Genomic DNA, 56910 nt, shown 5'->3' with positions numbered 1-56910 from the left:
GGATGAGGTCGAGCAGCTCGTCGGGGTCGAGGTCGGGCTCCGCGTAGTCGGTGACCCGGTCGGTGTCACCCTTCTTGCGCCAGTTGAGCCGGGCGACCACCCGGCGGGCCTGCCGGATCGCGTCGAGCTCGTCGACGGCCAGGAAGTCGGACAGGCCCGAGGTCCGCGAGTGCATCTCCGCACCGCCGAGCGACTCGTCGTCGGTCTCCTCGCCGGTGGCCATCTTGACCAGCGGCGGGCCGGCCAGGAACACCTTCGCCCGCTCCTTGACCATGATCACGTAGTCGCTCATGCCGGGGACGTAGGCGCCGCCCGCGGTGGAGTTGCCGAAGACGACGGAGATCGTCGGCTGCTTGCGCGCCGACGCCCGGGTGAGGTCGCGGAACCCACGGCCTCCGGGGATGAAGATCTCCTTCTGCGTCGGGAGGTCGGCGCCGCCGGACTCGGTGAGGTTGATCGTCGGGATGAAGTTGCGCTCGGCGATCTCGGCCGCGCGGAAGGACTTGCGCAGCGACCAGGGGTTGAGGGCGCCGCCCTTCACCGTCGGGTCGTTGGCGACGATCATGCACTCGACGCCCTCCACGACGCCGATGCCGGTGACCATGCTGGCGCCGACCGCGAAGTCGCTCCCCCAGCCGGCGAGCGGCATCAGCTCGAGGAACGCCGAGCCCTCGTCGACGAGCAGCTCGATGCGCTCGCGCGCGGTGAGCTTGCCGCGCTCCTTGTGGCGTGCGATGTACTTGCCGCCGGCCTCGACGGCCTTGGCCTGCTCGGCGTGGAGCGCGTCGATCTTGGCGAGCATCGCGTCGCGACGGGTCACCTCGCCGGGCGCCTCGCCGGGCTCGGCCGTCTCGAGGGTGTCGGTGGTCATCCCTCCAGCACCTCCTTCATCCGGGTGAGGGTGGTGCGCATGCCGCGCTCGTTGGTACGGCCGCGCAGCGTCCCCAGCACCATCCAGTAGCCGCGGAGGAACCACTTCGGCTCGAGCCGGAAGTACTCCGTCACGCGGGTCCCCTCGCCCTCGGGCGTGAGCTGGTAGCCCCAGTTGGTCCAGGCGCTGCCGTCGAGACCGACGGCGAACTCGAACACCCCCGAACCGTCGGACCCCGGCTCCACGCACTTGGTCACCGTGCACGGCGACCAGTACGTCGGACCGACGCCGTTGCGCTTCACGTGGCCCTTGAACCGGGCGCCGACCGCAGGCCCGGTCGCGCCGTGGGTCCACTGCGCCTCGAACGTCTCCGGCGAGAACTCGCCGATCCGGGTGACGTCGCTCACCAGGTCCCAGACCTTCTCGGGCGGGGCGGCGATCGACATCGTCACCTCGCGCGTCAGCCCGCTCACGAGGCGTACCCCAGCAGTCGGGCGGCGAGGTCGGTGAGGACCTCGGTCGCACCACCACCGATCGGCAGCAGCCGGACGTCGCGGTAGTGCCGCTCGACCTCGGACTCGCGCATGTAGCCCATCCCTCCGTGGAGCTGGACGGCCTGGTCGGCCACCCACACGGCGGTGTCCACGGCGGTCTGCTTCGCCAGGCAGGCCTCGGCGATGACGTCCTCCCCGGCGTCGTACCGCTTCGCCACCTCGAGGGTGTAGCTGCGAGCGACCGCGACCTGGCGGTGCATCTCGGTCAGCTTCGCGCGCACCACCTGGTTGGCCAGCAGCGGCTTGCCGAACGTCTCGCGGTCGCGGCAGTACTGCACGCTCAGGTTGAGGCAGCGCAACGCGTGGCCGTAGCCGAGGAGCGCGAGCCAGATCCGCTCCGAGACGAAGTTCTGGGCGATGTAGTAGAAGCCGTGGTTCTCCTGGCCGACGAGGTTGGCGACCGGCACGCGGACGTCGACGTAGGAGAGCTCGCCGGTGTCGGAGGCGAGCCAACCCATCTTGTCGAGCTTGCGCGACACGGTGAACCCGGGCGTCCCCTTCGGCACGACGATCATCGACAACCCGTGGGCGCCGGTGTCGGCCGTCCGGACCGCGGTGACGACGAAGTCTCCGCGCACCGAGGAGGTGATGAACGTCTTGGCCCCGTTGATGACGTAGTGGTCGCCGTCGCGGACCGCGCGGGTCGTGAGCCCCGCGACGTCCGAACCGGTGCCGGGCTCGGTGATGCCGAGCGAGCCGATCATGTCGCCGGTGAGCACCGGGCGCACGTAGGTGTCGATGAGCTCGGCGGAGCCGTTCTGGATGATGTGCGGGATCGCGATTCCGTGGGTGAAGGCCGAGGCCATCAGGCCGCCGGACCAGCCTCCCTCCATGAACCCCTCCTGCATCGCGCAGGCGTCGATGAGGGTGCCGCCGTCGCCGCCGACCTCCTCGGGGACCCCCACACCGAGGAAGCCGCCGTGCGCGAGCTTCTTCTGGAACTCGCGCGGGATCTCGCCGTCCTTCTCCCACTGGTCGAGGAAGGGCGTCACCTCGCGCTTGGTGAACTCCAGGGCCGAGGCCTTGAGCGCGACCTGCTCCTCGGTGAAGCCGTGGTTGAACGTCGTCACCGGGGCCCCCGCGAAGTCGTTCGGAGGAGCGCAGCGGGGGAGAAGAACTTCGTGGGGTGGTTCATAGGACATTCCCTTCGATGTTGACGAGGCGGGAGCGGATCCACTCCGCGAGGCCCTTGGCCTGCGGGTCGAACCGGGCGGTGGCGGCCACGCCCTCGTCGAGCAGGCCGTGGATGAGGATGTTGATGCCGCCGAGGTTGGGCAGGACGTAGACCTCGACCTCGAGGTCGGCGGCCTCGGGGATGAGCTCACGGACCCGTCGGCGCGACATGTACTTGGTCAGCCAGGTCACGCGCTCGGCGTACTTGGGATGGCCGTCGTTCTTCACCCAGAGGCCGATGTTGGCGTCGCCGCCCTTGTCACCGGACCGTCCGTGGACGAAGGTGCCCAGCGGGATCCGTCGGGTGAGCTTGTCCTGCGGGGCCGGGTAGGGCGAGGGCCGCTGGCCCTCGGCGAGGTCGATCGGCACGTCGGCGGTCTTGGGGTCGGCGATCACCTCGCGCGTGCCGTCGTGGTGGACGACCGTGTGCTCGACGGTGCTGCGCGGGACGTAGGCGGGGCTGTAGACGCCGTAGGCCGTGCCGGGCCCGGGCATCCGGGTCACGCTGAACCCCGGGTACGACGCCAGCGCGAGCTCGATGATCGGGGCGGTGAGCCCCTTGCTCACCTTGGCGTTGTCGGCGTCGAACGCCGTCACCCGGAGCAGCATCGAGGCGCCCTCCTCGGTGTCGGCGTCGGGCTGGACGGCCCGCACGCCCGACCACTCGACCTTCGCCGGCCGGCCGGCGCCCTCCGGTCCGAGCGCCCGCTCGACCTGCGCCTTGATCCACGCAACCTTGGCGTCGGCCTCGAGACCCGTGACGACGAACTCGGCGGAGTTGCGGAAGCCCGCGAAGTAGTTGAGGCACGCCTTGAGCCTCTCCGGCGGCGGGCTGCCCTTCACGCCCGTGACGGCGACCCGGTCCCCGTCCTCGGGCCCGACCTGCTCCAGGCGGAGCGAGGTGAGGTCGACCGTGACGTCGGGGTTGAGGTAGCGGGTCGACTGGATCTCGTAGACGAGCTGGGCGGTGACGGTGTCGACCGTGACCGCCCCGCCGGTGCCCTCGTGCTTGGTGATGACCATCGAGCCGTCGCTGCCGAGCTCGGCGATCGGGAACCCCAGCGGGAGGTCGCGACGGGGGAGGTCGAGGAAGCCGCTGAAGTTGCCGCCCGTCGCCTGGGTGCCGCACTCGATGATGTGTCCGGCGACCACGGCGCCGGCGAGCTCGTCGTACGACTCGGGAGTCCAGCCGAAGTGCGCGACCGCCGGGCCGACGACGACCGATGCGTCGGTGACCCGGCCGGTGACGACGAGGTCCGCGCCCTGGGTGAGCGCCGCGGCGATGCCGAAGCCGCCGAGGTAGGCGTTGGCGGTGAGCGGGTTGCCGTAGGTCTCGTGGACGAGGCCGAGCTCGGCGACCTGGCTGCGGATGTCGTCGCCCTCGACGTGGGCGATCTTGGCGTCGAGGCCCAGGCCCGTGGTGACCTCGCGCAGCTTGTCGGCGAGGCCTCGGGGGTTGACCCCGCCGGCGTTGACGACGACCTGGACGCCCTTCTCGAGAGCCAGGCCCAGGGCATCCTCGGCCTGCTTCACGAAGGTCCGGGCGTAGCCCAGGTTCGGGTCCTTGAAGGTGTCCTTGCCGAGGATGAGCATGGTGAGCTCGGCGAGGTAGTCGCCGGTCAGGTAGTCGAGCGGGCCCCCCTCGAGCATCTCCCGGAAGGCCGAGAGGCGGTCGCCGTAGAAGCCCGAGCAGTTGCCGATCCGGATGACGTCGGTCATGCCGTCGCTCCGTCAGCGGTGCGCCCGCCGCCGGCGGGACCGGCGAAGGCCTGCGCGATGGTCAGCCACTGCTCGGCCTCGTCACCGACGGTGACCAGGTCGGTGTCGTCGCGGTGGACCCGCTGGGTGACCAGCTGGCAGAAGTCGTAGGCCGATCCCTTCACCGACTGGGCCGCGTCGTCGGGCCCCCAGACCCAGAGCCCACCGCTCGGGGCGGTCAGCTCGATGCGGAACTCCTCGGCCGGCGGTTCGAGCTCGTTCTGGGAGAAGGAGTAGTTGCGGGTCCGGACGCCGAGGTGGGCGACCTGCTTGATCCGGTCGGTGGGCTCGGGGCGGTCGCCGCCGAGGGCGTCGTACACGTCGAGCGCGTGGGCCCAGGTCTCCATGAACCGGGCGGTCGCCATCGACGTCGGCGACATCGGCGGGCCGAACCACGGCATCTTCTGGCCGTCCTCGACGCCGGCGAGAGCGGCGCCGAGGGCGGCGCGACCGGCGTCCCAGCGAGCGAGCAGCTCGGCCGGTGCGGACTCGGCGACCTCGAACGCGCTCGCGTCGACGAACCCGGTCGGGTCGGCGATCGCCTTGAGGACCACCTCGTCCCACGCCTCCTTGCCCTCGGGCGTGTGCGCGACCGCGGCCAGCGCGGCGACCTCGTCGGTCCAGAGCAGGTGGGCGATCGTGGTGGCGATCGTCCAGCCCTCGGCCGGGGTCACCGTCGCCCATGCCGCGTCGTCGAGAGCGGCGACCACCGCGCGCAGCTGGTCGCCCTCGGCGGTGAGGTCGGCATAGACGTCGTCGAAGACACTCATGAGTCGTGCTCTCCGTTCAGGGCGGCGTCGAGGGTGTGCGCCCACTGGTCGAGGATCCGGCGGCGCCGACGGGTGTCGTCGCCGAGCGTGCTGGCGAGGCCGAGGCCGCGCACGAGGTCGAGGGTGGCCTGGATCAGCTCGCGGACGCCGGGCTGCGACTCGTCGGCGCCGAGCAGCTGCACGGTCATCTGGTGGGTCTCGCGGCCGACCAGCCGCTCGAGCGGACCCACCGCCTCGAGCAGCGCGGTGTCGGTGCGCGCCGCGACCCACAGCTCGAGCGCGGCGGTGAAGACCGGCCCGGCGAAGTGGTCGCCGAGCATCTGGATGACCGCCGGAGTGCGCTGGGCGCCGGACGGGAGACGCGCGGCCCGCTCGGCGAGCTCCTCCCCGCGCCGCTCGGTGAGGTGGGCGACGGCAGCCACGACGAGGTCGTTCTTGGTCGGGAAGTGGTGCAGCTGCGCGCCTCGGCTGACCCCGGCCCGCTCGGAGACCAGCGTGGTCGTCGTACCGCTGAAGCCCTTCTCGACCAACAGCTCGACGGTCGCCTCCAGCAGCCGCGCCCGCATCGCCCGGGTGCGCTCCTCCTGCGGAACGCGGGGGGTCGTCTGCGAGGTCACGCCGTCAGGATGACCCGCCAGAAACAAACAGTCAAGCCTGACTGTTAATTCGTCTCACCAGGTCGACCGCACGTCTTCGAAGTGCCGGATGCGAGCGTCATCGGTCAGCAGCACCGCACCTTCGAGCTGTGCTTGGGCGACGAGCATCCGATCGAAGGGGTCGCGGTGCTCCCAGTCCAGTCCTCCGGCACGTGCCATGTGGGCCACCGAGAGCGACAGCTCCGTCGCACGCAGACCACGCATCAGACGCGGCCAGCCGTCGAGGACACCACGACCGCCGGGCAGTCGACCGAGTCGGACCTTCAACGCGATCTCGTAGGCCGAGGCGGCGCCGACGTAGCGGCGCTCTGCGTCGGCGATCGCGCTACGCTGACGGGCCCCGAGCCTCGGGTCGTCGGCTGCCCACCACAGCAGGACGTGAGTGTCGAGAAGCAGCACCGTCACGCCGGTCCCGCGCCTTCCCAGGCCACCAGCTCCTCCTCCGGGAGCGGCTCGAAGAAGGCATCCCCGACCACCACGTCGAACCCCCCCACGACGTAGTCGATCTGGGTCACGGGCCGCAGCTCGGCGATCGGCTTGCCAGCGCGAGCAATCACGACCTGCTCCCCGCCCTCGACGAGCTTGAGCAGCTCCGAGAGCCGGGTCTTGGCCTCCTGGACGTTCACCGTGACGCTCATGGCTCGAGCGTACGACGGACTGACCAGGTCGACCAGACCAGTCTGGTCAACCATCGCGCGTTCGCGGTTCTGCCACACTCGCCGCCATGCCCCAGACGATCCTCATCACCGGTGCGTCGAGCGGCCTCGGCGCCGAGATGGCACGACAGTTCGCTGAGCACGGTTACGACCTGGCGCTGTGCGCGCGTCGTACCGACCGGCTCGAGGACCTGCGCGCGGAGATCCTCGCCGAGCACGCCGACCACGGCCACGAGCAGCCGCGCATCGCGCTCCGCTCGCTGGACGTCACCGACTCCGACGCCGTGTTCACGACGTTCCGATCCTTCAAGGAGGAGCTCGGCCACCTCGACCGTGTCGTCGTCAACGCCGGGCTCGGCAAGGGCGCCCCGCTCGGCACCGGCCGCTTCGACGCCAACCTCGAGACCGCGATGACCAACTTCATCGGCGCCCTCGCCCAGACCGAGGCGGCGATGGAGGTGTTCCGGGCCCAGGAGTCCGGGCACCTGGTGATGGTCTCCTCGATGTCGGCGATGCGCGGGCTGCCCAAGGCACTGACGACGTACGCCGCCACCAAGGCCGGCGTCGCCCACCTCGCGGAGGGACTGCGGACCGAGCTCTACGGGACCAAGCTGCAGAAGAAGATCAAGGTGACCGTCCTCTACCCGGGCTACATCGCCTCGGAGATGAACGACAACGTCGCCGGGGAGGCCCCGCTGATGGCGTCGACCGAGAAGGGCGTGCGGGCGATGGTCGCCGCCATCGAGAAGGAGGTCGGCGACGCCTGTGTGCCGCCTCTCCCCTGGGCCGCCCTGGCCCCGGTCATGAAGCACGCGCCGCTCCCGCTGCTCAAGCGGCTGATCTGAGCTCCCTCGACGCTCCTGGCTCGGTCAGTGACCGGGTCAGGCGGGCGGCAGGTAGGTCACCTCGACCTTGAAGGTGTTCAGCAGGATGGTCGAGTCGTCGAGCGGCACCGCCGACTCGCTGAGGCTGGTCCGCAGCTGGCTGGACCAGGTGAAGAGTCCCGTCCGCACGTTGACGGTGGCCGTGCCGTTGACCGTGGACGGGTCGCGACTGATGAGCATCCGGCCGGAGGGGGCGCGCAGTGCGATCGAGCTGACGTCGCCGCCCGTGCCGCTCCACTTGATCCGGATCCGTCCCGGCTGACGCACGCGCAGCATCCCGTCGCTCTCGCTGAGAGCGTGGACCTCCATGCCGCAGTCGAGCGCGCTGTCGTTGGTGAGGACCACGACGTGGGACACCTCGACCTCGACCTTCTTGAACGCCCGGTTGCGCGCGGTGGCCACCGCGGTCGTCGTGGTCTCGCTCTCGCCCAGGGCACCCCGGACGTGGCTGCCGTCGTCCATCTCCCCGAGGAACTCACCGTGCGCGTAGGCGGTGCGCTCTCCCTGGCCGCTGCGGTACGCCGTGGTCTGGCTCTCCGCGCCGTTGGTGATGTCGCAGTCGTTGCCGAACTCGGCGTAGGAGTTCGAGTGGACGGTGCCTTCGACCGGGGCTGCGGCAGCAGGGCCGGCCGTCGACACGAGCAGGGCGGTGGTGCTCAGCGTCGCGACGCCGAGGAGGGCCGGCACCCGCCGGCGGAGGGAGAGGAGAGCCACGTCTCGCAACGTAGTACTCGTCCCCGCCGACGGGGCCGGACTCGCCAGATTTTGCTCAGGAGTTCTGCGGGAACCCGAGGTTGATGCCCCCGTGCGAGGGGTCGAGCCACCGGCTGGTGATCGCCTTCTCGCGGGTGAAGAACTCCACGCCCTGGGGACCGTAGGCCTTGGCGTCGCCGAAGATCGACGCCTTGTAGCCACCGAAGGAGTGGTAGGCCACCGGCACCGGGATCGGAACGTTGATCCCGACCATGCCGACCTCCACCTCGCGCTGGAAGCGCCGGGCGGCACCGCCGTCGTTGGTGAAGATGGCCGTCCCGTTGCCGTAGGGGCCCGCGTTGATGAGCTCGACCCCCTCGGCGTACGACGCCACCCGGACCACCGAGAGCACCGGTCCGAAGATCTCGTCGCGATAGACAGCGGAGGTGGTCGGCACCTGGTCGATGAGGGTCGGTCCCAGCCAGAACCCGTCGGCCGCGCCGTCGATGTCCACCTCGCGGCCGTCGACCACGACGCTCGCGCCGTCGGCGGCCGCGACGTCGAGGTAGCCCGCAACCTTGTCGCGGTGCTCGCGGGTGATGAGCGGCCCCATGTCGCAGGAACGGCGGCCGTCGCCGATGACGAGCTTGCCCATCCGGTCGCGGATCTTGGCGATCAGGTCGTCGGCCACCGGCTCCACGGCGAGCACCACCGAGATCGCCATGCACCGCTCGCCGGCCGAGCCGAAGCCGGCATTGACGGCCGAGTCGGCGACCAGGTCGAGATCGGCGTCGGGCAGCACCAGCATGTGGTTCTTGGCGCCGCCGAGCGCCTGCACCCGCTTGCCGTGGGCGGACGCGGTCTCGTAGATGTACTGCGCGATCGGCGTCGAGCCGACGAAGGAGATCGACGCGACGTCCGGGTGGACGAGCAGGGCGTCGACGGCCTCCTTGTCGCCGTGGACGACGTTGAAGACCCCGTCGGGCAGCCCGGCCTCCTGGAGGAGCGCGGCGATCCAGTTGGCGACGCTCGGGTCCTTCTCGCTCGGCTTCAGCACGACGGTGTTGCCGGTCGCGAGGGCGATCGGGAAGAACCACATGGGGACCATCGCCGGGAAGTTGAACGGGCTGATGATGCCGACGACGCCGAGCGGCTCCTTGATGGAGTAGACGTCCACGTCGGTGGAGACGTTCTGCGAGAAGGCGCCCTTGGCCAGGTGCGGCATGCCGCACGCGAACTCGACGACCTCCAGCCCGCGGGCGACCTCGCCGGCCGCGTCCGAGAGCACCTTGCCGTGCTCGGAGGTGAGGATCGCCGCCAGCTCGCCCTTGCGCTGGTTGAGCAGCTCACGGAAGCCGAAGAGCACCTGCTGCCGCTTGGCGATCGACGACTCACCCCAGTCGGCGAACGCCGCCTTGGCGACCGCGACCGCTCGGTCGACGTCGCCGGCGCTCGCGAACCGGACGTGCTTGGACACCTCCCCGAGGGCGGGGTCGTAGACGGGGCCGGTGCGGCCGGCGGCGCCGAGCTCTCCGGGGTCGGCGACACCGGCGATCCAGTGGTCGAGGACGGGCAGGTCGGTGGGGGTGGTCATTGCGAGATTTCCTTGTCCAGCAGGGTGAGTACTTCGTCGTACGTCGCCAGTGCCTGGGCCACCTCGTCCGCCGTGACGGTGCACGGCGGGACGACGTGGATGCGGTTGTCGGCGATGAAGGGCAGCAGGCCGCGCGCCAGCATCTCGGCCTTGGCCGTGCCCATGAGTGCAGCGGGCAGGGGCTCACGGGTGGCGCGGTCGGCCACGAGCTCCATCGCCCAGAAGACCCCGGTGCCGCGGACCTCGCCGACGACGGGGTGCTGCTCGGCCAGCGCCGCGAGACCGGGGCCGATGGCCTCGGCACCGATCCGCTTCGCGTTGGCCACGATGCCCTCGCTCTCCATCGCGTCGATCGACGCGACGACGGAGGCGGCGGCGAGCGGGTGACCGCTGTAGGTGAGTCCGCCGGGGAAGACCCGGTCCTCGAACGTGCGGACGATGGGGTCGTTGATGACGACGCCACCTACGGGCACGTAGCCGGAGTTCACCCCCTTGGCGAAGGTGATGAGGTCCGGTCTCACGTCGAACGCGTCGAGCGCGAACCACTCGCCGGTCCGCCCGAAGCCGGCCATCACCTCGTCGAGGATGAGCATGATCCCGAACTCGTCGGCGATCGCCCTCACGCCCGGCAGGTAGCCCGGCGGGGGCACCATGATCCCGGCGGTGCCCGGGATGGTCTCGAGCAGGATGGCGGCGATCCCGGCCGGACCCTCGCACTCGATCACCCGACGCAGGTGGCGCAGTGCTCGCTCGCACTCCTCCTCCGGCGTCGTCGCCCAGAACTCCGACCGGTAGAGGTAGGGCCCGAACACGTGGACGTGCCCGCGCGCGTACTCGTTGGGGACCCGCCTCCAGTCGCCGGTCGCGACGATCGCGGCGCCGGTGTTGCCGTGGTAGGAGCGATAGGTCGTCACGACCTTGTCGCGCCCCGTGTGCAGCCGGGCCATCCGGATGGCGTTCTCGATGGCGTCGGCGCCACCGTTGGTGAAGAACACCTTGTTGAAGCCCTCGGGAGCGCGGGCAGCGATCCGCTGCGCCGCGACCCCCCGGGTCAGGTTGGCCGTCGCGGGCCCGATCGTGGCCAGCGTGGCGGCCTGCTCCTGGATCGCGGCGACGACGGCGGGGTGCTGGTGCCCGATGTTGACGTTGACCAGCTGGCTGGAGAAGTCCAGGTAGGTGCGACCGGAGTGGTCCCACACCTGGGTGCCGCGCCCACCCGCGATGGGCAGCAGCCCGGCTGTCGCCTGGGCCGACTGCATCATCCACGAGTGGAACACGTGCCCCCGGTCGAGCTCGGAGGTCCGGGCGTCGAGGTCGGTCATCTCTACTTGCCCCCCTCCTGGAGCGTCACGTCGATCGGCTCGTAGTCGGCGCCGAGGGTGTCGACGCCTTCGTCCTCCAGCTCGAGGAGAGCCTGCTCGACGTACTCGTTGGTGTAGGCCGTGCTCGGCGGCTCCTCCGTGATGATCGTGGCGCCGGTCTCGTTCTGGGTGTTGAGCGCGATGTCGACCGTCTGCGCCCAGGCGGCCTCGTCGATGACGCCGACGCCGTTGGTCGAGGGCCAGATGAGCTTGTTGACCTCGTTGGCCATCCACAGCTGGTGGCTCTGGCCGAGCTCGGAGCCGGACTCCGCCACGATCGTCGCGGCCTCCTCCGGGTTGTCGCGCACGAAGGCCCATCCCTTGATCGAGGCCTTGATGAAGGCGACCGTCTGCTCCTCGTAGTCGGGGTCGGAGAGCTTCTCGGTCGTCGCCCAGATCGCGTCCTGGAGCATCGCGGTGCCGATGTCGTTCCAGTTGATGACGTTGAGGTCGTCGGGCGTGTAGAGCTCACCCGTGTCCGGGTTGACCGTCTCGAGCACCTGCGCGTACTCGTTGTAGGTCATCGCCTGCGCGGCGTCGATGTCGCCGGCGAGGAAGGCGTTCATGTCGAACGCCTGCTGGACCAGGTTGATGTCCTCCACCGTGACCTCGGCGGACTGCATGCCGGCGAACAGCTCCCACTCGTTGCCGAAGCCCCAGCTGCCGACGTTCTTGTCCTTGAGGTCGGCGGGGGCCGTGATGTCCTTGTCCTTGAACGAGATCTGGGTCGTCGCGCTGCGCTCGAAGATCTGCGCGACGTTGGTGATCCCGGCACCCTGCTCGATCGAGCCGAGCACCTTGGGCACCCACGAGATGGCGTAGTCGACGTCACCGGACGCGAGGACGTCCTGCGGGACGATGTCGACGCCGCCCTCGACGATCTTCACGTCGAGGCCCTCGTCGACGTAGAAGCACTCGGCGACCGCCGCGTAGTAGCCCGCGAACTGGGCCTGCGACACCCACTGGAGCTGGAGCGAGACCTCGGTGAGGTCGCCGGCGTCGCGCGCCTCCTCGGTCCGGGTGGCGCAGTCCTCGTTGGCCTTGACGTCGACCTCGGACGACGAGCCGCCGTCGTCGTCGCTCGAGCAGCCGGTGACGACGAGGGCGAGGGCCGCCGCGGCCACCCCCAGCTTCAGGTGTGTCCTCATGTGCTTCTCCTGTTTCCTTCGGGGTGGGGTGTCAAGCAGGTCGGTGGTGACGCGAGAACCACAGCTCCACGAGCAGCGTCACGACGTAGAAGAGGAGGCCCAGGACGATCGCTCCCGACACGTAGGCCCACGCCAGCGGGTAGTTGCTGCTGGCCGCGGAGGAGGTGATCGACTTGCCGAGGCCACCGATCGGGCCGCCGAAGTACTCGGCGATGAGAGCCGCGATGACGGCGAGCGACGACGCGACCCTCAGGCCGGTGAAGACGTACGGCGTCGCTGTCGGCAGGGTGACGGTCCGGATCACCTGGAGCGGCTTGGCTGCGTAGGCGGTCATCAGGTCGCGGTGGACGGCCCGCACCTGCCGGATGCCGCGCAGGGTGTTGAGATAGACGGGGACGGCGACCGACACCCCGGCGACGATGATCCGGCCGGTGTTCACCGCGGCACCGAACATCGAGTAGAGCACGGGTGCCAGCGCGACGATCGGGATCACCGCGAGCGCCGCGACGACCGGCGCCGCCATCTGGTCGACGAACCGGAACGTGCCGGCGACCGCCGCGCCGAGCACGCCGACGACCGCGCCGGCCAGCATCCCGATGAGGGCGTTGCGGCCGGTGACCGTCGCGCCGTCGGTGATCGTGCCGGCGTTGGCGGTGACCTGCTCCCAGATGGCGCTCGGTGCGGGCAGGATGAACGGCTCGATCTCCGCCCGGTCCACGAGCAGCTCCCAACCGAGGACGACGAGCGCGCCCAGCCCCAGCGGCGCGAGGACGGTGCTCCACCGCACCTCGGTGATCGGGAGCCGGGGCCGGGTGACGCGGCCCGCGGCGACGGGGTCCACGGCGGTCACTTCTCGAGTCCTTCGGCGGCCAGGGTGGGCATGGGGGTGCCGTGGAGGAGGCTGCGCACCTCGGCGACCGCCCGGAAGAAGCCCTCCTCGTCGCGCGCCCGCTCGGTGCGGTCGTGAGCGCCCACGAGCCCGTCGGCGCGGACGTCGACGATGCCGGTGATCCGCCCGGGACGCGGCGACATCACGACGACGCGGTCGGAGAGGAACACGGCCTCGGGGATCGAGTGGGTCACGAACAGCACGGCGGCCCCGGTCTCGGCGCAGATCCGCACGAGCTCGTTCTGCATCCGCTCCCGGGTGATCTCGTCCAGCGCACCGAACGGCTCGTCCATCAGCAGCAGCCGCGGGCTCTCGGCGAGGGCGCGCGCGATCGCCACCCGCTGCTGCATGCCACCGGAGAGCTGGTCGGGGTGGCTCTTGGCGAAGTCGGACAGCCCGACCAGGTCGAGCAGCTCGGCGACCCGCGCCTTGCGCATCGCCGCGGACGCACCGTGCAGCCGCAGCGGGAGCTCCACGTTGCCGGCCACGGTCCGCCAGGGCAGCAGGCCGGCCTGCTGGAAGGCGATCCCGTAGTCCTGGTCGAGCCGAGCCTGGCGGACGCCCTTGCCGAAGACCCGGAGGTCACCGGAGGTCGCGGTGTCGAGGTCGGCGACCAGGCGCAGCAGGGTGCTCTTGCCGCAGCCGCTGGGCCCGATGAGCGAGACGAACTCGCCGTCGGCGACGGTCAGGTCGACGTCCTGGAGGGCGACGACCTGCTTGCGGCCCTTGCCGAACACGCGGTCGACCCCGGTGACGCTGATCGCCGGCTCCATCCCCGCTGGCGTGCTCATGAAGGAACTCCTGTCAGGCGGAAGGGGCGCAGGACGAGGCCGAGAAGCCCGATCGCTCCGGCGGCGACCAGTCCGATGACGACGGCGCCGAAGATCGGCGCCCACGGCTTGGCCGGGTCGCCGGACGCGGCGACGGCGTAGTCGATGACCATCCGGCCGAGACCGCCCTTGAGGCCGATCGACACCTCGGCCACGACCGCGCCGATGACGGCGCTGGCGGCTGCGAGGCGCAGGGCCGGCAGCAGGTAGGGGACGGAGGACGGCAGCCGGAGGGTGAGCAGCGAGCGCCACCACCCGACGCCGTAGGCCCGCATCAGGTCGAGGTGGGTCCTGTCCGGCGACTTCAGGCCGCGCAGGGCCCCGACCGCGACGGGGAAGAACGCCAAGTACGCCGCGATGACCGCGACCGAGTCCTCGCTGCTCCACACGTGGCCGCCGATCTGGATCTCCGATCCCCAGCGGCGCACCAGCGGCGCGATCGCGATGAGCGGCACCGTCTGGCTGAGGATCACCCACGGCAGCAGCGCCGACTCCACGATCCGCAGCCGGCTCATGAGGAGTGCGAGCGCCAGCCCGACGACGACCCCGATCAGCCAGCCGCGCGCGGCCAGGCCGAGCGAGAACAGGCTGGCGTCGAGCACGGCGTCGAACGCGTCGGGGGCGCCGGCCAGCCCGGTGACCGGCTCGCTGAACCGCTGGAGCATCTCCCAGGAGTGCGGCATCGCGAGCTCGGTCGTCCGCGGCAGCACCCGGGTCTCGCCGACGAGCACGCCCTCGGCCGGGCCGACCGCCTTGTAGACGTCCCAGGTCGCGACCACCGCGGCGATGCCGAGGAGGCCGAGGACGACCGCCCGGACGCGGTTCCAGAGGGGGACCAAAGCGTCAGGCCTTCGCCGTCACGTGCTCGCGCAGCTGCGGCATGATCGTCTCGCCGTAGACCCGCATCGTCTCCTCCTTGTTGTCGTGCTGGAGGTAGATGCAGAACTGGTCGACGCCGATCTCCTTGAGCGCCTCGAGCTTCTCGACGTGCTGCTCCGGCGTGCCGAGCAGGCAGAACCGGTCGACGATCTCGTCGGGCACGAAGTCGACGTGATCGTTGTCGGCCTTGCCGTGGGTGTTGTAGTCGTAGCCCGTGCGGCCCTTGATGTAGTCGACGAGCACGGTCGGGAACCCGTTGTCCGGGTCGTCGCCGTACTTCGCCACGATGTCGGCGATGTGGTTGCCGACCATGCCGCCGAACCACCGCGTCTGCGAGCGCATGTGGTCGATCTGGTCCTCCGACCCGACGTACGCCGGCGCGGCGACGCAGAACGTCAGCGCGTCCGGGTCGCGCCCGGCCTTCTCGGCGGCGTCACGCACCTGGGCGATCATCCACTTCGCGACGTCGACGTCGGCGAGCTGGAGGATGAAGCCGTCGCCGGCCTCGCCGGCGGTCTTGAGCGCGAGCGGACCGTAGGCGGCGATCCACACCTCGAGCGCCGAGGTCCGCGCCCAGGGGAAACGGATCGTCGAGCCCATGTGCTCCACCGGGCGGCAGTTGCCGAGCTCACGGATCACGTGGGTGGCGTCGCGGACCTCCTTGAGGGTGGTCGGCTTGCCGTTGAGCGTCCGCACGGCGGAGTCGCCGCGACCGATGCCGACCACGGTGCGGTTGCCGTACATCTCGTTGAGCGTGGCGAACACCGACGCCGTGACGGTCCAGTCCCGGGTCGCGGGGTTGGTCACCATCGGCCCGACGATGATCCGTCGGGTCTCGGCGAGGATCTGGCTGTAGATGACGTACGGCTCCTGCCACAGCAGGTGGGAGTCGAAGGTCCACACGTAGTCGAACCCGTGCTCCTCGGCCTCCTTGGCCAGGGCGACCGTCCGCCACGCGGGCGGGTTGGTCTGCAGCACCACACCAAAATCCATGTCAATCCTCTCGGTCCCTGAGCTTGTCGAAGGGTCAGACCAGGTACTGGGTCAGGCCACGCTTGAGGTACTGCCCGTGGCCGGCGCGGCCGTGGAACGCCCCGTCGGAGACGAGCACCGAGCCGCGGCTGATGACGACGTCGACGTGGCCGTCGATCTCGTAGCCCTCCCAGGCCGAGTGGTCCATCGCCATGTGGTGCGTCTTGCCGACGCCGATCGAGGTGTGACCAGCGGGGTCGTAGACCACGATGTCCGCGTCGGCGCCGGGCGCGATGACGCCCTTCTTGCCGTACAGGCCGAACATCCGCGCCGGCGTGGTCGAGGTGAGCTCGACCCAGCGCTCGAGGCTGATCTGGCCGGTGACCACGCCTTGGTAGAGCAGGTCCATCCGGTGCTCGATCGAGCCGATGCCGTTGGGGATCGCTCGGAAGTCGCCGCGGCCGAGCTCCTTCTGGTCCTTCATGCAGAACGGGCAGTGGTCGGTCGACACCATCTGCAGGTCGTTGGTGCGCAGCCCCTGCCACATCGCGTCCTGGTGGCCCTCGGCCCGGGAGCGCAGCGGCGTCGAGCAGACCCACTTGGCGCCCTCGAAGTCGCCCCAGGTCGGATCGCCCGTCGCGCCCAACTGCTCCTCGAGCGAGAGGTAGAGGTACTGCGGACAGGTCTCCCCGAAGACGTTCTGGCCACGGTCGCGCGCGGCCGCGAGCTGCTCCACGGCCTGCTTGGCGCTCACGTGGACGACGTAGAGAGGTGCGTCCGTGAGGTGGGCCAGCATGATCGCGCGGTGAGTGGCCTCCTCCTCCATCTGCCAGGCACGGGCGATGCCGTGGAAGTACGGCGTGGTCTTGCCGGCGTTGTAGAGCTGCTCGGCGAGCACGTCGATGACCGGCCCGTTCTCGGCGTGCATCATCGTCATCAGCCCGAGCTCACGGGCCTTCTGCATCGCCCGCAGGATCTGGTCGTCGGTCGCGTAGAAGACGCCCGGATAGGCCATGAACATCTTGTAGGACGTGATGCCCTCGTCGACGAGGGTCTCCATCGCCTTGAGCGACTGCTCGTCGACGCCGCCGATGATCTGGTGGAAGCCGTAGTCGACCGCGCAGTTGCCGCGTGCCTTGTCGTGCCAGGCGGCCAGCCCGTCCTCGACCCGCTCGCCCGCCTTCTGGACGGCGAAGTCGATGATCGACGTGGTGCCGCCCCAGGCCGCCGCGATCGTGCCGGTCTCGAAGGTGTCGGAGGCCTCGGTCCCGCCGAACGGCAGCTGCATGTGGGTGTGGGCGTCGATCCCGCCCGGGATGACGTACTTCCCGGTCGCGTCGATCACCGTCTCGACCGAGGCCGCGAGGTCATGGCCCAGCAGCGTCGAGCCGGGCGCGAGGACCGCGACGACCGACTCGCCGTCGACGAGGACGTCGGCCACCGTGCGACCCGTCGAGCTGACGACGGTCCCGCCCTTGATGAGGATGGTCATCGCTGCTCCTGTCAGGGTCGGGCGGTCGCGGTGTAGGAGTCGGGCCGACGGTCGCGGTAGAACTGCCAGTCGTCGCGCATCTGCTGGACCAGGTCCATGTCGAGGTCGCGGACCAACACCTCCTCGTCGGTCGCGGAGCCGCGCTCGCCGACGAAGTTGCCGCGGGGGTCGATCACCTGGCTGGTGCCGTAGAAGTCGACCGCGAGCTCGCCGTACTCGTTGTCCTCGCGGCCGACCCGGTTGGGCTGGAGCACGAAGTAGCCGTTGGCGACCGCGGCGCACGGCCCCTCGACCTCCCACAACCGGTTGCTGAGGCCCGGCTTGGTGGCGTTGGGGTTGAACACGATGTGCGCACCGTTGAGGCCCAGCTCGCGCCAGCCCTCGGGGAAGTGCCGGTCGTAGCAGATGTAGGTGCCGACCTTGCCGACCGCGGTGTCGAACACCGGGTAGCCGAGGTTGCCGGGGCGGAAGTAGAACTTCTCCCAGAACCGGTCGAGGTGCGGGATGTGGTGCTTGCGGTACTTCCCGAGCACCGTGCCGTCGGCGTCGACGGTCACCGTGGTGTTGTAGTAGACGCCGGTCTGCTCCTCCTCGTAGATCGGGAGGACGAGCACCAGACCGAGCTCCTTGGCGAGGGCCGCGAAGCGCTGCACGATCGGGCCGTCGGCCGGCTCGGCGTAGCGGTAGTACTTCTGGTCCTGGGTGATGCCGAAGTAGGGGCCGTAGAACAGCTCCTGGAACGACATCACCTGCGCGCCCTGGGCGGCAGCGTCGCGAGCGAACTGCTCGTGCTTGTCGAGCATCGACTCCTTGTCGCCGGTCCAGGTCGTCTGGCTGATCGCGGCACGCACGATGGTCAAGAGGTCCACCTCCGCAGGGGGAACGGATAAAGGATCGAGGACGGTCCGAACGGATCGAGTTCTGTTATCGTCCTGGTTGAACATTTCGCTCCGATTTCGCTCTTGTCAAGGGTTGGACATGGAATTGGCGGCCATCAGCGACCGAACACCGCACGGCATCGCCGGCGCGTTCAGTCGCGCGATCCGGGCCGGCGAGCCCGCACCCGGCGACCGGCTGCCGACGGTCCGCGACATCGCCGCCGAGCTCGGCGTCTCGCCCGCGACGGTCTCCGCGGCCTGGCAGGCACTCCGCCGTACGGGCCTGGTCGTGTCCCGCGGCCGGTCCGGGACGTTCGTCCGCGACTCGCCCACTCCCTGGCTCTCACCGCGCCAGCGCGGTCTGGTCGGCGCGGGCCCCGACGGCCTCCGGCTGGACCTGTCGCGCGGGACGCCCGACCCGACCCTGCTCCCGGACCTCGGCCCGGCGCTGCACCGGGTGTCGCAGCGCGCCGGTGTCCTGGCCTACCAGGAGGAGCCGGTCCTTCCCGACCTGCGCGACGTGCTGCTGGCGTCCTGGCCCTACCCGACCGAGGCCCTCACCGTCGTCGACGGCGCGACCGACGGTGTGACCCGGATGCTCGAGCAGGTGGTCTCCTACGGCGACCGCGTGGTGCTCGAGTCCCCGGGCTTCCCCCCGTTCTTCGACCTCGTCGAGGCGCTCGGCGCCGAGGTCGTCCCGGTGTCGCTGGACGCCGCCGGCGTCACGCCGGACTCGCTGCGGCGCGCGCTCGACGCGCGCCCCGTCGCGGTCGTGCTCCAGCCACGCGCGCACAACCCCACCGGGGTCTCGACGACCGTCGCCCGCGCCGAGCAGCTGGTCCGGGTGCTGCGGCGGCGCCGCGAGTCGATGCCGTGGATCATCGAGGACGACCACTCCTCCGGCATCTCGGTCGCGCCGGACGTCAGCCTCGGGACCTGGCTCCCCGACCACGTCGTCCACGTCCGGTCGTACTCCAAGTCGCATGGCCCCGACCTCCGGATCGCCGCGCTCGGCGGGCCGTCGGCGATCGTCGACCGGATCGTGGCGCGCCGCATGCTCGGGCCCGCCTGGACCTCACGGATGGTGCAGACGATCCTGCTCGACCTGCTCACGTCGTCCGCCTCGCTGGACGAGGTGAGCGAGGCCCGTCGGCAGTACATGGCTCGCCAGCGCACCCTCGTCACGGCCCTCGCCGCGCACGGTGTCGACGCCGCCGTCCCCGACGGGATCAACCTGTGGCTCCCCGTCCGCGACGAGCGTGCTGCGCTGGTGCACCTCTCGGCGTCCGGGATCCGCGTCGCCGGCGGCACCCCGTTCCTGGCCGACGGCGAGGCGTCGTTCCTCCGCGTCACGTCCGGGCTGGTCTCCCCCGACGACGCCCCCGACGTGGCCGCCGCCCTGGCCGCCGCGGCGGCCTGTGCATGACCGGTTGAAGTTTCTTTACTCTCCCTTTACCTTCGAGGTCCGGTCCTGAAAGGGACATCCAATCGCATCTCGGGGGTCGTTGTGCCTGTTTCGTCATCTCGCCAGCACGGTTCGTTCCGTGTCCTCATCGCGCTCGTCAGCGCCGTGCTCGCCGTGCTCCTCGTGAGCTCTCCTGCCTACGCCACGCTCTACTACTGGAACTCCGGGAATGAGCCCCTGACCGCATCCGACGACGGCGACAAGAAGGCCGCCGGCTACGGCTCCTGGAAGATCGGGACGACCGTCAACGGCACCCGCTCCCAGGCCTACGGCTACCTCAAGGACCTCGACGACAACGGGCACAACGTCTACTTCGAGCTCTTCACCCAGACCAACGCGGGCTACTGCATCCAGCCGGGCTACACCTCGTGCGACTCCAAGTGGTACACGTGGAAGAGCCAGTTCTCCGACTTCGACAAGGAGACGTGGGGCAAGGACTACTGGTCCTCGGAGTTCTACGCCTCGACCAGCGTCAACCCAGACGCCGACTACGCCCGGGCCCGCATGCGCGTGAGCGAGTCCAACTGGGGCGCCGACACCCATTCCGGCTCGACCTACACCAAGGGCAACCGGTACTGAGGCGGCTCGCGGATCCCGGGGCGCGACCATGGACGACGACAACACGCAGATCTGGTGCAGGGACCTCGTGGTTCGACGAGGGGGGTTCACGTTGGGCCCAGTCGAGGTCGCGCTCGGACGGGGCGTCACCACGCTGGTCGGACGCAACGGCGCAGGGAAGACCACCCTGCTGCGCGCGCTGGTCGGCCTGGAGTCGGCGCGTTCCGGAGAGGTGCGGATCCTTGACCAATCGGGGGCCCGTTCGTCCGAGCGGCGGATCGTCGCACGCCAGGTGGGTTATGTCGCGCAAGCCGCGGGCGTGCCTGCAGGGGCCCGGGTCCGCGACGTCGTCGCCTACGCCGCCTGGCTCAAGGCGATGCCCGCTCGACGGACCGCAACCGCGGTGGAGGCTGCCCTGGCGGGGCTGGGGGGCGACCACCTCCAGCGCCGACGGGTCGGCACCCTGTCCGGAGGCGAGCGTCAACGCGTCTCCATCGCAATGGCTCTGGTCCATAGCCCTACGGTGCTGATCCTGGACGAGCCGAGCGTCGGCCTGGACCCGGTGCAGCGAGTGACCCTCCGGCGCATCATCGACACGTTGGCGGCAGACCGCGCGGTTCTGGTCAGCACGCACCTGATCGAGGACGTGGGCGGCGCCGCCGACGCACAGGTGCTGGCGCTCGAGCAGGGCCGTCTCATCTTCAGCGGGTCACCTGACGACCTGCGCGCTCTGGCGCGAGCTGACGACATCGGCGGGACGGACCTCGAGCGCGGGTTGTTCCACCTGCTCGGGCAGGAGCAGGCGTGATGGCTCGAACGCGGTACCTGGTGGCATCGTCGCGCGCCTCGTTCGCAGCCGCTCCGATCGCGGCCGTGGTCGCCTACGCCGTCCTGTCGAACATCGCCCTGTGGAGCGGCGATTGGATCTGGGGCTACAACCATCTCGGCCAGACAGTTCCGGTGCTGATGCTGATCACCGCCTTCGTCACCGGTTGGGACAGCGGGTCTACTTCGGGGGGCTATCGCGCCCTGACCGAGCGCGTTCCCGTTTCCCGACTGCGCGTCGTGACGACCCTCGTCGCTGCGCCACTAGGCACGTCTGTCGCGCTGTACGGGGTGGGCCTCGCCGCCGTGGTCCGAGCGACATGGTCCAACGACGGGGCTGTCGACCCGCGGACGGCGTGGTTGATCGGGTCGCACCTGATGATGCTCTGCATGGCAGCGGCCGTCGGGCTTCTGATGGGGCGGTTCCTCGACTCGCCGTACGCGGCCTTCGGCGGCGTGGCCGTCATCGGCTTGATGTTGTTCTGGCACGTCGGCGAGGGCCAGTACCTCCTCGAGCTCGACGGGCTCGCCGGACCAGCAGCCGGGTCGACCCCCGCGACGGCGTACTTCGCTCAGAACGTAGCGACCTTGCTCGTTGTCACACTCGCACTCAGCGTCCCGCTGAGTCTTGCATCACCGCCGCGAGGGGTGGTAGGCGCTGGGATCACGATCGCTCTCGCGGTCTACCTGACGACGTCCCACCTAGGCAGCACCGAGAAGAACGTCGCCACGGCGAGGGGACCCGACCGGTGCCTGTGGGGCGACGTCGAGGTCTGCGTGTATCCCGGCTACGACCGGCTGCTTCCCGTGCTCGAGAACCGCATCACCGGGTTCCTGCGCGAGGCCGACTCCCGTGGCGTCCCGCGGTCGACATTCCCTTCCCGGTTCGTCCAGGACGGCTCCGTCGACTCCGAGCCCGGGACGGGGGTGCTCCAGCTCAGGGAGGAGATCCTGCGCGACCAGACGATCGACACCGGCGACCTCGCCGCCACCTTGAGCACGCCGATCTGGTGTGACGCGATGTTCGGCGAGGAGGTGCCCGTCGGGCTGCTCGACAGGAGCTCGACCGTCTCCACCTGGATCCGGTTCGTCGACGGCGAGCTGTCCGCGCGAGCGCTGAAGGAGCTCGCACCCGACCTCGCCCGGCTGCCCCCGGCCCATCAGGCCGCACGGATCATCGCGGTGATGGCGGAACTGCGTCGATGCGACAACACCTGATGTGCCGATGGATGGAGCTCGCACGGGTCGTGGTGCACCTCACGCGGCTGCGACCGTGGGCGGTCGTGGCACTGCTCGCAGCGCTCACGGTCCTCATGGCCAGCACCGGTCACACGGTGCCCAGCATCGCGCCGGACCCGACGATCCCTCCGACCCCCACCCCACTACTGGTCGCCACGATGCTCGCGTCGATCGTGGTGCTCCTCCTCCGGCCCGTGCTACCCGAAGCGGAGCGGCTGTCCGCCGCGAACATGCGCGGAGCGCGCGCCGTCGCGGTCGGCGCCGTCACCCTGCTCGCCGGTGGAACGGCTGCCCTCGCCCCACAGCTGGTGACAGACCCCCCATCCGTCACCCCTTGTCTCGGGACAGCCGCTGCGCTCGTCGGGCTGGCGCTCGGCCTCGCTCCTCTTGGCAGCTTCGCCTCCCTGTCCCTCCCGCTGCTCTATGTCGTCTCAGGGCTCGCGTTCGGCTATCGGCCGAGCACCGAGGGGCCTGCACGGGTGCGCTCGTGGGCGTGGCTGGTCGAACCGGCTTCAGCCTCCCTCGTCTCGGAGCTGGTGGTGGCGGTCGTCGGACTCGCCGTGTTCGTGCTCGTCCCTCCCCGGATCGATCGCGACTGAGGGAACCGACCCGGCGGGCGTGCCGTCGTACGTTCATGAAGCCTGTCGCGCGCCGTCGTCCGTCCCGTGTCCTCCTGGCGCTCCTCGCCATCGGCCTCGCCGCCTCCGGGTGCGCGTCCGGGGGCGGGGACTCCGACGACTCGGGGTCCACCGCCGGCTTCAGCGACCTCAGCAGGGGCGACGCGCCCGCCGAGATGCCCGCCGACCGCGACGCGATGGAGCGCGGCATGGCCGACGAGAGCATGTCCTTCGGGGAGACGGAGAACCGCGTCGTCGACGGCATGGACCTGGCCGGCACGGCGTTGTACGGCGAGTCCCCCGAGTCCCGGCCCGACGACGGCAGCACCGACCGCAAGATCATCGCCAAGGGCAACGTCTCCCTGGAGAGCGACGATGTCGAGCTCACCATCACCAAGGTCGTGCGGATCACCGACGAGCTCGGCGGCGAGATCACCGAGCGCGAGACGACCACCAACGACGAGGGCGACCTGCGGACCGCGCGGCTCCTGCTCCGGATCCCCGTCGGCGGCTTCACCGACGCGATCGCCGAGCTCGAGGACGCCGGCGACCTGATCTCGTCCAACACCGGGGCCGAGGACGTGACGACCCAGGTCATCGACACCAAGGTCCGGATCCGTGCCCAGCGCCGCAGCCTCGCCCGGGTCGAGGCGCTGCTCGACCGGGCGCAGTCGATCAGCGACATCATCCGGATCGAGGGCCAGCTCACCCGGCGCCAAGCCAACCTCGACTCCCTCGTGCAGCGCCTCGACTACCTGAGCAACCAGACGTCGATGTCGACGATCACCGTCAACGTCGCGCTCCCCCCGAAGAAGAAGGAGAAGGAGGAGCCGAAGGAGAAGGAGAAGGAGGAGGTCGGCTTCGTGGCCGGGCTCGAGGACGGCTGGAAGTCGTTCAAGTCCTTCGGTACCGACGTCCTCACCCTGTCGGGTCGGGTCCTCCCCTTCGCCGGCGTCCTCCTCCTCGTCGGTGGCCCGCTCCTGATCCTCGTCCGTCGCTTCCGCCGCCCGACCGGGACCACCGCCGCCGACGCCTGATCGCTCGCGCCCACACCCGGGGTCCTCGGTGGCTCCGACGGCCGGAAGCCGACGCAGTTTGCTGCCATAGTGCGCAGATGCGCCTGCGCATCGTCCCGTTCGTCCCGGGACTACGACCGACCGACGAGGAGACCCGCCCCGGCCTCGGCGCGAGCGACCGCGCGGCGTTCGTCACCGGCGAGGACCGGGTCAACTGCGCCGTCCTCCTGGTGGAGGTCTCCGAGCTACCGGAGGGCGCGGCGCTCGAGGCAGGGATCACGGTCGACGGAACGGCGTTGCCGGGCTGGGAGCACCGTCGTGTCCCCGTCACCGACGACCCGCGCCAGCGGGTCGAGCTCTGGCCCGAGCACGACCTCGCCGCGCTCGACCTCGGGGTCGCGGGCGGACTCATGTCGCGGCTGCAGGTCGAGGTGCGCGCGGTCCATCACGGCGAGGTCGTCGCCGTCGACACGGCCGAGCTCGACGTCTGTGACCTCCGTCAGCTCGGCAGTCTCTACCGCCGGGTCATCGACCGCGTGCTGACCGCCGACACCACGGGCCAGGCAGCGCGGGCAGGCGTGCCGGATCCCGGGGTCGCCTACCACCCCTGGTACCCCGTCCTGCGGATCGGCGGCGACAAGGCCGCCCTGTACACCGCGGCGCTCGTCGCCGACATCGTGGACAAGGAACGCCACCTGAGCGATCCGGCCTGGCTCCTGCGTGTCGGCGTCTATCTCGAGCTGCTCACCTGTCTCGGCATCGCCGAGGCGGTCCGCGACGTCGTCGACCTCCTCGAACCCGCAGAGCGCGCGGCGTACGAGCACGACGAGGCGTTCGCCGAGATCCGCCGACGGATCCGACCCGACGCCTGGCGCGAGGTCTGGGAACGGCGCTCGATGTCGCTCCCCCGGTTCGGGAGCCCGCGGTTGGGGCCGGTGTCGGTGCTCAACCTGCTGCGCAAGCGGGACGCGACGCTGCACTTCCTCCACGCCCACCACGAGGACCTGAAGCATGCGATGGCCTTGGCCGGGCACAACGGGCACGACGCTCAGGAGACCTGGCAGCGGGTGTTCCGTGACGCCGAGCGCGCCGTCCTCCGACAGGCCGCCTCCGCCTTCCCCGAGCTGGGGTTCCTGCCGCAGCCGGCTCGTGACCTCGTGCTGTGGCAGCGACTTGGCGTCGCCGGTCAGCAGGGGGTCTACCCGACGGCCGGCAACGAGTACCGGGCCTCGATGAACGCGGTGGCGTCGTGGGCACGGCAGGTGGGCCTGATCGACTACTCCGGCGAGGAGTGCGTGCCGATCGGGGCCAGCCTGCTGGCGGCGTTGGTGCACGACCCACCCCGCGTGCGGCTGCTCCAGCGCCACGACGGTCTGGGTCCCGACCTCGCTGTCACCGAGCCTGCGGTCGCGCCGGTCCCGACCACCGAGGAGATCGAGCGACTCCTGGCCGCGGTGCCGATCTTCGCGATGATGACCGCCGAGGAGGTCCGCACCCTCGCTCTCGTCGCACGGCCCCTGCTGCTCGGACCCACGGAGCGCCTCGTCGTCCAGGGCAGCGAGGGCGCCTCGTTGTTCCTGGTGGGGGAGGGTGCCGTGGAGGTGCGCCTGCGCAAGGACGACGGGACCGACTGGCTGGTCGAGACGATGGGGCCGGGCGAGGTCGTGGGCGAGATGGCTCTCCTCACCGGCGAATCGCGGGCCGCGACCGTGCGGTCGGTCGAGGAGGCCGTCGTGTACGAGATCGACCGGCAGCACTACGAACCCCTGCTGCTGGCGCATCCCGAATGGTTGGAGGAGCTCGCCCGGATCATGGACGAGCGGCTGGCCAGGCGACGTCTCCGGATCGCGGAGCTCGACCGGGAAGCTCCGCTGGGCCTGCGGGACCGGATCTTTCGCAACTTCTTCGGATAGGGCGCAGACGCCCCCGGGACGCAGGACGGGCGCCGCCGCCGCGGAGGCTCGACGCCCCCGCGGCGGTCACGTCCACCGAGGCCGGAGGACGGGGTGATCACCCGGCGTTGATGACCTCACGGCCGGAGGCGTAGAGGAACACCGCGTAGGCGACGGCGTCGGCATTGATCGCGAGCGCCTCGTGGCTCAGGTTGTCGATGCCGTCGCACGCCGAGTGGTAGCAGGGGTCGTAGGCCTCGCCCGCGGTCCCGCCCCACTTCGCGGCCTGCGCCGGGGTCTTGACGCCCTCGGCCCCGGTGAACAGGCCGCCGGACGGGATGCCGTTGTTGATGAAGGCCTGGTAGTCGGACCGGCCGGTGAACGCGGTCGGCTCCGAGGGGATGCCGCGCTCGGCGTAGTAACGCTCGAACAGCCCCTCGATGTCGTCGGAGCCGGCCGGACCGGTCAGCCCGAACCCGGAGCCGTCGCCGTCGTAGATGAACAGCCCGTAGTTGGGCGACCCGATCATGTCGAAGTTGAGGTAGAGCTCGATGTCGGCCCGCTGCGCCGCGGTGAGGCTGGTGACGTAGTGCGTCGAACCGACGAGACCGGCCTCCTCGGCACCCCACCACGCGAAGCGCACCTGGTGCGGCAGCTTGACCTTCGCGATCTGCTCGGCGACCTCGATGAGGGCGGCCGAGCCGGACCCGTTGTCGTTGATGCCGGGGCCTTCGGGCACCGAGTCGAGGTGGGCACCGGCCATGACCACGTTGCGCGGGTCACCGCCGCGCGTCTCGGCGACCACGTTCTCCGTCGTCGTCCGGACCCGGCTCACGTTGGCGAACAGGCGCATCGACAGGCCCGGCGTCTGCGCCAGGTCGGCGCCGAGCGCGTACGTCGTGCTCACGGCGGGGAGACCGCCGGTGTATCCGTTGCCGAGGGTCACCGCGGGGATGCCCTGACGGGCCGCGTCGGCGGTGTTGCCCTGGTTGAAGAACACCACGCCGACCGCTCCGGCGGCGGCAGCGTTCTCGGCCTTGATCTCGAAGGTGCACACCCCGCGCTGGATCAGCGCGATGTCGCCGGCGGGGAAGCCGGCGAAGTCGGCCGCCTCGCAGCCGCTGGTGGAGGCGTTGCCGAGTCCGAGCGCGACGTCGACCGGCGTCACGTCGGCGGTCACGTCACCGCGCTCGGAGTGCGGGGTCGCAGCGAAGTCCACCCCCTCGGTGTAGGCCACCGCCGACGGACTGACCTGCTCGAGCTCGGAGGTGCCGACCTCCTCGAAGCTGTAGACGTCGAAGGACTGGCGGGTCACGACGTAGCCGGCCCGCTCCAGCCGCGACTCGACGTAGTCGGCGGAGGCGTCGTAGCCGGGGCTGCCCGCAGCACGGGTCCCGCCGTTCGCCGCGGCGATGTCGGCGAAGGCCTGCTCGTGCTCCAGGACACCCTTGAGCGTCACGCACTCGAGGAGCTTGCCGACCGAGCCGTTGGTCCGGCTGTCGCACCCCGCCTTGTCACCCGGTCCTGCCTGCACCGGAGGTGATGCCGCCGTGGACAGGCCGACCACGACCAGTCCGATGGCTGCCGACGTCCCGAAAATCCGTCGCATGAGCGTTCTCGCTTCCACAGCGGGGCGACACCCGGAGTCGCCCGTTAGCCGTCGACCTTAGGCACGATCCTGTCGGAAAGGAACAGCCGGGGCGCAGATCTTCCGCCGGAACGACCGAGGGCCCGCCGCTCGCGCGACGGACCCTCGGTGTGTTGCTGGATCAGGCGGGGAAGGACCCGCCCGAGGCGGCGAGGTCACGCAGCCAGGCGGTGGCCTGGAAGCGGTCGCCGTACTTCGCGGCCAGCTCGTCGGCCCGTGCGAGGAACGCGCCAAGACCGATCTCGCCGGTCGCCTTGTTCTCGTATCCGGTCATGAACTGGGCGGCGCCACCGGTGTTCGGCGGGAAGCCGATGCCCATGATCGAGCCGATGTTCGCGGCGGCCGCCGAGGTGATGACGCCCTCCTCGAAGCACTTCGCGGTCTCGAGCGCCTCGGCGAAGAGCATCCGGTCCCGGATGTCCTGGATGTCGGGCTGCTCGGCGGCCACGGGGAACAGCTCGGCGAGACCGGCCCAGATGGAGCCGCGCTTGCCGTCCGCGTAGTCGTAGAAGCCCGCGCCACGGAGGCGACCGGCACGGCCGGCCTCGAGCATCTTCTCGACCACCGCGATACCGGGGTGCTCGACGTAGCCCTCACCCTCGCCCTCGCGGGTCGCCTTGGCGATCTTGGCCATCAGCTCGAGGTTGAGCTCGTCGGAGAGCTGCAGCACCGGAGCCGGGTAGCCGGCCGAGGTGGTGGCCCGCTCGATCGAGTACGGCGCCACGCCCTCGGCGAGCATCGCCATGCCCTCGTTGACCATGTAGCCGATGACGCGCGAGGTGTAGAAGCCCCGGCTGTCGTTGACCACGATCGGCGTCTTGCGGATCTGCAGGACCAGGTCGTAGGCCTTGGCGAGCGCCTCGTCGGAGGTCTCCTTGCCGGTGATGATCTCGACCAGCGGCATCTTGTCCACGGGGGAGAAGAAGTGCAGGCCGATGAAGTTCGGCCGCTTGGTCGGGTCCTCGATGCCCTCGGCGAGGCCGGTGATCGGCAGCGTCGACGTGTTCGAGCACAGCAGCGCGTCCGGGTTGACGTGCGGCAGGATCTCGGCGAACACCTTGGCCTTGAGCGCCGGGTCCTCGAAGACGGCCTCGATGACGAGGTCGCAGCCGGCGAGGTCGGCCGGGTCGGCGGTCGGGGTGATCCGGTCGAGCAGCTCGGCGGACTTCTCCTCGGTGAGCTTGCCGCGCGAGATCGCCTTCTCGTTGATGCCCTGGCTGTAGGCCTTGCCCTTCTCGGCGTTCTCGAGGGCGACGTCCTTGAGGACGACCTCCATGCCGGCACGAGCGCAGACGTAGGCGATGCCCGCGCCCATCATCCCGGCGCCGAGGACACCGACCTTGGTGCCCTTCCACGGCTCGATGCCCTGCGGGCGGAGCGAGCCGGAGTTGATCGCCTGCAGGTCGAAGAAGAACGCCTGGATCATGTTCTTCGAGCCCTGGTTCACGACCAGGTTGGCGAGGTAGCGCGACTCGATCCGCGAGGCGGTGTCGAAGTCGACGCTGGCACCCTCGACGGCAGCCGAGAGGATCGCCTTCTGCGCCGGGTAGTCCGCGCCCTTGACCTGGCTGCGGAGCAGGGCCGGGAAGACCGGCAGGAAGCCGGCCAGCGCGGGCGACTTCGGCGTGCCACCAGGCATCTTGTAGCCGGGAGCGTCCCACGGCTGGGCGGAGGCCTCGGGGTTTGCCTTGATCCACGCCTTGGCGGCCGGGACGAGCTCCTCGCGGGTGGCGACAAGCTCGTTGACCAGGCCCTTGGCCTGCGCCTTCTGCGGGTCGAACTGCGGGCCCTGGAGCAGGAAGTCCATCAGCGCCGACTGGATGCCGAACATCCGGACGGTGCGGGTGACGCCGCCGCCACCCGGAAGCAGGCCGAGGCTCGCCTCCGGGAGACCGATCTTGACGCTGCGGTCGTCGACGGCGATCCGGTGGTTCGCTGCGAGGCAGATCTCCAGGCCACCGCCGAGGGCGGCGCCGTTGATGGCAGCCACGACCGGCTTCGGGAAGAGCTCGAGGCGACGAAGCGCGGCCTTGATGCTCTCGCACTGGCCGAACACGTCGATCGCGTCGTCCTTGGTGGCCTGCGTCATCAGCTTGAGGTCGCCGCCGGCGAAGAAGGTCTTCTTCGCGCTGGCGATGACGACGCCGGTGACGTCCTCCTTCTCGGCGTACAGGCGCTCGACAGCGGCCTCCATGGAGGCGCGGTAGAGCTCGTTCATGGTGTTGGCGCTCTGGTTGGGGTCGTCCAGCGTCAGGGTGACGATGCCGTCCGCGTCCCGCTCGTAGCGCACAGCGGTCTGAGTGTCAGTGCTCATGAGTGTTTCGATTCAGTCCTGTCTTGAGGTCCGGCGTCAGACGCGCTCGACGATGGTGGCGATGCCCATGCCGCCGCCCACGCAGAGCGTGGCGAGGCCACGGCGCAGGTCGCGCCGCTCGAGCTCGTCGATGAGGGTGCCGAGGATCATCGCGCCGGTCGCACCGAGCGGGTGGCCCATGGCGATCGCACCGCCGTTGACGTTGGTGATCTCGTCGCTGATGCCCATGTCCCGCATGAACCGCATCGCGACGGCGGCGAACGCCTCGTTGATCTCGAACAGGTCGATGTCGCCGACCTCGAGGCCGGCGACGGCCAGCGCCTTGCGGGCCGCCGGGGCGGGACCGGTGAGCATGATGATCGGGTCGGCACCGGACACGGCGGTCGCGATGATCCGGGCGCGCGGGGTCAGACCGAGGTCCTTGCCGACCTGCTCGTTGCCGATCAGGGTGAGCGCAGCGCCGTCCACGATGCCCGAGCTGTTGCCGGCGTGGTGGACGTGGTTGATCTTCTCGAGCCAGTGGTACTTCTCGAGCGCCACGTTGTCGAAGCCACCGTCGGAGCCCATCTGGGCGAACGACGGCTTGAGGCCGGCGAGGCCCTCGACGCTGGTGTCCGGGCGGATGGTCTCGTCGCGGTCGAGGACCGTGACGCCGTTGAGGTCCTTGACGGGCACCAGGGCGCCGTCGAAGTAGCCGTTGGCCTGCGCCTTGGCGGCACGGTGGTGCGACTCGGCGGCGAACGCGTCGACGTCCTCGCGGCTCCAGCCCTCGAGGGTGGCGATCAGGTCGGCGCCGATGCCCTGCGGGACGAAGCTCGCCTTGAAGGCGGTGGCCGGGTCAGCGGCCCAGGCGCCACCGTCGGAGCCCATGGGGACGCGGCTCATCGACTCGACGCCACCGGCGACGATCAGCTTCTCGAAGCCACCGCGGACGCGTCCTGCGGCCTGGTTGACGGCCTCGAGGCCCGAGGCGCAGAAGCGGTTGAGCTGGACGCCGGCGACCGTCTCGGGGTAGCCCGCGGCGAGCGCGGCGGTCTTGGCGATGTCACCGCCCTGGTCGCCGATCGGCGACACCACGCCGAGGATGACGTCGTCGACCTGGTTGGTGTCGAGCGACGGGTTGCGGACCTCGAGCTCGCTGAGGAGACCCACGGCCAGGTCGACCGGCTTCACCTCGTGGAGGGATCCGTTCGCCTTGCCCCTGCCGCGCGGAGTGCGGAGGTGGTCGTACACGAATGCTTCTGCCATGACCGTCCTTGGGATTCGGGAAACACGCGGGAAGGCGTGCGTGAAAGATGGCTGAGGACGATTGTGACACTATTACTGTCATGGTCAAGGGCGAGGTCCGTGCGACGCAGGTCACACCGGTCCCGGAGCTGACGTTGGACGAGCTCACCCGCAGGGTCGGGATGAGCGTCCGGACGGTGCGCTTCTACACCACGAAGGGCCTGGTGCCGCCGCCGGTGAGGCGCGGCCGGTCCGGCTACTACACCGCGGAGCACGTGGCCCGGCTCGAGCTCGTCCGCGAGCTCCAGAGCCACGGCTTCACCCTCTCCGCGATCGAGCGCTACGTCGCCGGCATCCCCGGTGACGCGACGCCCGAGGACATCGCCCTCGCGCGCACCATGCTCGCGCCGTGGCAGTCCGACCTGCCGGTCGAGATGGACCACGCCAAGCTCGAGACGAAGGCAGGCCGGACGCTCTCGGCCGAGGACGTCGCGACCTTGCACGCCCTCGGCGTGCTGCGGCCGCGCGGGTCGACCTACCTGGTGGCGCGCAACCAGCTCTCCATCGGGGTCCGGCTGCTCGAGCTCGGCTTCCCGCGCGAGGTCGGCGTCGCGGCGGCCGCGATCTACCAGGAGCACGGCGAGCAGATGGCCAAGGAGCTCTACGAGGTCATCCAGGCCAAGCTCGCGCCGCTCTACGGCGACGACCAGTCCGAGCACTTCCGCGAGGTCATGGAGCGGCTCAAGCCGCTCTCCGTCGGCGGTCTGGTGACCGCCTACGAGGCTGCGGTCGCGCGCGCGGCGCGATCCCCCCGGCGCTGACCCCGCCGCTCAGCGGCGGCCGGAGAACGACGCGGCGCTGTGGCCGCCCGATCCGCCCGAGCCACCGGCTCCGCGGGAGCCACCAGAACCGCCTGAGCCCGTACGACGACGCTGCCCGCCGTTGGCCGAACCGCCCGCCTTCGGCGCACCCGAGCGACCAGCGCCCGATCCGCGCTTCTGCCCGCCCGACGTCGCGCCGGCGCCGGAGCGCTGGCCCGTCGTCTTGCGGCCACGACGGCCGGTACCGCCACCGCCGCTGCCCTGGGGGCGCGACGGCGCCGTGCCCGCCGCCGGGACGATGCCGCCGGGGAGGCTGCGCTCGCCGGGAGCGAGCTCCTGGAGCACCGGGTGCGCGACGTCGCCGATCTTGGTGGTGGTCGGCTTGATGCCGGCCGCGCGCGTCAGTGCGCGGACGTCGCCGATCTGGTCCTGGGTCATCAGGGTGACGACCGTGCCCGCGGCGCCCGCCCGCGCGGTGCGGCCGGAGCGGTGCAGGTAGGCCTTGTGCTCGGCCGGCGGGTCGGCGTGGACGACCAGCGCGACGTCGTCCACGTGGATGCCGCGGGCGGCGATGTCGGTGGCGACGAGGGTCGTGGCCCGACCGCTGTGGAACGCGTCCATGTTGCGGGTGCGCGCACCCTGGCTGAGGTTGCCGTGCAGGTCCACCGCCGGCACGCCGTTGCTGTTGAGCTGGCGAGCGAGCGCCTTGGCGCCGTGCTTGGTGCGCGTGAACACCACGGTCCGCCCCGGGGCGCTCGCCAGGTCGACGAGCACGGGCAGGCGCAGATCACGGGCGATGTGCAGCACGTGGTGGTCCATCTGCGCGACCGGCGACTGCGCCGAGTCGGCCTGGTGGACGACCGGCTGGTGCAGGAACCGCTTCACCAGCACGTCGATCGCGTTGTCGAGCGTTGCCGAGAAGAGCATCCGCTGGCCCTGCTTCGGCGTCTGCCCGAGGAGGCGACGGACAGCCGGGAGGAAGCCGAGGTCGGCCATGTGGTCGGCCTCGTCGAGCACGGTGATCTCGATCGAGCCGAGGTCGCAGTGGCCCTGACCGATCAGGTCCTCGAGCCGGCCGGGGCAGGCGATGAGGATGTCGACACCGGACTTGAGGGCGGAGACCTGCGGGCCCTGCCCGACGCCGCCGAAGATGGTGTGGGTGCGCAGACCGACCGCGCTGGCGAGCGGCTTGACGGTGTCCTCGATCTGGCTGGCGAGCTCACGCGTCGGCGCGAGGATCAGCGCACGCGGGCGACGGGGTGCCGCGCGACCCCCGGCAGCGGCGAGGCGGGCAGCGACCGGGAGCGCGAACGCGTAGGTCTTGCCGGAACCCGTGCGGCCGCGGCCGAGCAGGTCCTTGCCGGCCAGCGAGTCCGGCAACGTCGCGGCCTGGATCGGGGTGGGGATGGTGATCCCGTCGCCGTCGAGGACGGCGAGGAGGGAAGTGGGCACGCCGAGGTCGGCGAAGGTCGTGGTCACGAAGATGTTCTCTCCGGAGTCCGCGCCCGAGGTGTTCGGGGGGCTCCCAGTCGGCGTCTCGCCGTGCTGTCCCGCCGGCGGCGGGAGGGGAAGCGGGGCCTCGAGGTCGAGGAGCGCGGCTGGCGCGCGGGGCCCGGGGCAAGACTTGCCGGACCGATAGGGACAGATTAGGGGGCGGAGCCCCCGTTGGTTGAATCCGCGCCTATGTGAAGCGCAGCACTCCGTCGTCGATCGCGCCCTTCCGGATCACCCGGCGGTCGACGAAGTAGTTCTGGTCGAGCCGCCAGGGCGCCCGGTCCCCTTCGGCCGGCAGCAGGTGCGCGGAGCGTTGGATGTAGCCGGAGGTCAGCGGCATCAGGGGACGGCGCTGGACCGCGGGATCCGGGACCGGGACGGCCTGCTGGAGGCCGTGCCGGTCGAGGTGCGCCATCAGGCGGCACGCGTAGTCGATGACCAGGTCGGCCTTGAGCGTCCAGGAGGCGTTGGTGTAGCCGAGCGTGAAGAAGAAGTTGGGAACGTCGCTCAGCATCAGCGACTTGTAGGCGAGGTGGTCGGCATACGCGACGGGCTCGCCGTCGACCTCGAGGTCGACGCCGCCGAGCGGCACCTGCATGTGGAACCCGGTCGCGGTGACCACGAGGTCGGCGTCGATCTCGGCGCCCGAGGTCAGCCGGACCCCCGTCGGGGTGAAGGTGTCGATGGTGTCGGTGACGATCGAGGCAGTGCCCCCACGGAACGCCTTGAAGAGGTCGCCGCTCGGGACGAAGCAGAGCCGTTGTGCCCATGGGTCGTACGGCGGCGAGAAGTGCTCGTCGACGTCGATCCCCTCCGGCAGCTGGCGCGCCACCTCCTTGCGGATGAAGGCCTTCGCCCGCTCCGGCCAGCGCATGCTGAGCTGGTAGGAGGCGACCGCCTGGACGATGTTGAACCAGCGAGCCGCGCGGTAGATCACCCGGTCCGGCGCGCGCCAACGGGTGAGCAGCCGGGCGACGGGGTCGCGGCGGGCCCGGTTGAGGATGTAGGTCGGTGTCCGCTGCAGCATGGTGACGTGCTCGGCCGGTCCCTCGCCGAGCGCCATCGCCGGGACCAGGGTGACGGCCGTCGCGCCACTGCCGACCACCACGACCCGCTTGCCGGCGTGGTCGAGGTCGTCGGGCCAGTGCTGCGGGTGCACGACCTGGCCCTCGAAGTCGGCCATCCCCGGCCAGGTGGGCTGGAAGCCCTCGTCGTACTTGTAGTAGCCGGCGCAGGACCACAGGAAGCTCGCGGTCATCGTCACGGTCTCGTCGGCCGCGGGGTCCCCCACGCTCGCCGTCACCGTCCAGCGAGCGCTCGCCGAGTCCCACACAGCGCGGGTCACCCGGTGCCCGAACCGGATGAGCCGGTCCACGTCGTACTCCCGGGCGACCGTGTCGATGTAGTCGCGGATCAGCGCTCCGTCGGCGAGGGCGACGTCGCTGTCCCACGGCCGCCAGGTGTAGCCGAACGTGAACATGTCGCTGTCCGAACGGATGCCCGGGTAGCGGAACAGGTCCCACGTCCCTCCCTTGGCGGCCCGCGACTCGAGCACGGCGACGGTCTTGCCCGGGAGCCGGGTGCGCACCTGCGCAGCCGCGCCGACGCCCGAGAGACCGGCACCGATGATGAGGACGTCGACGTGCTCCATGGAGCGTAGGTTCGCACGCTCCCGGAGGACTGTCGTCCTCCTCCGGTCGTAACCGGCTCAGTCGACCTGGACGGCGACTCCCCGCTCGATCAGGCCGTCGACGTCCTCGATGCCCCAGAGCACGAGCGCGTCACGGGTGTGCGCGCCCGCTCGCGGCGAGGGCGGCAGGCCGAGGGTGGCCTCGGTCCGGGAGAAGCGCGGGGCGGGCGCCGGCTGCACGAGGCCGTCCTTCTCGACGAGGATCTCGCGCGCCTTCATGTGCGGGTGGTCGACGGCCTCGCTGAACTTCAGGATCGGCGCGACGCAGGCGTCGGTACCGTCGAAGATCGCGCACCACTCGTCGCGGGTCTTCTCCTTGAACTTGCTCGCGATGAGGGCCCGCATCTCGTCGAAGCGGTCGAACTCGAACTGGCCGGGGATCGTGTCGGTGACCCCGAGCAGCTCGGTGAAGGCCGCGAAGAACTGCGGCTCGAGACAGCCGACCGACATGTGCTCGCCGTCCGCGGTCTCGTAGATCGAGTAGAACGGGGTGCCCCCGTCGAGCAGGTTGCTGACCCGCTCCTCCTTGTAGGTGTTGCCCGCCAGGAACGCGGCCAGCATCGTGTTGAGGTGCGCGGTGCCGTCGACGATCGCCGCGTCGACGACCTGGCCCTGGCCCGAGACCTTCGCCTCGAGGAGCGCCGCGAGGATCCCGATGACGAGGTACGTCGACCCGCCGCCGAAGTCGCCGACGAGGTTGGCCGGGAACTGCGGTGTCCCCTTGACCTGGCCGAGCCCGTGCAGGGTGCCGGTGATCGCGATGTAGTTCATGTCGTGGCCGGCCGCCTGGCTCCACGGACCCTCCTGGCCCCAGCCGGTCATCCGGCCGTAGACGAGCCGCGGGTTGCGGGCGTGGCAGGCCTCCGGACCGATGCCGAGCCGCTCGGTGACACCGGGGCGCATGCCCTCGATGAGGACGTCCGCGCCCGCGACGAGGTCGAGCACGACCTCCGCCGCCGCCGGGTCCTTGAGGTTGAGGGCGACGCTGGGGCGGCCCCGGTTGAGGAGGTCGTGCGCGCCGCCGGTGAGGAGCTGGCCGCCCGGCCGCTCGACCCGGATCACGTCGGCGCCCAGGTCGGCGAGGATCGTGCAGGCGTGCGGGCTGGGACCGATCCCGGCGATCTCGACGACCTTGATCCCGCGCAGCGGGCCGGTGCCCTGACCCAATTCGTAGCTCTCCAGCGTCATGCGGGTGATCATGGCACAACGTTGACAGTTGTGCTGTCACAGTCGCCCGGTGGACGCCGGTCAGCCCGGGTGGACGATCCTCGCGAGCTCGAAGTGCATGGGGTCGGTGTAGCTCCAGTCGCCACCCCAGGCGAAGCCCCACTTCTTGAAGATCGCGACCACGGCGCGGCTGATCTGGCCGACCGTCCCGCGCTGGTTCTCGAGCGAGTTGATGTCGATGGCCAGCCCGAACGAGTGGTTGGACAGCGTCGTGGAGCCGGCGATGAAGCGCGGGTAGTAGCAGCCGACGTGGTACTTGATCTCCGAACCGAGACCGGCGGCCTGGATCTCGAGCACGGCCGCCTTCAGCTGCGGCATCATGAACCTGTTGCAGGTGACCTTGCCGAGCAGCGGCAGCGTCTCGGTGATGATGTGCTCGCGCACCCAGGCAGCGTCCGGCTGCACCCGGCCACCGCCGATCGGCGTGTAACGGAAGACGCCGACCGCCTCGGCGAAGGTGCCGATGACCTGTGCGGTCTGGCGGACACCCGGGTCGAGCCCGGCCTCGGCGACGATGTCGAGGTCGGTGATCGACATGTCCGGGCCGAGCAGCTTCTTGAGCTGCTTCTTCACCGCCTGCGGGGAGAAAGCGCCCGTGCTGACGACGAGCGCGTTGTCCTCCGGCATCCCCAGCGCCTCGCCCCACTCGGTGTTGACGACCGCGTCGATCGTGCCGACCTGTGCCGTCCATGCGCCGACGTGGATCGGGAAGCGCTGCTCGCCGGAACCGACCGCGAGATAGCCGTCCTTGTCGAGCGGGATCCTGCGCTCGAGGCTGTCGAGCACCGCGATCTCGCCTTGGGCGACCCGCTCCCACGCCTCCTGGAACTGCGCACCGTTCTGGGCCGGCCCCGTGAACCGGCGGTAGCCGTCGAGGTCGACTGCGGCGATCCGGTAGTTCTTGTTCTCCAGCGAGAACGTCGAGAGCGACAGCGAGGTGGCCGCACTGACCGCCTTCGAGCCGTCGACCCGGATGCGGCGGATCTGGTCGACGAGGTCGTCCGGGATGGTCTCGGGGCTGACGATCAGCATGTCGTCACTGCTGATCCCGTCATAGGCACCCGGGGGGTCGACCTCGTGCACGGCGTAGGTGACCACGGGACCACCACTGCCGGCGTCGGCCGTCGGAGGGCTGGTCGTCGAGGCGGCGTTGGTGGTGTCGTTCGCCGGCTCGTCCGAGGGCGACGAGCAGGCAGCAGCCAGCGTCGCGACGGCACAGGCCAGTGCCAGTCGCGCTGGCGTACGCGCAACCCCCATAAGAACTTCCCTCCCCTGTAGAGGGTAGTTCCAAAACCGAAACGACGTCGTGAGTCTCGTCCCTCCGGAGCGTCAGCCGAGAACGCGCTCGGCGACCCACGCGATGTCGTCGGCGGTCTCGGCGGGGTCGCCCGAGGGCTGCATGACGTGGCTGAGGACGAGCCGGACGACCATGTCGATGCTGGCGTCCAGCCGGTCGGGGGTCAGCGTGATGTCGTAGCCGGCGACCCGCTCGCGGACGACGACCTTGGCGGCGACGAGCAGCGACTCCGCGTGGGTGGTCAGCAGCGGGAGCAGCTCGGTGTCGGCGCCGTGCGTCGCCGAGACGACGGCGTGCAGCAGGGCGTTGTCCTTCGCGTACTTGAGCACGCGGCGGGCCGAGTCGCGGATCGCCTGGACCAGGTCGTCGGGGTTCTCGTCGAACGAGCGGACGACGCCGGCGAGGAACCGCTCGAGCTCGCGGAGCACGACCGCCTCGGCGAGGTCGTTCTTGGTGCCGATCTCGTTGTAGACCGTCTGCCGGCTCACGCCGACGATGTCCGCGAGCCGCGCCATCGTGACCCGGGCCCAGCCCTCCTCGGCGATGACCCGCGTCGCGGCGTCGCACAGACGCTCGCGCAGCCCCCCGACCGCGGTCGGGAAGGCGGGCACCGAGGGCTGCGCTCTCACGCGAGCGAGAATAGACACGCGGGACTACCGGGTCGGCGGCACGGGTCAGTCCGCCAGGGTCAGGGCGAGCACCGGGCAGGCCTGCACGGCGGCGTAGACGTGGGCTCGGTCCTCCTCCGGCGGCGAGTCGTTGAGGACGTTGACCAGCTCCTCGTCCTCGTCCACCTCGAAGTAGTCGTTGGCCATGGCCTCGCACATGCCGAGGCCCTCACACTTGCCGAGGTCCGCGTGGATCTTCACGGTGCGCTCACCTTCTCCGGGTCGAACGGGATGAAGTCCAGCTTCTCGCGGACGCCGCAGTCGGGGCAGCACCAGTCGTCGGGGATCTCGCTCCACGCGGTGCCGGCCGGCCAGCCCTCGTGCTCGTCACCCGCGGCGACCTCGTAGACGTACTTGCAACCCGGGCACCGCGCGGCCAGGACCTCGCCCTCGAACTGCTGGGCGAAGTGGTCCTCGTGGACGTCGTGGACCTCCGGCGGCGGGAACTTCGCCAGGTACTTCTCGCGCTTGCTCGGGAGGATGTTGGCGAGGGTCACGTCGCCGTCGAGGTGCTCGACGACCCGGTGGTCCATCACCTTGCGCCACAGCGGCGGGATGAGCGCGAGGTTGATCATGCCGGCGTATCCGGTCGGCAGGGCCGGCGACTCCTTGAAGTCGCGCAGAGCCTGGTAGCGCCGGGTCGGGTTCGCGTGGTGGTCGCTGTGACGCTGCAGGTGGTACAGGAAGATGTTGGTGACGATGTTGTTGCTGTTCCAGCTGTGGCTGGGCAGCACCCGCTCGTAGCGCTGCTTCTCGCCGACCTTCTGTCGCAGCATCCCGTAGTGCTCGAGGTAGTTGACGACCTCCAGCAGCGAGAAGCCGAAGACGATCGTGATGAGCGCGTAGGGAATCACCTCGACGCCGTAGATGGCCACGATCGACCCCCAGAGGACCGCAGACATCGCCCAGGCGTTGAGCACGTCATTGCCGACGTGGAACGGGTGCGTGCCCTTGCGCCGGTAGCGCTTGGCCTCGACCTCCCAGGCGCTCTTGACCGACCCGGCGACGGTGCGCGGCCAGAAGCGGTAGAGGCTCTCGCCGAGCTTGGAGGAAGCCGGGTCCTCGGGCGTCGCGACGCGGACGTGGTGGCCGCGGTTGTGCTCGATGTAGAAGTGGCCGTAGAACGTCGGCGCCAAGGTGATCTTGGACATCCAGCGCTCGACGCTCTCCTTCTTGTGGCCCAGCTCGTGAGCGGTGTTGATGCCGATGCCGACGACGCCGGCGAGCGACAGCGCCCAGAAGGCGCTGACCCACCAGGTCATGTCGAACGTCGCGTTGTCGTACAGCGCGCCCAGGTTGGCGTCGGCCCAGCCGCCGGCGCCGACCCAGTCCAGCACGCGGCGCAGCGGGTTGTTGCCCATGAGCAGGTCGAAGCCGGCGAACAGCACGACGTACATCAGGGGGACGTAGGCGAAGACGAGCCGGCGGTAGTACTTGTCGTTCTCGAGCGACTCGATGATCTCGTCCGGAGGGTTCGAGGCGTCGCGGCCGAAGACCAGGTCGAAGACCGGGATGATGACGTTGATGAGCAACGGCCCGACCAGGGCGAAGCCCCACCAGCCGTCGGAGGCGATGAAGGCCAGCGCGAACAGGATGCCCAGGCCAGGGACCATCATCCCGAGCAGCCAGAGGTAGCGCTTCTTGTCCTTCCAGATCTCGGTGGTGCCGTCCGGGACGGTCTTGCCGATCTGCTCCGCGTTCATCAGGTCTCCAAACTCTCCGTCGAGCGGTTGACACGACGGTAGTGTTTGTAAACCGCATTGACAAGACCCAAGGAAATGTAAACTTCCCGACCGGTAGATCGGCCGGTCGTGCGGATCAGCCGACGGACATCGCCTGCTCGATGAGCGTCACCAGCTCCGGTGCGCCCTCGGCGTCGGCCGCCCGCAGCTCCTCGGCCCGGACCAGCAGGTCCTCCAGGGTGACGTCGCGGCCGTCGAAGGGGGCCGCGCGCTTGAGCACCTGGGCGACGTCCGCGACCAGCGACGCGAGCGCGAGGTCGGCCGAGGCGGGGGCCTGCCCGTCGGCGGCGAGCAGATCGATGGTGACCTCCTGCTGACGCCCGCCCGAGCCACCGGTCCCGACCGGGTTCCAACGCAGGGCTGCGGTGCCGATGACCGTGCCGGGTGCCACGTCGTCAGCGAGGCGCACCTCGTAGAGCGCCGTCGCCTGGTGACCGGCGCCGAGCTCGCCGGCGTCGGTGCCGGCGTCGGTGAAGTCGTCGTCGTCGACCGCCCGGTTGTCGTAGCCGATGAGCCGGTACGACGTGACGAGCGCGGGGTCGAACGTCACCTGGGTGCGGGCCTCGGCCGCCACCGGGGTCAGGGTGGTGACCAGGTCGGTGCCGAAGAGCCGCTCGGCCTCCTCGAAGTCGTCGACGTAGGCGTAGAACCCGTCGCCCAGGTCGGCGAGCTGCTCCATGAGGTGGTCGTTGTAGTTGCCCAGCCCGTAGCCGACCGTGACCAGGTGGATCCCGTCCGCGCCCTCCTCCTGGATCTTCTCCACGATCGACCCCGGCCCGGTGCTGCCCACGTTGGCGACGCCGTCGGAGGCGAGCACGACCAGGTTGACGGCCTGCGGGTCGAACGCCTCGCGGGCCTGCTCGTAGCCGAGCCGGAGCCCGGCCTCCAGGTTGGTGCTGCCGCCCGGCTCCAGCTCCTCGATCGCCTCGAGGATCGCGTCGGTGTCGCGGATCGGCGTGGGCTCCAGGATCGGACGGGCCTCGTCCTCGAAGGAGACCACGGACACGGTGTCGTCCGGCCGGAGGCGCTCGGCGAGGACCGCGAGCGACGCCTGCACGAGACCGAGCCGCTCGCGGATGTCCATGCTCCCCGAGCGGTCGACGACCAAGGTGACGTTGACCCGCGGCCGGTCGTCGGCGGCGACCTCCCGGGCCGCGACCCCGACCCGCACCAGCTGGGTGTCGTCGTCGAGGCTCGGTGCGTCCGCGGACTCGACGGTCAGGCCGAGATCGGTCTCGGTCGGAGCCGGGTCGTCGTAGGAGAACGCGTTGACCCACTCCTCGACCCGGATCGAGGCCCGCGGGACGCGGTAGCCGTCGCGCAGGAACGTCCGCGCGAGCCGGTAGGAGCCGTTGTCGACGTCCAGCGCGAAGGTCGAGCGGTTGTCCTGCCGGGCGTCGACGAAGCCACTGGTGCCGTGGTCGCGGAACTCGTTGTCCTCGGTGGGACCGGGCGGGTCCGGGACAGCCTCGGAACCGCCCTCGTCGGCGACCGCTCCCTGGGGCGCCAGGGAGTAGTTCATGGTGCCGCTGTCGCGGTCGACCCCGGACTCGTAGTCCTCGTAGTAGGCCCGCGGGTCGATGCCGCGCTGGCCGTGCGCCCGCGGACCGTCCGGCTCCTCCGTCGACGAGCACGACGCCAGGACGGCGACGGAGAGGAGAGCGGTGACGGCGAGGATCGCGAGGCGCGGGGTCATGGCCTTCCGACGGCCGTTGCGTGCCCTCGGTTCCGCGGAGGCGCGGGCTCAGCCCTTCTGGCGGGAGATGATCCAGAGCGAGCCGGTGATCCAGGCGAAGAACGGCCCGACGAGCAGCACGAGCGTCCACGGGAGCAGCGGCGCGCTCGACGCCACGACCAGGGCCAGTGCGCCGACGCCGATCGCGCCCAGTCCCCAACGCAGGGCGGGCGGCATCGGGTCGCCGCCGGCGGGCCCGGTCGTGAACGGTACGACGAACGCGGCGCCGATGCCGATGGCCCAGACGAGGAGCGCGACGAGGAACCCCTTCCCGACGTGCTCGAGGCTGCCGAGCGCGAAGGACGCGGCCGCGGCCGTCGCGGGGAACCCGAACCCTGCCAGCAGGAACGCCATGACCGCGGTCGCCTCGGCGGGCGCGTAGTCAGGGTCGGTCGGGAGGTTGCTCGTCACTCCGGCTCCCAGAGGGCAAGGGGACCCCGGGGCGAACCCTGGGGGAAGGTCCCCAGGAGTCTAGGGCGTGTCGAGGGCCGGCACCCGCGCGAGCGTCGAGACCGGGAGACGCTCCCACCCGCGCAGCACTCGCGTCGTGCGGCGCTCGGGGCGGCCGACCACCCGCAGGTCGGGGTAGCGGCCGTAGAGGGCACGCAGCGCGACGGTCGCCTCCAGCCGGGCCAGGCTGGCTCCCAGGCAGAAGTGCACGCCCGCGGAGAAGCCGACGTGGTCGGCGGCGTTCGCGCGTCGTACGTCGAAGCGGTCCGGGTCGGTGAAGACGGCCGGGTCGCGGTTGGCGCCGCCGAGGTAGACGAGGACGGCCTCGTTCGCCGCGACCCGCTCGCCCGCCACCTCGGTGTCGCGATAGGACGCCCGCATCGTGAGCTGGACCGGGGCGTCGAAGCGGAGGACCTCCTCGACCGCGTTGGCCCACCCGTCGGGGTTGTCCTGCAGCCAGGCCCGCTGGTCGGGGTGCGCGTCGAGGAGAGCAACCGCGTTGCCGATGAGGTTCACGGTCGTCTCGAACCCGGCGCCGAGGACGAGCAGGCCGATGGCGTGGAGCTCCTGCTCGGTGAGGTCGGCCGCCTCGGGATCCTGGAGCACCTGGCTCAGCAGGTCGTCGCCGGGAGCCCGGCGCAGCCGCTCGAGGTGCATCGCGAACCAGGCGTGCATCTCCTTGAGCGCGGCCGACGCCTCCTGGTACTGCGCCCAGCTCAGACCGGGATCCAGCGTGGTGGCGGCGTGGTTGCCCCAGCCGAGCACCTGGTCGCGCTCGTCCTCCGGGACGCCGAGGATGTCCGCGATGACGGCGACCGGCAGCAGCGCGGCGTAGCGGCCGACCAGGTCGAACGTCGGCTCGCGCTCGAGGTCGTCGAGCAGCCGCTCGGCCACCTCCTCCACCCGGTCGGCCATCCGGCCGACCTTGCGGGCCGTGAACGCCCGCGACACCAGGTGCCGGTAGCGGGTGTGGACCGGTGGGTCGACCACGAGCATCGACGGCGGGTCGACGGGGCTCAGGGTGTCGGGGTCGCGGACCAGCTGGTGCAGCCGGCGCAGCGGCGCGGGGAGCTCGCCCTGACCGTTGCCGGTCCCGAAGTCGTCGCTGCGCAGGATCGCGTTGGCGACGGCGTGGTCGACCGTGCCGGCCACCAGGCCGTTGCGCACGATCCGGCCCTCGGCCCGGATCTCGTCGTACGACGGGTAGGGATCGTCGTAGTAGGCGGGGTCGGTCGCGAGCCGCGCCATCCGGTCGCCCCGGGTCGCGGCGCGGTGCAGGAAGCGGCGTTGGAGGCCGTGGGCCAACGACCACGCGACGAACGCGCGCGGGGTGGCGAGCAGGGAGCTAGGCGACGACACGGTCCCTACCCTGCTCGCGGCCGGCCGCCTCGTCCAGCCTCCGGATGAGCATCCGGGTCCGGAGGTCGAGACGCTGGACCTGCTCGTCCCACGCCGCCTCGGGGGCGTAGGTGTCGAGCTGGGCGTCCCGCGAGAGCTGCCAGCGGTAGCGCAGCGCGGCCACCAGGCCCTCCTGGGTGGCGAACAGATCGCGGTACTCGTCGTTCCAGGGCAGCACGGCTGCCGGGTCGGTCACCAGCAGCTCCTCGATCTCGCGCATCAGCTGCCAACGTCGCTTGGTCTCGCTCCAGGTCATGGTGCTCACCGTCCTGCTGTTCGGGGGGTCGGGTGTTCGGTGTCATCGAAGGTAGGCAAGGGACCAGGGTCCGGGCATCGGGCGACGGCACGCATTCCGCGACCGGCTCCTGCGATCCTGGTAGGAGACGTGCTCGCGCCCGCGGTCGGATGACGCGGCCCACCCCGGTGCCTACCCTGGATCCCATGCCCACCGGGATCCTGAGCGCGGCGCGCCAGCGCATCGAGGACAGCTGCCTCGCGCGCGGGATCCTCTATCCCTGGTGGGTCCCCGTGATCAGCCACCTCGCCCAGGGAGCGTGCCTGGTGCTCGCGCTGGGGCAGCGCGACGCGCTGTGGCCGCTGGACCCGCTGCTCCTCACCGTGCCGATGGTGCTGGCGGCGCCGGTGGCGCAGCTCTGGTTCCGCCTCGTGCTGCCATGGTGGCTCGACTCGCTCGGAGCCCTGGTGGCCACCGGGTGGTTGCTCTCCGTCGTCCCGCAGTACGACGTGCTCTCGCCGGTCGACGCCGCGCCCGCGATCCTCGCGTTCGCCGTCGCCGAGGCGACCGCGCGCGACGGCCTGCGCCCGGGGCTGCTCGTCGCCGGCCTCTCCTACGCGATGCTCGGGGTCGCCGCGATCAGCCCCGGGATCGTGGGCTTCCCCGTCTATGCGATCGAGCTCGAGGTGGGCTTCGTGGTCGGCGCGATGCTGCTGTGGCAGATGCGCGCGCTGATCGCCGAGCGCGAGGCCCGCGAGGCCGCCTGGCAGCAGGCGACGACCGCGGAGCGCGAGCGGATCGCCCGCGAGATCCATGACCTGGTGGCCCACTCCCTGAGCGTGACGCTGCTCCACATCACCGGTGCCCGGCACGCCCTGCGCGACGTGGCGGCCGGCGATCCCGGTGCGGTCGACGCCGTCGACGTGGTCGATGCCGTCGACGAGGCCGACGCCGCCCTGGCCGACGCCGAGCAGGTCGGCCGGCGAGCCATGGCCGACATCCGCCGCACGGTGAGCAACCTGACCCAGGAGCCGGCCGCGCGCCAGGTCCTCCCCGGGGCCGCCGACATCGCCGCGCTGGTCCGCGAGGTCGACCAGGCCGGACTCCATGTCGACTACGACGAGCGAGGCGACGTGGCGGGCCTGCCCGCCGCCACCGGGCTCGGCCTCTACCGGATCGCCCAGGAGTCGCTGACCAACGTCGCCAAGCACGCGCCGGGGAGCACCGCCCGCGTGTCCCTGGCGGTGGCGCGCGGCAACGCGAGGCTCGTCGTCCGCAACACGCTCGATGGCAGCCGCGGTCGTCGTACCGACGGACTCGGCTCCGGGCTGGCCGGGATGCACGCCCGCGCGACGCAGCTCGGCGCGACGCTCAAGGCGGGCCCGGACGGCGACGACTGGCTCGTCGACGTGCGCCTCGGCCAGCGCGCCGGCATCGAGCTCCCGTGCGGACACACGGTGCCGGGGATCGGCCGGCTGCCGGGTGCCACGGCGAGCGGCCCGGCCGCGAGCGGAGCGACCACGTGACCGAGCCGCTCTCCCCCGCGCTGGTTCGGGTCGTGCTCGTCGACGACCAGGAGCTGGTCCGGTCCGGGCTCAAGCGGATCCTGCGCCGTCGTGACGGCTTCGAGATCGTCGCCGAGTGCGCCGACGGCGCCGAGGTGCCCCGCGCCCTCGCGGTCCTCGACGACGGTGTCGACCCCGGCGTCGACGTCATCCTCATGGACCTGCGGATGCGCCAGGTCGACGGGATCACCGCGACCCGGCTGCTGGCCGGCGACGCGGCGGCCCCGCCGGTCCTCGTGCTGACGACGTTCGACGACGACGAGATGCTCTCGGGCGCGCTGCGGGCGGGGGCGGCCGGGTTCCTCCTCAAGGACTCCTCGGCCGACGACCTGATCCGCGCCGTCCGCACCGTCGCCGCGGGCGAGTCGTGGCTGGACCCGGCCGTGACCGGACGGGTGCTGCGCGGCTACCGCGACAGCAGCCCGGCGGTCGCCGCCAACGCCGGTGCCGCCGACGCGCTCACCCCGCGCGAGCTCGAGGTGCTGCGGGCGATGGCGGTCGGGCGCAGCAACGGGGAGATCGCCGACGACCTGGTCATCTCCGAGCTCACGGTGAAGAGCCACATCGGACGGATCTTCACCAAGCTCCACCTGCGGGACCGACCGGCGGCGATCGTCTACGCCTACGACAACGGGCTGGTCACTCCCGCGACCTCCTGACGGTCCCGGCGGGCCCCGCCTCCGCGACCGGCTCGCTGCCGGCCCCCGCCACGGCGGCCAGGACCAGCACGATCCCGACCATGCCGAGCACACCCACGCGCTCGTCGAGGAGCACCGCCGCCGCGACCGCCGCCGTCACCGGCTCGAGGAGGCTGGCGATCACCGCGGCCGTGCTCGACACGGTCCGCAGCCCGGCGTAGAGCAGCCCGTAGGCCAGCGCCATCGTCATCACACCGAGGTAGGCCAGCGCCCCGAGCGCCGTCGGGTCGCTGGTGGTGAACGGTCCACCGACGACCAGCGCGGCCGGGACCAGCGCAAGAGCGCCGGCCGTCGTCGCGACCGTGGTCAGCGCCAGCGGGTCGGTCCGCTGCGAGAGCGGGCGGCCGAGCGCGGTCGTCGCGGCGTACGTCGTACCGGAGGCGACGGCGAGGAGCACGCCGAGGCCGGGCCGGGGTCCGGTCGTGGCCCCACCGGCGGCGACGCTGACGAGAACCAGCCCGGCCAGGGCGGTGCCGATGACGACGACGCGCCTCGCGCCGGGGTGCCGCCGGTGGCGGACCGCCTCGGCCGCGGTCAGCAGGACCGGAGCCAGGCCGAGGCTCACCACGGTCGCGACCGTCACCCCGACCTCGACGACGGCGCCGAAGTAGAGCGCCTGGTAGGCACCGGTCCCGATCCCGACCGCGCACGCCGGCCCCGGCGCGGTCCGCAGCAGCGCGACCAGCTCGGCACCGCGACGCAGCACCGCGACGGCCGCGACGAGGACGACGGCCGCGATGAGCATCCGGTAGCCGCTGACCGTGACGAACGACAGCTCCGTGCGGTCGGTGATGACCTCGAGCGTGAGCCCGCCCGTGCCCCACAGCACCCCGGCGAGCGAGACCTGGAGGATCCCGATCTGCAGCACAGGTTCGCGCGAGACCGGGTGCCAGGACACGGGAGCCGAGCGTAGTGCGACGTGACCGCCGTCACACTTTTGCACTCTACTGGCGAGTAGTGCAAGAATCCTCTCATGACCGCGACGAAGTGGGAGGTACGGCGGGCCGAGACGACCCGTCGACTCGAGCGCTGTGCGCTCGAGCTCACCCGCGACCGCGGCTTCGACGGCTGGACGATGGACGACCTGGCGGCGGCCGCCGAGGTGTCGCGCCGGACGGTCTTCAACTACTTCGACAGCAAGGCGGACCTGGTCCTCGGTCCGGTCCACGAGAACAACGACGAGCTCGTGGCCGTGTTCGTGGCGGGCGGGCCCACCGGCCACCTCTGGAACGACGTGGTCCACACCGCGACCCGGACCGTGGAGGAGGAGGGCGCCGACGACGTCGAGCTCGCCGTCCTGCGCCGCAAGGTGATCGTCAGTGACCCCAAGGTCATCGCGATCGCCCACGAGCGGTTCGAGGTCGTCCTCGAGCGCTCGGTCGACCTGATCCTCCAGCGCGAGGGCCAGGCGTACGGCGTGCAGCGCGCCCGCCTGCTCCTCCAGCTCCTCGTCACCATCTTCGACGCGGCCGTCGCCAACGCCTCGGACGTGACGCGCTCGATGACCGACCTGATCAACGAAGCGGTGGCGGACGCCCGCGCCGTCCTCACCAGCTGACGCCGCGACCCGGCGTTCATCCCCACCGACCCTTCCCGGACCCAGGAGACCCCATGGCCCGCCTGCTCTACCGCCTCGGCACGACCGCCTACCGGCGCTGGTACTACTTCGTCGCCGGCTGGCTGCTCGTCGCCGTGGCCCTGGTCGCCGTCGCCGCTGCCTTCTCCAAGCCGATGTCCGACGAGTTCACGATCCCCGGGATCCCGTCGGAGGACGCTGCGTCGCTCCAGCAGGAGCTCTTCCCCGAGGCCGGTGACGCCTTCGACGACGCCACCGTCAACGTGGTGGTCGCCGCACCCGAGGGCCGGACGCTCGCCGAGCCGGCGTACCAGGCGCAGATCGACGAGCTGATCGCCGCGGTCCCGGGCCTCCCCCAGATGGGCGAGGGCGCGGACATCACGGCCCTCGTCGACCCCGTCGACGCGGCGGAGGGTGCCCCGGCGGCGTTCAGCCCGTTGTCCGAGGACGGACGGGTCGGCATCCTGCGGTTCGCGTGGGACGTCGAGACCCCGGCCGACATCGACCCGGAGACGATCGCCGCAGCCGAGGACCTCTTCGCGGAGCACGCCGTCGACGGTCTCGTGGTCGAGGCCAACGGCCCCGGCATGCAGTCGATGGCACCGCCGGGCGGCACCGCCGAGCTCATCGGCATCGGCATCGCGCTGATCGTCCTGCTGCTGACCTTCGGCTCCGCGATCGCCGCCGGCCTGCCGATCCTCACCGCCGTGTTCGGCGTGGTCCTCGGGATGACCGGGGTGACCGCGATGACCGCCCTGACCGACATCGGCTCGTCGACCCCGTTGCTCGCCTCGATGATCGGGCTCGCCGTCGGCATCGACTACACGCTGTTCATCCTGGCCCGCTACCGCACCGAGCTGCACCACACCGACGACCGGAAGCACGCGGTCGGCATCGCCGTGGGTACGGCGGGCTCCGCCGTCGTGTTCGCCGGGCTGACCGTGCTCATCGCGCTCTCCGCCCTCGCGATCGTGCGGATCCCGTTCCTCACCGCGATGGGTCTGGCGGCCGCTGCGACCGTGCTGATCGCGGTCCTCGTCGCACTGACGCTGCTGCCGGCCATCCTCGGCATGCTCAAGTCCTGGACGTTCCGCGGCCGGGTCCGCAAGGAGCGCGTCCGGCGCGACGAGCAGGGCCTGATCCTCAACAACGGTGTGCGCTGGGGCCGACTGGTCGGCAGGGCGCCGGTCGCGGTCATCGCCGTCGTCGTCATCGGCCTCGGTGCGCTGGCGCTGCCCGTCAGCCAGATGCACCTGGCGTTCCCGACCGACAGCACCGCGCCGACCGACAGCACCCGCCGCCAGGCCTCCGACCTGATCTCCGAGGCCTTCGGTCCCGGACGCGAGGGCCCGCTCCTGGTCGTCGTCGACGGCCGCGACATCAGCGACGACGGCGCGCGCCAGGCGGCGTTCGACGAGGTCACCGCGTGGGCCGCCGGCCAGGACGACGTCTCGGACGCGAGCCTGGTGGCCACCAACGCACCGCTCGGCCAGGACGGCGTGCCCGACGGCGTCGGTACCGGCGCGCTCATCCAGATCACGCCCGCGTCCGGCCCCGACGACGAGGCGACCCTCGACCTGCTGCAGACGCTGCGCGACGAGCAGTCCTCGATCGAGGACGCGACGGGGACGACCACCGGCGTCACCGGCCTGACCGCGATCACGACGGACGTGTCCGACCGGCTCAGCGGTGCCCTCCCGCTCTATCTGCTGGTGGTCGTCGGCCTGGCGTTCATCCTGCTGATGCTGGTGTTCCGCTCGGTCCTGGTGCCGCTCACGGCGACCCTCGGGTTCCTGCTGTCGGTGCTCGCCACGCTCGGCGTCACGGTCGCGGTGTTCCAGAAGGGTGCGCTCGGCATCTTCGAGGGCCAGCCCCTGGTGAGCTCGATGCCGATCTTCCTGATCGGGATGGTGTTCGGACTGGCGATGGACTACCAGGTCTTCCTGGTGACCCGGATGCGCGAGGCGCACGTCCACGGGCTGTCGACCCGCGAGGCCGTCGTCGACGGCTTCCGCAACAGCGCCCGGGTCGTGGTCGCCGCCGCGACCATCATGATCGCGGTGTTCGCGAGCTTCATGCTCGAGGACGACGCCGTCGTGAAGTCGATGGGCTTCGCCCTCGCCGCATCCATCCTGTTCGACGCCTTCATCGTCCGGATGGCACTCATCCCGGCGGTGCTCTACCTCCTCGGCGAGAAGGCCTGGTGGCTGCCGACGTGGTTGGACCGGATCCTGCCGAACGTCGACGTCGAGGGCACCTCGCTCGAGCGTGACTCGGTGCCCGCGAGCACCACGAGCGCCGACGACCTCGACGGGGAGCGCGACAAGGAGCTCGCGCCCGCCTGATCCTCAGGCGCCGAGCGCGCGCTCGATGTCAGGACGGATCTTGCCGGGCTTGGTGGTCGACCCGTAGCGGTCGACCACCTGGCCGTCACGACCCACGAGGAACTTGGTGAAGTTCCACTTGATGCCGCCGCCCAGGAGACCACCCTTCTCGGACTTCAGCCACGCGAACAGCGGGTGCGCGTCGTCGCCGTTGACGTCGACCTTGCCGAACATCGGGAAGGTGACGCCGAAGCTGTTCTCGCAGAACTCGGCGATCTGCGCCTCGCTCCCGGGCTCCTGGTGGCCGAACTGGTCGCACGGGAAGCCCAGCACCGCGAAGCCGCGGTCCGCATAGGTCTCCTGGAGCTGCTGGAGGCCGGCGTACTGCGGGGTGAACCCGCACTGCGACGCGGTGTTGACCACGAGGACCACCTGGCCGTCGTAGGCGGCGAGGTCGACCTCCTCGCCGTCGATGCTGGTGGCCTTGAAGTCGTAGAGGGATGGCATGGAACAAGTTTCACATCTGGGTGGTGAGCGGCCCCCACGGGACGCCCCAGCGGCCGCTGAAGGCGATCTCGGTGACCGGCTTGCGTGACCGGACCCGCTGCTCGCGCTCCTGGTCGCGCTCCGCGACCTCGCCCGGCTCGCCACGCTGACCGACGGCGATGCCGGCGACCAGCCGCCACCAGTCCGGGATGCCGAGCACCTCGGCGACCGCCACCTTGTCGAAGCCGCCGAACTGGTGGGCGGGCAGGTCCATCGCCTGCGCCTGGAGCACCACCTGGGCCGCCGCGAGGCCGAGCCCGTAGAGGTTGACGTCGGCATCGGTCGGCCGCACGTCCTCGAGCCGCTCGGGCTCGTCGGCGACCTGGGTCACGGCGAGGAGCACGAGCGAGGCGCGCGGGACCCATCCGGAGTTGCCCCGGCTCAGGTGCGGCACCAGCGCCTGGTGGCCGGCATCGCCGCGCTCGCACACGATGAAGCGCCACGGCTGGAGGTTGCCGCTGCTGGGCGCCCACTGGGCCGCGTGCAGGAGGAGCGCGATCTCGTGGGCGGTCAGCCGGTGCCGGGCGTCGAAGATGCTCGGGCTCCATCGCGAGCGCAGGGGCTCGGCCAGTCCTTCCGCGCCGGGCATCGGAGCGTGCAGGACCGGATCCGGCTGGGTGCGCATGGTGCCAGTATCCCGAGCGGTCCCCACGGTCGTCCGTCGCGACTCATCCTCAGGGATGAGTCGTTGCAACCTTCTCGGACAGGGTTGCGTCCTTCCGCTGACCACGCTGGATCAGCGACACCCGCCCCGGATCGGGGCTCCCTCTGGAAGGACCGACGTGCCCACCCTGCGCGCCACCCCACGCCCCACCCGCGTCCGCACCCTCGGGCGCCTCACCCTCGCCACGGCAGCGGTCGTCACCGCCGGCCTGGCCCCCACCCTCCCCGCACTCGCCGGGTCCGCAACGGCCGCGGCACCGACGACGATGGCCGGCCCCGGCTGGGTCACCGGCGTCGTCGTCGACGACGCGGGCAACCCCGTCCCGGGCGCCCTCGTCAACGTCCTCGCGCCCCGCGAGGTCCCCGGCCTGGAGATCCTGGGCGACACGGACCGCCGTGCGGTCACCGACAGCGAGGGCCGGTTCCGGGTCCGCCAGGACCCCCGCGGCTTCCTCGTGCAGGTCTGCGAGAAGCAGGTCGAGGCGCCGACGTCGTGCACCACCCCGGACCGCTCCGACCACCTGATGCGGTACGCCGGTCCTGACGGCCAGCACGACAGCTGGGTGCTGCACACCGACCTGTACGACGCGACGAAGTCCGACCTCGACGTCGGCACCGTCGAGCTCCAGGACCCCGCCCGGATCACCGGCACCCTCGAGGGTGCCGAGTACGAGGGCGTGCAGCTGCTGCGCCTCGACGGCTCCGTCGCCTGGCGCGGGCAGACCGACGAGCACGGCGCGTTCGCGTTCGAGGGCCTGGTCCCCGGCACCTACTCCGTGCGGGCCGGCGGCTTCGGCTCGCTCGTCTGGGAGTCCGACGAGGTCACCATCGACGCCGACCACCCCGGTCTCCTCCACGGCTCGCTCGAGCCCGGCGTCACCCTCACCGGCAAGGCGTACGACGAGGCGACCGGCGAGCCGGCGCGACGGACGGAGATCTTCCTCGCCGACGGCGACGGCGACTGGATCGCCAGCCTCTTCACCACCCGACGCGGCACCTACACCTTCACCGGGCTGCTGCCCGGCGACTACCAGGTCGGCAAGCTCATCCACAGCGGTGCGTTCGTCCCCAGCCACGAGCTGGTGACCGTGGACGAGGACGACGTGAAGGTGCGCCAGGACGTGCCGCTCTCCCGCGGCGCGACCGCGACCATCCGCCTGCGCGGCACCGACGGCCGTGTCGACAGCGAGCTGCGCGACGTCGACGGCAACGTCATCTACCCGAACCTGGTCCGCGAGGACGGCAGCGCGACGTACCCGGGCCTGGCCCGCGGCACGTACACCCTGGTCGCCAAGGACCGCCAGGGCTACGGCCTGCGGACCTTCCGGGTGCGGGAGATCAAGGACTACGACCTCGGTCGACTGCGCCTCGACGAGGAGCTGCTGACCCTCCGCGGTCGGACCGCGCCGTTCGCCGTCGTCGAGGCGACGACCAGCGACCTGTGCCCGGCCGACGACCCCGAGCGGCACGCCGGGTTCCACGAGATCGAGCAGGCCGATGCCGAGGGTCGCTACGTCATCCGCGGCCTGGTGCCCGGTGACCGGTGGATGGTCGCAGCGGACGGCTACCCGCGGAACTACGCGCCGATCTGCCACGAGGACGTGAAGATCTGGTCGTCCCGTCGGTTCGACGTCCCGCTCGAGGTCGGCCACCGGGTCACCGGTCGGCTGGTCTACGCCGGCACCGACCTGCCGGTGATCACGACGCTCGCCTACCAGGTCACCTATCCGCAGGGCCAGGTCACCAACCCGACCCGCGAGCACCCGACCCGGATCCGCACCCGCGGCGCGACCGGCGAGTTCACCCTCACCCGGCTCTCGTCCGGTGCCGCCACCGGCAGCCTGGTGACCTACGACCTCGACGAGGTGACGGACCCGCGGCTCTCCGTGGTGTTCCCCGCCCAGCCCGGTACGCCGTACTGGCTCGAGGCGGAGCCGATCGAGCTCGACATCCAGGACGACCTCGACCTCGGTGACATCGAGCTCGTGCTCCAGGGCGCCTAGCGGCCGGCGAGCACGGCCTGGGCAGCGTTGTAGCCGGGGATGAAGGTGATCCCCGGGCCGCCGTAGCAGCCGGCGCTGCCCAGGTGGAGCCCCTCGATCCCGTGGGGCTGGTCGACATATCCACCCGGACCCGGTCGGTACTGACCGAGCAGGTCCGGGTGGATCAGTCCGTGGCAGTAGTCCCCGCCGGGGGCCCCGAACATCGTCCCCATGTGCTTGGGGGTGAACGTCGTGTGCTTGAGGATCAGGCTCTCGAAGTTCGGGGCGAACCGGGTGATCCGGTCGATCACGCGCTGACCCATCTCCGCCTTCAGGCGGGCGTACTCGCCGGGGTCCTCCTCGACCGGGAACCACAGGGCGAACGCAGACGCGGCCGCCTTGCCGGGCGGGCAGAGGTCGGGATCGGAGGCCGACGGGATCTGGAACGCCACCGCAGGCTCGGCCGGCACGATCCCGCGGCGGCTGTCCTCGAACTGCCGCTGGAGGACCTCGGGCGTCGCGAACAGGCCGATCGCGCTCTGCATCCTCGGGTCGTTGAGGAACTCGTACGGCGTCGCGAACTCCGGGACGCCGTCGAGCGCGAAGTGCATCTGGACATAGCTGCCGCGGTGGTCGATCCGCCCCAGCCGGGCCGCGAGCTCCGGCGTGATCGCGCCGGCGGTCGCCAACGTGGTCAGGGTCAGGTCGGGCGCGACACCCGACACCACCACCGACGTCTCGATCCGCTCGCCGTCGGCGAGCACGACACCGGTGACCCGGCCGTCGACGACGGCGATCTCGACGACCGCGGCGTCGAGGCGGACCTCGCCGCCGGCCTCGACGTACTGCTGCTGGAGGTGTCGGGTGAGGACGCCGATCCCGCCCTTCAGCTTCTTGGTGAGGACCGTGTTCTCGTCGGGGACCGCCATCCCGAAGGCCAGCCCGGCGGCGCTGCCCGGGGAGGACGGACCTCGGTAGGTGGAGTTGACCGCGAGGAACGCGAGCATCCCGCGCAGGGCCGCGTGCTTCTCCTTGTCCGGCAGGTAGCGGTCGAGCACGTCGGTGCACGAGCCGAAGAGCATCTCGGTGATGCTGGCGCGCTCGGCCGCGGTGGTGGCGCAGGCATACATCTCGTCGACGGTCTTCGGCAGCGTGCCGTGCTCGAACCGGCCCAGCGCGCGGGTGGGGGCGGCGCTCCAGCCGGTCATCTCGGCCATGCCGAGCAGGACCTCCATGCCGTGGACATCCATCATGTGGTTCGCCGCGGCCTCGAGGTCGGTGTAGTAGATGAGCGGCGTGGTGGTCTCGTCGATGAGGGACACCGACATGACCTCGAGGTCCACCTGCGGCAGCGTGTCGAGGCCGAGCTCCTTGCTCACCACCGCCGAGGTCGGCAGCTGGACGGAGCCGGCGATCTCGAAGTGGTAGCCGTCGAAGAGCTCCACCGTCGAGGCCATGCCGCCCGCGTAGCGCTTCGCCTCGAGGACGAGGGTGCGGAGGCCGGCCCGCTGGAGGAGGGTCGCTGCGGTCAGCCCGTTGTGGCCGGCACCGACCACGATCGCGTCGTACGCCATGCGAGGGAGGTTCGCACTGCCGGGAAGTTTCGTCAATAGTGACAAAACAGGGTCAGTGGATCGGGAGCCCGTCCTCGATCGAGGTGAGGGCGGTCCGGCACAGCTCGGCGAGGTCGGCGAGGGTGCGCTCCTCGCTCTGCATCCACACCTCCATCCCGGCGAACACCGCGGCCGCGACGCACCGCGCGGTCACCGTGATGGGCAGCGTCTTCTCGGCCGCGTCGGAGGTACGACGCTGCAGGTGGTCGCGGACCGCGTGGGCGAAGTCGGACTGCACCTCGCGCATGTGGCGGACGATCCGGCTCGGGTCGAGTTCCTCGGAGCGCAGGCTCGCGATCTGGGTGACCGCCTCCACGTCGTACGGGAACGCGAAGATGGCGGCCTGGACGGAGTCGACGAGGGACTCGCCCGGCGGGCGGCTCGCCAGGGCGCGACGGAACCACTGGAGCCCCGCGTCGTAGTCCGCGAACAGCAGGTCGTGCTTGGACCCGAAGTGGCGGTAGAACGTGCGCAGCGAGACTCCGGCGTCGGCCGCGATCTGCTCGGCCGACGTCTCCTCGACGCCCTGGGCCAGGAACCGCACCATCGCTGCCCGCCGCAGGGCCTCACGCGTGCGCTCGCTGCGCGCGGTCTGCGGTGGGCTGGCCATGCGCCGCATCGTAAAGGACGCCTTGCTCGGACACCGTTCTGTCACTATTGACAAAACTTCGGATCCGGGGCGACGCTCGGCGCCATGGTCTCCCTCGTCGTGCACGCGGTCCTCGGCGGCGCCGTGGTGCTGTGGATCGTCCGGTCGAACCCGAACATCTTCCGGCGCCCGGCGCAGGGTCCGTTGCTCTCCCCGCTCGAGCTCGTCTATCTCACGGTCGGGGTGGTCTCCGTCGGGTTCGGCTGGTGGTTCAACGTCACCTTCGTCCTCGACTACGGACCGGACCAGCTCTTCTTCAACCCGCTGTGGGGCGACGGGAGCTGGGCGCAGTACATCGAGCTCATGTACGACAACCCGGCCGCCGGGTCGGCCGGCGCCGACTTCACGATCGCCAACGTCGTCATCCTGCCGATCGTCACGATCATCGACGGGCTGCGTCGCGGCATCGCGAAGCCGTGGCTGTTCTTCGTCGCCACCCTCTTCGCCAGCTTCACCTTCGGCTGGGCGTTCTACCTGCTGACCGTCGAGCGGCAGCGCCGCCTCGCCGCCGAGGCGTCAGCGGTCGGCGACGCGGACCACCCCGCCGACGGTGCCGACGTACGCGGTGCCGTCGGGTCCTAGGCTCACCGCCGCGTAGTGGTTGTTGTAAGGCAGACCCGAGCCGACGTACCGGCTCCAGACCTCCTCACCGGTGCGGATGGAGAACGCGGTGAGGAACCACGCGTCGGGTGCCAGCTCGCCGAGCGGCAGCGGCACCGTGAACGAGAGCTCCTCCACCGCCGGGTGGGTGTAGCCGTAGACCAGGCCGGAGGGCAGCGACGCCTTCGACACCGACGACGGGATCCGCGCGGTGTCGTTGTGCCAGGCGATCCGGCAGCCGCCGCGTCGGTAGCGCACCGCGACCTTGACCAGACCCGGTGTCGTCGTGACCTGGCGCGGCGCGAGCTGCTGGATCTCGTAGCCGTAGTTGTTCTCCGCGATGAGGCCGCCCGGGACGGAGATCAGGCTGTTCTCGTCGGCGCCCTCCCCCGCCGGGAAGACCGGCTGACGACAGACCGGCTGGCGGCCCGGCCCGGCCTTGCCGCGCTTGAAGACCAGGACGTTCATCCGCGGGTCGGCGTTGTCGGTGATCGCGATCCACCCGCCGGAGGGCAGGTCGGCGCTGCCGATGAGGGTCGGCGTCGTACCGCTGCCCTGGGAGACCTGGCTCGGCTTGACCCGGGTGCCGCGGTCGTAGGTCCGGCGCCACGTGACGTGCGGCCGGCCCGACCGTACGTCGAACCGGTAGAGCGCGAAGTCCGTGACGACGAAGACGCCACCGGACTCGTCGATCGCGAAGCTGTTGGCGATCACCTCGCCCTCGAGGACGCGGCTGCGGACCTTGCCGTCCCGACCGAGGAACCCGACGGTGCCCTGCTGGGTCACGAACCAGATCCGGTTCGACCAGTCCGGGAGGACGCTCTGGATCCGCTGGGTGCCGAGCGCCGGGCTCAGGTCGACCTCGCGGGCGACCGTGAACGCGTCGCCGGTGAAGCGGAGCCACAGGACGTGGTTCTCCGCGGTGGAGACGACGAGCCGGCCGCGGTGGTCGAGGTAGAAGTAGCCGCCCGAGAAGTTCTCGGTGTCCGGCAGCGGACCCCCGTCGCGGGGCGGCAGCTCGTAGGCCGCCAGCTCTGCCAGCGAGTCGGGGTCGAGGGCCTTGGCCACCGGCCGGCCG

General features: G+C 70.8%; 53 protein-coding genes (1 of these 53 only partly in view). 15 read left to right on the top strand and 38 right to left on the bottom strand.

Annotated features, from left to right (window positions below):
* The 8 genes from H0487_RS02710 to H0487_RS02675 all read right to left on the bottom strand — a co-directional run.
* A protein-coding gene (locus H0487_RS02710) for an acyl-CoA carboxylase subunit beta (RefSeq protein WP_183092687.1) crosses the window boundary here: on the bottom strand, positions 1-871 show its 5' portion. 752 nt of this gene lie to the left of the window's left edge; the window shows 871 of its 1623 coding nt (coding positions 1-871); the start codon lies at positions 869-871; its stop codon lies beyond the left edge, outside the window.
* A complete protein-coding gene (locus H0487_RS02705; RefSeq protein ID WP_312855798.1) occupies positions 868-1344 on the bottom strand; it encodes an SRPBCC family protein in 477 nt (158 codons plus the stop codon). Before H0487_RS02705 ends, H0487_RS02710 begins: the two co-directional genes overlap by 4 nt.
* Positions 1341-2495: an acyl-CoA dehydrogenase family protein gene (locus H0487_RS02700; RefSeq protein ID WP_312855797.1), complete on the bottom strand. Its 1155-nt coding sequence runs from the start codon at positions 2493-2495 to the stop codon at positions 1341-1343. The genes H0487_RS02705 and H0487_RS02700 overlap by 4 nt, the downstream gene beginning before the upstream one ends.
* Positions 2496-2556: 61 nt before the next feature.
* Positions 2557-4317, bottom strand: coding sequence for an acyclic terpene utilization AtuA family protein (locus H0487_RS02695; RefSeq protein WP_183092685.1), 1761 nt, complete (start codon positions 4315-4317; stop codon positions 2557-2559).
* The gene (locus H0487_RS02690; protein WP_183092684.1) at positions 4314-5126 is read right to left on the bottom strand and encodes a TIGR03084 family metal-binding protein; all 813 of its coding nucleotides are present in this window, start codon (positions 5124-5126) and stop codon (positions 4314-4316) included. Before H0487_RS02690 ends, H0487_RS02695 begins: the two co-directional genes overlap by 4 nt.
* The gene (locus H0487_RS02685; RefSeq protein ID WP_312855796.1) at positions 5123-5743 is read right to left on the bottom strand and encodes a TetR/AcrR family transcriptional regulator; all 621 of its coding nucleotides are present in this window, start codon (positions 5741-5743) and stop codon (positions 5123-5125) included. The genes H0487_RS02690 and H0487_RS02685 overlap by 4 nt, the downstream gene beginning before the upstream one ends.
* Before the next feature lie 54 nt (positions 5744-5797).
* On the bottom strand, positions 5798-6187 hold the full coding sequence (locus H0487_RS02680; protein ID WP_183092683.1) for a type II toxin-antitoxin system VapC family toxin: 390 nt from the start codon (positions 6185-6187) through the stop codon (positions 5798-5800).
* Entirely contained in the window at positions 6184-6420 is a 237-nt protein-coding gene (locus H0487_RS02675) for a type II toxin-antitoxin system Phd/YefM family antitoxin (RefSeq protein ID WP_183092682.1), read from the bottom strand. Before H0487_RS02675 ends, H0487_RS02680 begins: the two co-directional genes overlap by 4 nt.
* An 86-nt stretch (positions 6421-6506) precedes the next feature.
* Between H0487_RS02675 and H0487_RS02670 the strand changes: the two genes are divergently transcribed.
* Positions 6507-7283 (top strand): SDR family oxidoreductase, encoded by a 777-nt coding sequence (locus H0487_RS02670; RefSeq protein WP_183092681.1) that lies wholly within the window; start codon positions 6507-6509, stop codon positions 7281-7283.
* 36 nt (positions 7284-7319) lie between these two features.
* Here H0487_RS02670 and H0487_RS02665 read toward each other — a convergent pair whose 3' ends face one another.
* Genes H0487_RS02665 through H0487_RS02620 form a run of 10 tightly spaced genes read right to left on the bottom strand, consistent with a single transcriptional unit; the run spans position 7320 to position 18031 of the window.
* Positions 7320-8036 (bottom strand): hypothetical protein, encoded by a 717-nt coding sequence (locus tag H0487_RS02665; RefSeq protein WP_183092680.1) that lies wholly within the window; start codon positions 8034-8036, stop codon positions 7320-7322.
* A gap of 55 nt (positions 8037-8091) precedes the next feature.
* A complete protein-coding gene (locus tag H0487_RS02660; protein ID WP_183092679.1) occupies positions 8092-9609 on the bottom strand; it encodes a CoA-acylating methylmalonate-semialdehyde dehydrogenase in 1518 nt (505 codons plus the stop codon).
* Positions 9606-10931 carry an aspartate aminotransferase family protein gene (locus tag H0487_RS02655; protein ID WP_183092678.1) on the bottom strand — a complete coding sequence of 442 codons (1326 nt, stop codon included), beginning with the start codon at positions 10929-10931 and terminating at the stop codon, positions 9606-9608. Before H0487_RS02655 ends, H0487_RS02660 begins: the two co-directional genes overlap by 4 nt.
* A 2-nt stretch (positions 10932-10933) precedes the next feature.
* Positions 10934-12118, bottom strand: coding sequence for an ABC transporter substrate-binding protein (locus H0487_RS02650; RefSeq protein WP_183092677.1), 1185 nt, complete (start codon positions 12116-12118; stop codon positions 10934-10936).
* A 31-nt stretch (positions 12119-12149) separates the two neighbouring features.
* The gene (locus H0487_RS02645) at positions 12150-12968 is read right to left on the bottom strand and encodes an ABC transporter permease (protein WP_312855795.1); all 819 of its coding nucleotides are present in this window, start codon (positions 12966-12968) and stop codon (positions 12150-12152) included.
* The gene (locus H0487_RS02640; protein WP_183092676.1) at positions 12965-13798 is read right to left on the bottom strand and encodes an ABC transporter ATP-binding protein; all 834 of its coding nucleotides are present in this window, start codon (positions 13796-13798) and stop codon (positions 12965-12967) included. Before H0487_RS02640 ends, H0487_RS02645 begins: the two co-directional genes overlap by 4 nt.
* Positions 13795-14676, bottom strand: a complete 882-nt coding sequence (locus H0487_RS02635; RefSeq protein ID WP_183092675.1) for an ABC transporter permease — start codon at positions 14674-14676, stop codon at positions 13795-13797. The genes H0487_RS02640 and H0487_RS02635 overlap by 4 nt, the downstream gene beginning before the upstream one ends.
* A gap of 4 nt (positions 14677-14680) precedes the next feature.
* Positions 14681-15709 (bottom strand): TIGR03842 family LLM class F420-dependent oxidoreductase, encoded by a 1029-nt coding sequence (locus H0487_RS02630; RefSeq protein WP_183092674.1) that lies wholly within the window; start codon positions 15707-15709, stop codon positions 14681-14683.
* A gap of 34 nt (positions 15710-15743) precedes the next feature.
* A complete protein-coding gene (gene hydA / locus H0487_RS02625) occupies positions 15744-17180 on the bottom strand; it encodes a dihydropyrimidinase (protein WP_183092673.1) in 1437 nt (478 codons plus the stop codon).
* A gap of 11 nt (positions 17181-17191) precedes the next feature.
* Entirely contained in the window at positions 17192-18031 is an 840-nt protein-coding gene (locus H0487_RS02620; RefSeq protein ID WP_446685555.1) for a nitrilase-related carbon-nitrogen hydrolase, read from the bottom strand.
* A 127-nt stretch (positions 18032-18158) separates the two neighbouring features.
* Between H0487_RS02620 and H0487_RS02615 the strand changes: the two genes are divergently transcribed.
* The 7 genes from H0487_RS02615 (at position 18159) to H0487_RS02585 (ending at position 25691) form a co-directional block, all read left to right on the top strand.
* Entirely contained in the window at positions 18159-19484 is a 1326-nt protein-coding gene (locus H0487_RS02615; protein WP_183092672.1) for an aminotransferase class I/II-fold pyridoxal phosphate-dependent enzyme, read from the top strand.
* A gap of 81 nt (positions 19485-19565) precedes the next feature.
* Complete coding sequence (locus H0487_RS02610; protein WP_183092671.1) at positions 19566-20102, top strand: hypothetical protein; 537 nt, start codon at positions 19566-19568, stop codon at positions 20100-20102.
* A gap of 28 nt (positions 20103-20130) precedes the next feature.
* Entirely contained in the window at positions 20131-20889 is a 759-nt protein-coding gene (locus H0487_RS02605; protein ID WP_183092670.1) for an ABC transporter ATP-binding protein, read from the top strand.
* Entirely contained in the window at positions 20889-22124 is a 1236-nt protein-coding gene (locus H0487_RS02600) for a hypothetical protein (RefSeq protein WP_183092669.1), read from the top strand. The genes H0487_RS02605 and H0487_RS02600 overlap by 1 nt, the downstream gene beginning before the upstream one ends.
* Positions 22125-22135: 11 nt before the next feature.
* Positions 22136-22744, top strand: coding sequence for a hypothetical protein (locus H0487_RS02595; protein WP_183092668.1), 609 nt, complete (start codon positions 22136-22138; stop codon positions 22742-22744).
* Between the two features lie 35 nt (positions 22745-22779).
* Positions 22780-23799 (top strand): DUF4349 domain-containing protein, encoded by a 1020-nt coding sequence (locus H0487_RS02590; RefSeq protein WP_183092667.1) that lies wholly within the window; start codon positions 22780-22782, stop codon positions 23797-23799.
* 77 nt (positions 23800-23876) lie between these two features.
* The gene (locus H0487_RS02585) at positions 23877-25691 is read left to right on the top strand and encodes a cyclic nucleotide-binding domain-containing protein (protein WP_183092666.1); all 1815 of its coding nucleotides are present in this window, start codon (positions 23877-23879) and stop codon (positions 25689-25691) included.
* A gap of 97 nt (positions 25692-25788) precedes the next feature.
* On the opposite strand, the gene H0487_RS02580 is transcribed toward H0487_RS02585, so the two are convergent.
* From H0487_RS02580 to H0487_RS02570, 3 genes are all read right to left on the bottom strand, one after another.
* Positions 25789-27279, bottom strand: coding sequence for a M28 family metallopeptidase (locus tag H0487_RS02580; RefSeq protein WP_183092665.1), 1491 nt, complete (start codon positions 27277-27279; stop codon positions 25789-25791).
* 160 nt (positions 27280-27439) lie between these two features.
* Positions 27440-29632 carry a 3-hydroxyacyl-CoA dehydrogenase NAD-binding domain-containing protein gene (locus H0487_RS02575; RefSeq protein WP_183092664.1) on the bottom strand — a complete coding sequence of 731 codons (2193 nt, stop codon included), beginning with the start codon at positions 29630-29632 and terminating at the stop codon, positions 27440-27442.
* 36 nt (positions 29633-29668) lie between these two features.
* Positions 29669-30880, bottom strand: a complete 1212-nt coding sequence (locus tag H0487_RS02570; protein ID WP_183092663.1) for an acetyl-CoA C-acetyltransferase — start codon at positions 30878-30880, stop codon at positions 29669-29671.
* 80 nt (positions 30881-30960) lie between these two features.
* On the opposite strand from H0487_RS02570, the gene H0487_RS02565 reads away from it, so the two are divergent.
* Complete coding sequence (locus H0487_RS02565) at positions 30961-31680, top strand: MerR family transcriptional regulator (protein WP_183092662.1); 720 nt, start codon at positions 30961-30963, stop codon at positions 31678-31680.
* A gap of 9 nt (positions 31681-31689) precedes the next feature.
* On the opposite strand, the gene H0487_RS02560 is transcribed toward H0487_RS02565, so the two are convergent.
* The 11 genes from H0487_RS02560 to H0487_RS02510 all read right to left on the bottom strand — a co-directional run bounded on the left by H0487_RS02560 (position 31690) and on the right by H0487_RS02510 (position 43637).
* Positions 31690-33159, bottom strand: coding sequence for a DEAD/DEAH box helicase (locus H0487_RS02560; protein ID WP_183092661.1), 1470 nt, complete (start codon positions 33157-33159; stop codon positions 31690-31692).
* 202 nt (positions 33160-33361) lie between these two features.
* Complete coding sequence (locus tag H0487_RS02555) at positions 33362-34825, bottom strand: flavin-containing monooxygenase (RefSeq protein WP_183092660.1); 1464 nt, start codon at positions 34823-34825, stop codon at positions 33362-33364.
* A 57-nt stretch (positions 34826-34882) separates the two neighbouring features.
* Positions 34883-36064 (bottom strand): CaiB/BaiF CoA transferase family protein, encoded by a 1182-nt coding sequence (locus H0487_RS02550; RefSeq protein ID WP_246382894.1) that lies wholly within the window; start codon positions 36062-36064, stop codon positions 34883-34885.
* 48 nt (positions 36065-36112) lie between these two features.
* Positions 36113-37348: a M15 family metallopeptidase gene (locus H0487_RS02545; protein WP_183092659.1), complete on the bottom strand. Its 1236-nt coding sequence runs from the start codon at positions 37346-37348 to the stop codon at positions 36113-36115.
* Between the two features lie 72 nt (positions 37349-37420).
* Complete coding sequence (locus H0487_RS02540; protein ID WP_312855794.1) at positions 37421-38017, bottom strand: TetR/AcrR family transcriptional regulator; 597 nt, start codon at positions 38015-38017, stop codon at positions 37421-37423.
* Between the two features lie 45 nt (positions 38018-38062).
* Positions 38063-38257: a ferredoxin gene (locus H0487_RS23775; RefSeq protein ID WP_183092658.1), complete on the bottom strand. Its 195-nt coding sequence runs from the start codon at positions 38255-38257 to the stop codon at positions 38063-38065.
* Positions 38254-39759 (bottom strand): fatty acid desaturase, encoded by a 1506-nt coding sequence (locus H0487_RS23770; RefSeq protein ID WP_183092657.1) that lies wholly within the window; start codon positions 39757-39759, stop codon positions 38254-38256. Before H0487_RS23770 ends, H0487_RS23775 begins: the two co-directional genes overlap by 4 nt.
* Before the next feature lie 115 nt (positions 39760-39874).
* Positions 39875-41494, bottom strand: coding sequence for a vWA domain-containing protein (locus H0487_RS02525; RefSeq protein ID WP_183092656.1), 1620 nt, complete (start codon positions 41492-41494; stop codon positions 39875-39877).
* A gap of 48 nt (positions 41495-41542) precedes the next feature.
* Entirely contained in the window at positions 41543-41944 is a 402-nt protein-coding gene (locus H0487_RS02520; protein ID WP_183092655.1) for a hypothetical protein, read from the bottom strand.
* Positions 41945-42004: 60 nt separating this feature from the next.
* A complete protein-coding gene (locus H0487_RS02515; RefSeq protein ID WP_312855793.1) occupies positions 42005-43342 on the bottom strand; it encodes a cytochrome P450 in 1338 nt (445 codons plus the stop codon).
* The gene (locus H0487_RS02510; protein WP_183092654.1) at positions 43329-43637 is read right to left on the bottom strand and encodes a hypothetical protein; all 309 of its coding nucleotides are present in this window, start codon (positions 43635-43637) and stop codon (positions 43329-43331) included. Before H0487_RS02510 ends, H0487_RS02515 begins: the two co-directional genes overlap by 14 nt.
* A 185-nt stretch (positions 43638-43822) precedes the next feature.
* Between H0487_RS02510 and H0487_RS02505 the strand changes: the two genes are divergently transcribed.
* Positions 43823-45142, top strand: a complete 1320-nt coding sequence (locus H0487_RS02505) for a sensor histidine kinase (RefSeq protein WP_183092653.1) — start codon at positions 43823-43825, stop codon at positions 45140-45142.
* A complete protein-coding gene (locus H0487_RS02500; RefSeq protein WP_183092652.1) occupies positions 45139-45840 on the top strand; it encodes a response regulator transcription factor in 702 nt (233 codons plus the stop codon). The genes H0487_RS02505 and H0487_RS02500 overlap by 4 nt, the downstream gene beginning before the upstream one ends.
* Here H0487_RS02500 and H0487_RS02495 read toward each other — a convergent pair.
* On the bottom strand, positions 45821-46777 hold the full coding sequence (locus H0487_RS02495) for a DMT family transporter (RefSeq protein ID WP_183092651.1): 957 nt from the start codon (positions 46775-46777) through the stop codon (positions 45821-45823). The two genes, H0487_RS02500 and H0487_RS02495, sit on opposite strands and share 20 nt — an antisense overlap.
* A 75-nt stretch (positions 46778-46852) precedes the next feature.
* Here H0487_RS02495 and H0487_RS02490 point away from each other — a divergent pair, with 75 nt between their 5' ends.
* On the top strand, positions 46853-47437 hold the full coding sequence (locus H0487_RS02490) for a TetR/AcrR family transcriptional regulator (RefSeq protein ID WP_183092650.1): 585 nt from the start codon (positions 46853-46855) through the stop codon (positions 47435-47437).
* Between the two features lie 53 nt (positions 47438-47490).
* Positions 47491-49800 (top strand): MMPL family transporter, encoded by a 2310-nt coding sequence (locus H0487_RS02485; protein WP_183092649.1) that lies wholly within the window; start codon positions 47491-47493, stop codon positions 49798-49800.
* A 3-nt stretch (positions 49801-49803) separates the two neighbouring features.
* Here the strand turns inward: H0487_RS02485 and H0487_RS02480 are convergent, their stop codons facing one another.
* Positions 49804-50286 (bottom strand): glutathione peroxidase, encoded by a 483-nt coding sequence (locus H0487_RS02480; protein ID WP_183092648.1) that lies wholly within the window; start codon positions 50284-50286, stop codon positions 49804-49806.
* Positions 50287-50296: 10 nt separating this feature from the next.
* Positions 50297-50950: a nitroreductase family protein gene (locus H0487_RS02475; protein WP_183092647.1), complete on the bottom strand. Its 654-nt coding sequence runs from the start codon at positions 50948-50950 to the stop codon at positions 50297-50299.
* 157 nt (positions 50951-51107) lie between these two features.
* Here H0487_RS02475 and H0487_RS02470 point away from each other — a divergent pair, with 157 nt between their 5' ends.
* A complete protein-coding gene (locus H0487_RS02470) occupies positions 51108-52991 on the top strand; it encodes a carboxypeptidase-like regulatory domain-containing protein (protein WP_183092646.1) in 1884 nt (627 codons plus the stop codon).
* On the opposite strand, the gene H0487_RS02465 is transcribed toward H0487_RS02470, so the two are convergent.
* Together H0487_RS02465 and H0487_RS02460 are read right to left on the bottom strand one after the other, a co-directional pair.
* Positions 52988-54544 carry a phytoene desaturase family protein gene (locus H0487_RS02465; RefSeq protein ID WP_183092645.1) on the bottom strand — a complete coding sequence of 519 codons (1557 nt, stop codon included), beginning with the start codon at positions 54542-54544 and terminating at the stop codon, positions 52988-52990. The genes H0487_RS02470 and H0487_RS02465 overlap by 4 nt on opposite strands.
* A 52-nt stretch (positions 54545-54596) precedes the next feature.
* Positions 54597-55193 (bottom strand): TetR/AcrR family transcriptional regulator, encoded by a 597-nt coding sequence (locus H0487_RS02460; RefSeq protein ID WP_183092644.1) that lies wholly within the window; start codon positions 55191-55193, stop codon positions 54597-54599.
* Positions 55194-55277: 84 nt separating this feature from the next.
* Between H0487_RS02460 and H0487_RS02455 the strand changes: the two genes are divergently transcribed.
* Entirely contained in the window at positions 55278-55814 is a 537-nt protein-coding gene (locus tag H0487_RS02455) for a DUF2834 domain-containing protein (protein ID WP_183092643.1), read from the top strand.
* Here H0487_RS02455 and H0487_RS02450 read toward each other — a convergent pair.
* Positions 55749-56910: hypothetical protein (locus tag H0487_RS02450; protein ID WP_183092642.1), on the bottom strand; the 1162-nt coding region annotated here is incomplete at its 5' end. The genes H0487_RS02455 and H0487_RS02450 overlap by 66 nt on opposite strands.

It is taken from the genome of Nocardioides stalactiti (genome assembly GCF_014180715.1).
GTDB classification, from domain to species: domain Bacteria; phylum Actinomycetota; class Actinomycetes; order Propionibacteriales; family Nocardioidaceae; genus Nocardioides; species Nocardioides stalactiti.
This window is presented reverse-complemented; position numbering and strand designations above follow the sequence as displayed.

Excerpts from the sequence above, each read along its gene's own strand:
- H0487_RS02485 (WP_183092649.1), top strand. The coding sequence starts at position 47,491 with ATGGCCCGCCTGCTCTACCGCCTCGGCACGACCGCCTACCGGCGCTGG.
- H0487_RS02615 (WP_183092672.1), top strand. The coding sequence starts at position 18,159 with ATGGAATTGGCGGCCATCAGCGACCGAACACCGCACGGCATCGCCGGC.
- H0487_RS02550 (WP_246382894.1), bottom strand. The coding sequence starts at position 36,064 with ATGATCACCCGCATGACGCTGGAGAGCTACGAATTGGGTCAGGGCACC.
- H0487_RS02480 (WP_183092648.1), bottom strand. The coding sequence starts at position 50,286 with ATGCCATCCCTCTACGACTTCAAGGCCACCAGCATCGACGGCGAGGAG.
- H0487_RS02595 (WP_183092668.1), top strand. The coding sequence starts at position 22,136 with ATGGAGCTCGCACGGGTCGTGGTGCACCTCACGCGGCTGCGACCGTGG.
- H0487_RS02525 (WP_183092656.1), bottom strand. The coding sequence starts at position 41,494 with ATGACCCCGCGCCTCGCGATCCTCGCCGTCACCGCTCTCCTCTCCGTC.
- H0487_RS02600 (WP_183092669.1), top strand. The coding sequence starts at position 20,889 with ATGGCTCGAACGCGGTACCTGGTGGCATCGTCGCGCGCCTCGTTCGCA.
- H0487_RS02510 (WP_183092654.1), bottom strand. The coding sequence starts at position 43,637 with ATGACCTGGAGCGAGACCAAGCGACGTTGGCAGCTGATGCGCGAGATC.
- H0487_RS02580 (WP_183092665.1), bottom strand. The coding sequence starts at position 27,279 with ATGCGACGGATTTTCGGGACGTCGGCAGCCATCGGACTGGTCGTGGTC.
- H0487_RS02460 (WP_183092644.1), bottom strand. The coding sequence starts at position 55,193 with ATGGCCAGCCCACCGCAGACCGCGCGCAGCGAGCGCACGCGTGAGGCC.
- H0487_RS02690 (WP_183092684.1), bottom strand. The coding sequence starts at position 5,126 with ATGAGTGTCTTCGACGACGTCTATGCCGACCTCACCGCCGAGGGCGAC.
- H0487_RS02570 (WP_183092663.1), bottom strand. The coding sequence starts at position 30,880 with ATGGCAGAAGCATTCGTGTACGACCACCTCCGCACTCCGCGCGGCAGG.
- H0487_RS02640 (WP_183092676.1), bottom strand. The coding sequence starts at position 13,798 with ATGAGCACGCCAGCGGGGATGGAGCCGGCGATCAGCGTCACCGGGGTC.
- H0487_RS02630 (WP_183092674.1), bottom strand. The coding sequence starts at position 15,709 with ATGGATTTTGGTGTGGTGCTGCAGACCAACCCGCCCGCGTGGCGGACG.
- H0487_RS02660 (WP_183092679.1), bottom strand. The coding sequence starts at position 9,609 with ATGACCACCCCCACCGACCTGCCCGTCCTCGACCACTGGATCGCCGGT.
- H0487_RS02650 (WP_183092677.1), bottom strand. The coding sequence starts at position 12,118 with ATGAGGACACACCTGAAGCTGGGGGTGGCCGCGGCGGCCCTCGCCCTC.
- H0487_RS02670 (WP_183092681.1), top strand. The coding sequence starts at position 6,507 with ATGCCCCAGACGATCCTCATCACCGGTGCGTCGAGCGGCCTCGGCGCC.
- H0487_RS02455 (WP_183092643.1), top strand. The coding sequence starts at position 55,278 with ATGGTCTCCCTCGTCGTGCACGCGGTCCTCGGCGGCGCCGTGGTGCTG.
- H0487_RS02490 (WP_183092650.1), top strand. The coding sequence starts at position 46,853 with ATGACCGCGACGAAGTGGGAGGTACGGCGGGCCGAGACGACCCGTCGA.
- H0487_RS02475 (WP_183092647.1), bottom strand. The coding sequence starts at position 50,950 with ATGCGCACCCAGCCGGATCCGGTCCTGCACGCTCCGATGCCCGGCGCG.
- H0487_RS02555 (WP_183092660.1), bottom strand. The coding sequence starts at position 34,825 with ATGGAGCACGTCGACGTCCTCATCATCGGTGCCGGTCTCTCGGGCGTC.
- H0487_RS02545 (WP_183092659.1), bottom strand. The coding sequence starts at position 37,348 with ATGGGGGTTGCGCGTACGCCAGCGCGACTGGCACTGGCCTGTGCCGTC.
- H0487_RS02655 (WP_183092678.1), bottom strand. The coding sequence starts at position 10,931 with ATGACCGACCTCGACGCCCGGACCTCCGAGCTCGACCGGGGGCACGTG.
- H0487_RS02585 (WP_183092666.1), top strand. The coding sequence starts at position 23,877 with ATGCGCCTGCGCATCGTCCCGTTCGTCCCGGGACTACGACCGACCGAC.
- H0487_RS02565 (WP_183092662.1), top strand. The coding sequence starts at position 30,961 with ATGGTCAAGGGCGAGGTCCGTGCGACGCAGGTCACACCGGTCCCGGAG.
- H0487_RS02605 (WP_183092670.1), top strand. The coding sequence starts at position 20,131 with ATGGACGACGACAACACGCAGATCTGGTGCAGGGACCTCGTGGTTCGA.
- H0487_RS02590 (WP_183092667.1), top strand. The coding sequence starts at position 22,780 with ATGAAGCCTGTCGCGCGCCGTCGTCCGTCCCGTGTCCTCCTGGCGCTC.
- H0487_RS02675 (WP_183092682.1), bottom strand. The coding sequence starts at position 6,420 with ATGAGCGTCACGGTGAACGTCCAGGAGGCCAAGACCCGGCTCTCGGAG.
- H0487_RS02465 (WP_183092645.1), bottom strand. The coding sequence starts at position 54,544 with ATGGCGTACGACGCGATCGTGGTCGGTGCCGGCCACAACGGGCTGACC.
- hydA (WP_183092673.1), bottom strand. The coding sequence starts at position 17,180 with ATGACCATCCTCATCAAGGGCGGGACCGTCGTCAGCTCGACGGGTCGC.
- H0487_RS02575 (WP_183092664.1), bottom strand. The coding sequence starts at position 29,632 with ATGAGCACTGACACTCAGACCGCTGTGCGCTACGAGCGGGACGCGGAC.
- H0487_RS23770 (WP_183092657.1), bottom strand. The coding sequence starts at position 39,759 with ATGAACGCGGAGCAGATCGGCAAGACCGTCCCGGACGGCACCACCGAG.
- H0487_RS02505 (WP_183092653.1), top strand. The coding sequence starts at position 43,823 with ATGCCCACCGGGATCCTGAGCGCGGCGCGCCAGCGCATCGAGGACAGC.
- H0487_RS02695 (WP_183092685.1), bottom strand. The coding sequence starts at position 4,317 with ATGACCGACGTCATCCGGATCGGCAACTGCTCGGGCTTCTACGGCGAC.